The sequence below is a fragment of the Nonomuraea maheshkhaliensis genome (assembly GCF_039529435.1).
Taxonomy (GTDB): Bacteria; Actinomycetota; Actinomycetes; order Streptosporangiales; family Streptosporangiaceae; genus Nonomuraea; species Nonomuraea maheshkhaliensis.
Map to the genome: position 1 here is coordinate 55,805 of NZ_BAAAMU010000026.1, position 55,913 is coordinate 111,717.

53 protein-coding genes (2 of these 53 running past the window's edge) are annotated in these 55,913 nt (G+C 70.7%); 27 read left to right on the forward strand and 26 right to left on the reverse strand.

Going from position 1 to position 55,913, the window contains the following annotated elements; all coding sequences use genetic code 11:
* From ABFX54_RS19695 to ABFX54_RS19705, 3 genes are all read left to right on the forward strand, one after another.
* Positions 1–758, forward strand: partial view of an alpha/beta fold hydrolase gene (locus ABFX54_RS19695; protein WP_346106755.1) — the 3' portion only. The gene continues 49 nt to the left of window position 1, outside the view; only the last 758 of its 807 coding nucleotides appear in the window; the start codon falls outside the window, past its left edge; the stop codon is at positions 756–758.
* A 93-nt stretch (positions 759–851) separates the two neighbouring features.
* The gene (locus tag ABFX54_RS19700; RefSeq protein ID WP_346106756.1) at positions 852–1,964 is read left to right on the forward strand and encodes a DUF3500 domain-containing protein; all 1,113 of its coding nucleotides are present in this window, start codon (positions 852–854) and stop codon (positions 1,962–1,964) included.
* Between the two features lie 209 nt (positions 1,965–2,173).
* The gene (locus tag ABFX54_RS19705) at positions 2,174–3,574 is read left to right on the forward strand and encodes an MFS transporter (RefSeq protein ID WP_346106757.1); all 1,401 of its coding nucleotides are present in this window, start codon (positions 2,174–2,176) and stop codon (positions 3,572–3,574) included.
* A 9-nt stretch (positions 3,575–3,583) separates the two neighbouring features.
* Here ABFX54_RS19705 and ABFX54_RS19710 read toward each other — a convergent pair whose 3' ends face one another.
* The 3 genes from ABFX54_RS19710 to ABFX54_RS19720 all read right to left on the reverse strand — a co-directional run bounded on the left by ABFX54_RS19710 (position 3,584) and on the right by ABFX54_RS19720 (position 5,967).
* Positions 3,584–4,351: a DUF899 family protein gene (locus tag ABFX54_RS19710; RefSeq protein ID WP_346106759.1), complete on the reverse strand. Its 768-nt coding sequence runs from the start codon at positions 4,349–4,351 to the stop codon at positions 3,584–3,586.
* A gap of 169 nt (positions 4,352–4,520) precedes the next feature.
* Positions 4,521–4,892 (reverse strand): hypothetical protein, encoded by a 372-nt coding sequence (locus ABFX54_RS19715; RefSeq protein ID WP_346106760.1) that lies wholly within the window; start codon positions 4,890–4,892, stop codon positions 4,521–4,523.
* Positions 4,893–4,944: 52 nt separating this feature from the next.
* Positions 4,945–5,967, reverse strand: coding sequence for a hypothetical protein (locus ABFX54_RS19720; protein WP_346106762.1), 1,023 nt, complete (start codon positions 5,965–5,967; stop codon positions 4,945–4,947).
* A gap of 292 nt (positions 5,968–6,259) precedes the next feature.
* Here ABFX54_RS19720 and ABFX54_RS19725 point away from each other — a divergent pair, with 292 nt between their 5' ends.
* Entirely contained in the window at positions 6,260–7,558 is a 1,299-nt protein-coding gene (locus tag ABFX54_RS19725; protein ID WP_346106763.1) for an MFS transporter, read from the forward strand.
* 43 nt (positions 7,559–7,601) lie between these two features.
* On the opposite strand, the gene ABFX54_RS19730 is transcribed toward ABFX54_RS19725, so the two are convergent.
* Together ABFX54_RS19730 and ABFX54_RS19735 are read right to left on the reverse strand one after the other, a co-directional pair.
* Positions 7,602–9,083, reverse strand: a complete 1,482-nt coding sequence (locus ABFX54_RS19730; protein ID WP_346106765.1) for a sulfatase family protein — start codon at positions 9,081–9,083, stop codon at positions 7,602–7,604.
* A gap of 172 nt (positions 9,084–9,255) precedes the next feature.
* Positions 9,256–10,311, reverse strand: a complete 1,056-nt coding sequence (locus ABFX54_RS19735; protein WP_346106767.1) for a LacI family DNA-binding transcriptional regulator — start codon at positions 10,309–10,311, stop codon at positions 9,256–9,258.
* A gap of 32 nt (positions 10,312–10,343) precedes the next feature.
* On the opposite strand from ABFX54_RS19735, the gene ABFX54_RS19740 reads away from it, so the two are divergent.
* Entirely contained in the window at positions 10,344–11,627 is a 1,284-nt protein-coding gene (locus ABFX54_RS19740; protein ID WP_346106768.1) for an MFS transporter, read from the forward strand.
* Between the two features lie 127 nt (positions 11,628–11,754).
* Here the strand turns inward: ABFX54_RS19740 and ABFX54_RS19745 are convergent, their stop codons facing one another.
* Complete coding sequence (locus tag ABFX54_RS19745) at positions 11,755–12,630, reverse strand: hypothetical protein (protein WP_346106770.1); 876 nt, start codon at positions 12,628–12,630, stop codon at positions 11,755–11,757.
* Positions 12,631–13,032: 402 nt separating this feature from the next.
* Here ABFX54_RS19745 and ABFX54_RS19750 point away from each other — a divergent pair, with 402 nt between their 5' ends.
* From ABFX54_RS19750 to ABFX54_RS19775, 6 genes are all read left to right on the forward strand, one after another.
* Positions 13,033–14,904 (forward strand): hypothetical protein, encoded by a 1,872-nt coding sequence (locus ABFX54_RS19750; protein WP_346106772.1) that lies wholly within the window; start codon positions 13,033–13,035, stop codon positions 14,902–14,904.
* 87 nt (positions 14,905–14,991) lie between these two features.
* The gene (locus tag ABFX54_RS19755) at positions 14,992–16,518 is read left to right on the forward strand and encodes an Hsp70 family protein (RefSeq protein ID WP_346106774.1); all 1,527 of its coding nucleotides are present in this window, start codon (positions 14,992–14,994) and stop codon (positions 16,516–16,518) included.
* On the forward strand, positions 16,518–17,576 hold the full coding sequence (locus ABFX54_RS19760; protein ID WP_346106775.1) for a J domain-containing protein: 1,059 nt from the start codon (positions 16,518–16,520) through the stop codon (positions 17,574–17,576). The genes ABFX54_RS19755 and ABFX54_RS19760 overlap by 1 nt, the downstream gene beginning before the upstream one ends.
* A 14-nt stretch (positions 17,577–17,590) precedes the next feature.
* Positions 17,591–18,046 carry a nucleotide exchange factor GrpE gene (gene grpE / locus ABFX54_RS19765; protein ID WP_346106776.1) on the forward strand — a complete coding sequence of 152 codons (456 nt, stop codon included), beginning with the start codon at positions 17,591–17,593 and terminating at the stop codon, positions 18,044–18,046.
* On the forward strand, positions 18,034–20,961 hold the full coding sequence (locus ABFX54_RS19770) for a CHAT domain-containing protein (RefSeq protein ID WP_346106778.1): 2,928 nt from the start codon (positions 18,034–18,036) through the stop codon (positions 20,959–20,961). Before grpE ends, ABFX54_RS19770 begins: the two co-directional genes overlap by 13 nt.
* A gap of 17 nt (positions 20,962–20,978) precedes the next feature.
* Positions 20,979–21,413: a hypothetical protein gene (locus ABFX54_RS19775; RefSeq protein WP_346106779.1), complete on the forward strand. Its 435-nt coding sequence runs from the start codon at positions 20,979–20,981 to the stop codon at positions 21,411–21,413.
* A gap of 146 nt (positions 21,414–21,559) precedes the next feature.
* Here the strand turns inward: ABFX54_RS19775 and ABFX54_RS19780 are convergent, their stop codons facing one another.
* From ABFX54_RS19780 to ABFX54_RS19790, 3 genes are all read right to left on the reverse strand, one after another.
* Positions 21,560–22,105 carry a hypothetical protein gene (locus tag ABFX54_RS19780; protein ID WP_346106781.1) on the reverse strand — a complete coding sequence of 182 codons (546 nt, stop codon included), beginning with the start codon at positions 22,103–22,105 and terminating at the stop codon, positions 21,560–21,562.
* A 33-nt stretch (positions 22,106–22,138) separates the two neighbouring features.
* Positions 22,139–22,606 carry a hypothetical protein gene (locus ABFX54_RS19785; RefSeq protein WP_346106783.1) on the reverse strand — a complete coding sequence of 156 codons (468 nt, stop codon included), beginning with the start codon at positions 22,604–22,606 and terminating at the stop codon, positions 22,139–22,141.
* Positions 22,607–22,697: 91 nt separating this feature from the next.
* Complete coding sequence (locus ABFX54_RS19790) at positions 22,698–22,889, reverse strand: hypothetical protein (protein ID WP_346106784.1); 192 nt, start codon at positions 22,887–22,889, stop codon at positions 22,698–22,700.
* A 245-nt stretch (positions 22,890–23,134) separates the two neighbouring features.
* Here ABFX54_RS19790 and ABFX54_RS19795 point away from each other — a divergent pair, with 245 nt between their 5' ends.
* Positions 23,135–23,539, forward strand: a complete 405-nt coding sequence (locus ABFX54_RS19795; RefSeq protein WP_346106786.1) for a hypothetical protein — start codon at positions 23,135–23,137, stop codon at positions 23,537–23,539.
* Positions 23,540–23,584: 45 nt separating this feature from the next.
* Here ABFX54_RS19795 and ABFX54_RS19800 read toward each other — a convergent pair whose 3' ends face one another.
* Positions 23,585–24,223, reverse strand: a complete 639-nt coding sequence (locus ABFX54_RS19800) for a TetR/AcrR family transcriptional regulator (protein WP_346106787.1) — start codon at positions 24,221–24,223, stop codon at positions 23,585–23,587.
* Between the two features lie 61 nt (positions 24,224–24,284).
* Here ABFX54_RS19800 and ABFX54_RS19805 point away from each other — a divergent pair, with 61 nt between their 5' ends.
* The 6 genes from ABFX54_RS19805 (at position 24,285) to ABFX54_RS19830 (ending at position 30,656) form a co-directional block, all read left to right on the forward strand.
* The gene (locus ABFX54_RS19805; protein ID WP_346106788.1) at positions 24,285–24,932 is read left to right on the forward strand and encodes a class I SAM-dependent methyltransferase; all 648 of its coding nucleotides are present in this window, start codon (positions 24,285–24,287) and stop codon (positions 24,930–24,932) included.
* An 89-nt stretch (positions 24,933–25,021) separates the two neighbouring features.
* The gene (locus tag ABFX54_RS19810; protein WP_346106789.1) at positions 25,022–25,984 is read left to right on the forward strand and encodes an ABC transporter ATP-binding protein; all 963 of its coding nucleotides are present in this window, start codon (positions 25,022–25,024) and stop codon (positions 25,982–25,984) included.
* A complete protein-coding gene (locus ABFX54_RS19815; RefSeq protein WP_346106791.1) occupies positions 25,981–26,763 on the forward strand; it encodes an ABC-2 family transporter protein in 783 nt (260 codons plus the stop codon). The genes ABFX54_RS19810 and ABFX54_RS19815 overlap by 4 nt, the downstream gene beginning before the upstream one ends.
* A 14-nt stretch (positions 26,764–26,777) precedes the next feature.
* Positions 26,778–27,569, forward strand: a complete 792-nt coding sequence (locus ABFX54_RS19820; RefSeq protein ID WP_346106793.1) for an ABC transporter permease — start codon at positions 26,778–26,780, stop codon at positions 27,567–27,569.
* 149 nt (positions 27,570–27,718) lie between these two features.
* Positions 27,719–28,111, forward strand: coding sequence for a hypothetical protein (locus tag ABFX54_RS19825; protein ID WP_346106795.1), 393 nt, complete (start codon positions 27,719–27,721; stop codon positions 28,109–28,111).
* Positions 28,112–28,319: 208 nt separating this feature from the next.
* The gene (locus tag ABFX54_RS19830) at positions 28,320–30,656 is read left to right on the forward strand and encodes a S8 family peptidase (protein WP_346106796.1); all 2,337 of its coding nucleotides are present in this window, start codon (positions 28,320–28,322) and stop codon (positions 30,654–30,656) included.
* A 116-nt stretch (positions 30,657–30,772) separates the two neighbouring features.
* Here ABFX54_RS19830 and ABFX54_RS19835 read toward each other — a convergent pair whose 3' ends face one another.
* Genes ABFX54_RS19835 through ABFX54_RS19845 form a run of 3 tightly spaced genes read right to left on the reverse strand, consistent with a single transcriptional unit; the run spans position 30,773 to position 33,861 of the window.
* Positions 30,773–31,420, reverse strand: coding sequence for a response regulator (locus ABFX54_RS19835; protein ID WP_346106798.1), 648 nt, complete (start codon positions 31,418–31,420; stop codon positions 30,773–30,775).
* Complete coding sequence (locus ABFX54_RS19840; RefSeq protein WP_346106800.1) at positions 31,417–33,336, reverse strand: sensor histidine kinase; 1,920 nt, start codon at positions 33,334–33,336, stop codon at positions 31,417–31,419. Before ABFX54_RS19840 ends, ABFX54_RS19835 begins: the two co-directional genes overlap by 4 nt.
* Positions 33,337–33,384: 48 nt before the next feature.
* A complete protein-coding gene (locus ABFX54_RS19845; RefSeq protein WP_346106802.1) occupies positions 33,385–33,861 on the reverse strand; it encodes a hypothetical protein in 477 nt (158 codons plus the stop codon).
* Positions 33,862–34,292: 431 nt separating this feature from the next.
* On the opposite strand from ABFX54_RS19845, the gene ABFX54_RS19850 reads away from it, so the two are divergent.
* The 8 genes from ABFX54_RS19850 to ABFX54_RS19885 all read left to right on the forward strand — a co-directional run bounded on the left by ABFX54_RS19850 (position 34,293) and on the right by ABFX54_RS19885 (position 41,442).
* A complete protein-coding gene (locus ABFX54_RS19850; protein WP_346106804.1) occupies positions 34,293–35,216 on the forward strand; it encodes a serine hydrolase domain-containing protein in 924 nt (307 codons plus the stop codon).
* An 89-nt stretch (positions 35,217–35,305) separates the two neighbouring features.
* Positions 35,306–36,958: a malonate decarboxylase subunit alpha gene (gene mdcA, locus ABFX54_RS19855; RefSeq protein ID WP_346106806.1), complete on the forward strand. Its 1,653-nt coding sequence runs from the start codon at positions 35,306–35,308 to the stop codon at positions 36,956–36,958.
* Positions 36,959–36,965: 7 nt separating this feature from the next.
* Entirely contained in the window at positions 36,966–37,898 is a 933-nt protein-coding gene (locus ABFX54_RS19860; protein WP_346106808.1) for a triphosphoribosyl-dephospho-CoA synthase, read from the forward strand.
* Positions 37,886–38,176, forward strand: coding sequence for a malonate decarboxylase subunit delta (locus ABFX54_RS19865; protein ID WP_346106809.1), 291 nt, complete (start codon positions 37,886–37,888; stop codon positions 38,174–38,176). The genes ABFX54_RS19860 and ABFX54_RS19865 overlap by 13 nt, the downstream gene beginning before the upstream one ends.
* Entirely contained in the window at positions 38,173–39,045 is an 873-nt protein-coding gene (gene mdcD, locus ABFX54_RS19870) for a biotin-independent malonate decarboxylase subunit beta (protein WP_346106811.1), read from the forward strand. Before ABFX54_RS19865 ends, mdcD begins: the two co-directional genes overlap by 4 nt.
* A complete protein-coding gene (locus ABFX54_RS19875) occupies positions 39,042–39,890 on the forward strand; it encodes a biotin-independent malonate decarboxylase subunit gamma (protein WP_346106813.1) in 849 nt (282 codons plus the stop codon). Before mdcD ends, ABFX54_RS19875 begins: the two co-directional genes overlap by 4 nt.
* A complete protein-coding gene (locus ABFX54_RS19880) occupies positions 39,881–40,504 on the forward strand; it encodes a malonate decarboxylase holo-ACP synthase (protein ID WP_346106815.1) in 624 nt (207 codons plus the stop codon). Before ABFX54_RS19875 ends, ABFX54_RS19880 begins: the two co-directional genes overlap by 10 nt.
* A complete protein-coding gene (locus ABFX54_RS19885) occupies positions 40,501–41,442 on the forward strand; it encodes an acyltransferase domain-containing protein (protein WP_346106816.1) in 942 nt (313 codons plus the stop codon). The genes ABFX54_RS19880 and ABFX54_RS19885 overlap by 4 nt, the downstream gene beginning before the upstream one ends.
* Before the next feature lie 3 nt (positions 41,443–41,445).
* Here the strand turns inward: ABFX54_RS19885 and ABFX54_RS19890 are convergent, their stop codons facing one another.
* Both ABFX54_RS19890 and ABFX54_RS19895 read right to left on the reverse strand, forming a co-directional pair.
* Positions 41,446–41,664, reverse strand: a complete 219-nt coding sequence (locus ABFX54_RS19890; RefSeq protein ID WP_346106818.1) for a hypothetical protein — start codon at positions 41,662–41,664, stop codon at positions 41,446–41,448.
* Between the two features lie 254 nt (positions 41,665–41,918).
* On the reverse strand, positions 41,919–42,299 hold the full coding sequence (locus tag ABFX54_RS19895; protein ID WP_346106840.1) for a flavin reductase family protein: 381 nt from the start codon (positions 42,297–42,299) through the stop codon (positions 41,919–41,921).
* On the opposite strand from ABFX54_RS19895, the gene ABFX54_RS19900 reads away from it, so the two are divergent.
* Positions 42,280–42,450, forward strand: coding sequence for a hypothetical protein (locus ABFX54_RS19900; RefSeq protein ID WP_346106841.1), 171 nt, complete (start codon positions 42,280–42,282; stop codon positions 42,448–42,450). The two genes, ABFX54_RS19895 and ABFX54_RS19900, sit on opposite strands and share 20 nt — an antisense overlap.
* Here the strand turns inward: ABFX54_RS19900 and ABFX54_RS19905 are convergent.
* The 11 genes from ABFX54_RS19905 to ABFX54_RS19955 form a co-directional block, all read right to left on the reverse strand.
* Positions 42,415–43,722 carry a coproporphyrinogen-III oxidase family protein gene (locus tag ABFX54_RS19905; protein WP_346106820.1) on the reverse strand — a complete coding sequence of 436 codons (1,308 nt, stop codon included), beginning with the start codon at positions 43,720–43,722 and terminating at the stop codon, positions 42,415–42,417. The two genes, ABFX54_RS19900 and ABFX54_RS19905, sit on opposite strands and share 36 nt — an antisense overlap.
* On the reverse strand, positions 43,719–46,310 hold the full coding sequence (locus ABFX54_RS19910; protein ID WP_346106821.1) for a peptidase M16 family protein: 2,592 nt from the start codon (positions 46,308–46,310) through the stop codon (positions 43,719–43,721). The genes ABFX54_RS19905 and ABFX54_RS19910 overlap by 4 nt, the downstream gene beginning before the upstream one ends.
* On the reverse strand, positions 46,307–47,413 hold the full coding sequence (locus ABFX54_RS19915) for a HesA/MoeB/ThiF family protein (RefSeq protein WP_346106823.1): 1,107 nt from the start codon (positions 47,411–47,413) through the stop codon (positions 46,307–46,309). The genes ABFX54_RS19910 and ABFX54_RS19915 overlap by 4 nt, the downstream gene beginning before the upstream one ends.
* Positions 47,414–47,417: 4 nt before the next feature.
* Positions 47,418–48,653, reverse strand: coding sequence for an aKG-HExxH-type peptide beta-hydroxylase (locus ABFX54_RS19920; RefSeq protein WP_346106825.1), 1,236 nt, complete (start codon positions 48,651–48,653; stop codon positions 47,418–47,420).
* Between the two features lies 1 nt (position 48,654).
* Entirely contained in the window at positions 48,655–49,872 is a 1,218-nt protein-coding gene (locus ABFX54_RS19925) for an aKG-HExxH-type peptide beta-hydroxylase (RefSeq protein ID WP_346106827.1), read from the reverse strand.
* Complete coding sequence (locus tag ABFX54_RS19930; protein WP_346106828.1) at positions 49,865–51,142, reverse strand: tetratricopeptide repeat protein; 1,278 nt, start codon at positions 51,140–51,142, stop codon at positions 49,865–49,867. The genes ABFX54_RS19925 and ABFX54_RS19930 overlap by 8 nt, the downstream gene beginning before the upstream one ends.
* Complete coding sequence (locus tag ABFX54_RS19935; protein WP_346106830.1) at positions 51,139–52,407, reverse strand: tetratricopeptide repeat protein; 1,269 nt, start codon at positions 52,405–52,407, stop codon at positions 51,139–51,141. The genes ABFX54_RS19930 and ABFX54_RS19935 overlap by 4 nt, the downstream gene beginning before the upstream one ends.
* A gap of 71 nt (positions 52,408–52,478) precedes the next feature.
* Positions 52,479–53,804, reverse strand: a complete 1,326-nt coding sequence (locus ABFX54_RS19940; RefSeq protein WP_346106832.1) for an MFS transporter — start codon at positions 53,802–53,804, stop codon at positions 52,479–52,481.
* 84 nt (positions 53,805–53,888) lie between these two features.
* On the reverse strand, positions 53,889–54,017 hold the full coding sequence (locus tag ABFX54_RS19945) for a hypothetical protein (RefSeq protein WP_346106833.1): 129 nt from the start codon (positions 54,015–54,017) through the stop codon (positions 53,889–53,891).
* 107 nt (positions 54,018–54,124) lie between these two features.
* Entirely contained in the window at positions 54,125–55,240 is a 1,116-nt protein-coding gene (locus tag ABFX54_RS19950) for a phytanoyl-CoA dioxygenase family protein (protein ID WP_346106835.1), read from the reverse strand.
* A 101-nt stretch (positions 55,241–55,341) separates the two neighbouring features.
* Positions 55,342–55,913, reverse strand: partial view of a class I SAM-dependent DNA methyltransferase gene (locus ABFX54_RS19955; RefSeq protein WP_346106836.1) — the 3' portion only. It continues 190 nt past the right edge of the window; only the last 572 of its 762 coding nucleotides appear in the window; the start codon falls outside the window, past its right edge — the gene reads right to left on this strand; the stop codon is at positions 55,342–55,344.

Sequence of the window (55,913 nt, forward strand, 5' to 3'; positions counted from 1 at the left end):
CGGGCGCGCTCGACGTCGGCGTCATCGACGACGGTGGCAGCGGGGTGCCGCTCGTGCTCGTGCACGGCGGGGAGAGCGACCGCACCCAGTACGCCACGCTCCGCTCGCACCTCGGCCCGGGGATCCGGGCGATCTCCTACGACCAGCGCGATTCCGGGATCACCGTGAACCCGCCGGTCCCGTACTCGCTGGGCGACCTCGCCGACGACCTCGCCGACCTGCTGGACGCGCTCGGGCTGGAGCGCGCGCACCTGCTCGGCACCTCCTTCGGCGGGGCCGTCGTGCAGCACACGGCCCTCAGGCATCCCGATCGGGTCGCGTCCCTGGTCCTGATCGCGACCACGCCGAGCTTCGCGCTCTGCCCGCAGCAGGTCGGGGAGCTGTTCGACATGACGCACGACGACAGGCAGCAGGCGGTCAAGGACTTCTTCGTCACCCCCGAGGGCCAGGCCGAGCTGCACAACCGGGCCGCCCAGACGCTGGCGTACCGTGATCAGGGCAAGGCCGGGCGCCGTCACGACGCCGCCCGCCGGCACGAGGTCCGCGACCGTCTGGGCGAGATCACCGCACCCACTCTGATCGTGCACGGCACGGCGGACCTGCTGGCGCCCTACTCCGGCGCCGTCCTGATGGCGGAGCGGATCCCGGACGCCCAGCTGCGTGCGATCGAGAACGGCCGGCACGCGATCGCGATGGAGTTCGCGGAGCCGATCGCCGGCCACATCCGCGATTTCCTCGGAGTGTCCGTTGAGAGATGACGTACGGCGGGGATGTACCGGTATGTCGCACGGGTCGGGTCGCCGTGCGGCCTCGCAGGCGTCCAGGCCGGCCCGTGATCAGCGGAGGCAGCAGTGATCGACACCGGCCGCGAGGTCGCCAACCGGATGGCCGAGGCGGCCCTGACGTGGCTGGACTCCCTGGACGACGACCAGCGCCCAGTGGCGGTCGGCCCGCCGCCGGGCAGTGGCGAGGGCGGCGAGGGCGAACGTACGCGCTGGTTCTACACGCCCACCGACCACGGCGGACTCACCTTCCACCAGCAGCGCCCCGCCCAGCACCGCCTGGTGATGCGGCTGGTCGCGAGCGGTCTGTCCGAGGCCGGCTACACCACCGTCGCCACCGTGCTCGGCCTGGAGAACGTGCTCGATCTCGTCGAGGGCTTCTCGGTGAACTGGGGACGGGAACGTACCCGCGATCCCGGCATGTACTACCTGCGCGTCTTCGGCGAGCCAGGCGGGCCGCGGCCGTGGGGGTGGCGGTTCGGCGGCCACCACGTCTCGCTCAACTACCTCGTCGTGGACGGGCGTGTCGCCGCCACGACGCCGTGCTTCCTGGGTGCGGACCCGGCCGCGTCGCCGCTGCTGGGCGGCGCGACGCTGCGCCCGCTCGGGGCGGCCGAGGACCTGGCCCGCGAACTGGTCCGCTCGCTGCGCCCCGAGCTCGCCGGCCGCGCGGTGCTGCTGCCACGTGCCCCTGACGACATCGTGTCGGGCAACAGCGCCCGGATCGACGACCGCGTGCTACGGCGCAGCGAGCTCTGGCGCCCCGGCCCGTACACCCCGGACCGCGCCGAGCAGACCGCCACCGGCCTCCCGGACGCGGACCGGCGGGCGCTGGCCCTCACCCCGTCACCCAAGGGCGTGCCCGGCGCCGAGCTCGACGCCACGCAGCGCGAGGTGCTGCGCGCCCTGCTCGGCACCTACCTCGACCGCGTCCCCGACGGGCTGTCCCCCTTGCCCCGCTACGACGAACCTGCGGCGCTGGACGCCGTGCACCTCGCCTGGGCCGGCTCCACCACGGCGGGGGAGCCGCACTACTACCGCCTCCAGGGGCCGCGGCTGCTGGTCGAGTGGACCAACGTCCAGCGCGGCGGCAACCACGCCCACGCGGTGTGGCGCGACCCGGAGACCGACTTCGGCGGCGACGTCCTCGCCGCCCATCACGCCGCCCACCACGTGCGATGAGAACGGCCGCCACCCGTCCGTGGCGGTGATGATCGCCTCCTGAACACCGCGCCGTCGGTGCCCGCGCCCATGACGGGCCGCCGGTTCCGTCCGGCATGTCCGTGAGGCGTTCCACCACGCCCACGCGTCTCCATGCGTCTCCATGCGTCTCCACGCGTCTCCACGCGTCTCCCCTCGCCTTGCTCGTCGGCAACGAGGAAAGGACATTCATGAGCACTGCCCAAGCTCCCCCGGTCGGCGTCGGAAAGGCCGCCGTCGCGGCGCTCGGCCTGCTGGCCACCGCCACCGGGGCCCTGGAGTCGGTGGTGTCACCGACGCTCCCGCTGCTGCAACGCGAGCTGTCACTGAGTCCCGCCCAAGGGGCGCTGCTCAGCATCGCGCTGCTCATCACCGGCGCGCTCCTCCTGCCCGTCACCGGCAATCTCGGTGACCGGTACGGCGGGAAACGGGTCATGATCCGGCTGATGGCGGTGGTGCTGGCCGGCGGCCTGGTCTCCGCGCTGGCGCCGAACCTGCCGGTGCTGCTGCTCGGCCAGGTGCTGCAGGGCGCGATGGTGGGCGCGCTGCCCCTGTCGTTCATCCTGGTACGCAAGCACCTGCCGCAGGGCGACTCCCAGGTGGCGATCGGGGTGGTCAGCGGGCTGTTCGTGGGCGGCGGCATGCTGGGCACGCTCATCGCCGGACCCATCGCGGAAGGGCTGTCGCGGCACTGGATGTTCGCGATACCGACCATCGCCATCGCCGTGGCGACCCTGCTCGTCCACCGGCTGATGCCGGACGACCCGCCGGTCCGGTCGGACGCCAGGATCGACTGGCCTGGCCTGGTGCTCCTCAGCGGCATCCTGCTGACGCTCATGGTCGTGCTCGCGATCGTGCCCGAGGCCGGCGATCAGCCCCTCGAACTCGGCGCCCTCGTCCTGCTCCTGGCCGCCCTCGTGGCCGGATGGATCCGGGTCGAACGCCGCTCCGCCGCGCCGATGGTCGATCTCCACCTGCTCGCGCGGCCGGCGATCTGGAGCTCGTACGCGATCACCTTCGCCGTCTGCCTGGGCACCTCGCTGTCGATGTATCTCGTTCCGCAACTGTTCGCGGTGAGCGCCGACGGTTACGGATTCGCGGCCAGTGCCACCGACATCGGGTTCTACCTGCTGCCCGGCGCCGTCGCGGCGGCGGTCAGCGGGCCGGTCGCCGGGATCGCGGCCCGGCGGTTCGGCCCGCGCGCCGCGGTCACCGCCGGAGTCGTCTGCCTAATGGCCGCGCTGCTCGCCCTGGCGTTCCTGCACGGCGCGATCTGGCACCTCGTCGTCGGCAAGGTGCTGGTCGCCCTGGCCAGCGGCGTCTGCGTCACGGCGGTGGTCGTCAAGACCGCGACCACCGTCGACCATCGCGACACCGGCACCGCCACCAGCCTGGTCCTGGTCATCCGGGTGATCGCCTTCGCCGCGGGCGCGCAGATCGGCGGCGCCTTCCTCACCGCCGCCACCCCTTCAGGGTCGGCCGTCCCGGCCGAATCGGCCTTCGCCGCCGGCTTCGTCATCGGCGGGGTCGTCGCCGCGCTGTCCCTGCTCGCCGTCCGCAAGATGGACAAAGGACAGACCGGTGCTCCGTAGCCGGGCGCGTCAGGGTGTGCTTGAAGAGCCGAGGTCGTCGTCGCGGCCGGCGTTCAGGCGGGACCACTGGGCGGACGGGCGGCCGTCGAGCCGGAACTGGCCGCCCTTGGAACCCCAGCGCTGCGGCCAGCCCTCCGGCACGTCCTGCCAGGTCTCCTGCCGCCCGTAGACGGTGAGATCCAGCAGCCCGTACGAAGGCGCCATCACCTCGTTGCCGCGCCCGGTGGTCCAGTACGTCTCGAACACCCGGTCACCGTCGCGCAGATAGCAGGCCAGGACACCGAAGTGCCGTCCGGCGATCAGCCGGTCCACGGAATCGCGCGGCACCGCGTACCAGGGCACGGGATAGCCCATGAACGCGCGGTAGCGCGAGATCTCCTCGTACGGGCCCTCGGCCAGGACCGCGTAGCTGACGTCGCGGGAGTGCAGGTAGCCCAGCTCGGTGACCTGGGAGGTGCTGAAGGTGCAGCCCTCGCACTGGTGCGCGGCGGGATGGCCGGTGTGCCACATGTGGAAGTAGGCGACCAGCTGCGACCGTCCGGCGAACAGGTCGATCAGCGGCACCGCCCCGTCCGGCCCGGTCAGCGGGGTCCGCGGATCGACCTCGACCATCGGCAGGCGTCGGCGGGCGGCGGCGATCGCATCGCCCTCGCGGGTGTGGGCCTTCTCCCGGATCCGGAGCCGGTCCAGCTCGGCCTGGAACGCGGCCCGGTCGGCGGCGACCGGAGGCTTGGCCGCGCCGGCGATCGGGGAGACCTCGGTGGGCTGGTCGGTCATGACGAGATCCTTTCGGTGATGGCCGGGTGGAAACGGCCGGTTGCGTATCGTTCTTGAAGGACGGACTCACCCCTGCTACGAACGCCGTCGCCCCGATCCGACACCCCCACCGGATTTCCTCCGAAGTATTTTCCGCACGGACGACAGCGGCAGCACGGCTCGTCCCCGGTCACACCGCACTCGCGGTCACCGGCGCCGGCCGGCGGGCGGTGCGCAGGATGCTGACGCTGACCGCGAGCGTCCACAGGCTCCAGACGGCGCCCATGCTCGCGGCGGTCCCCCAGCCCTGCGCACTGTAGAAGTCGGCGGGGTCGTCACCGAAGAACACGGCCGGCAGGAAAGCCAGGTTGATCGCGGCGTGCACGTAGGCGGAGCGGCCCACCCAGCGCGGGAGCAGGCCGAGCCGCGCCACGGCGATCCCCAGCGCGATGAAGAACTGGACGACGCCGGCGATCCAGTCGCAGGCCGGGTCGACGTGGCGGATGAGCTGACGCAACCCGATGAAGAGGCCGGTGTACCTGCGGATCACGCTTTCGGTCATGGTGTTCCTCTGCTCGTTCGGAGATGCGCTCAAGGGCAGGTGATGCGGATGCTCAACGCGTGCTCCCTCCGGCAGCCGTTCGCGTGCTCGATCCGGTGCCGGTACGGCGGCCCAGCAACGCCAGCAGGACCACGGTGACCAGCCCCAGCGCGGACAGTTGCACCTTGCCGGCGAGGGTGGCGGCGTTGGCCACCACCCCGAAGGCGGTGTGTCCCACCAGCGCCCCGCCCGCCAGGCAGAGGCTGTGCCGATCCGACCAGCGGCCGGCCGTCCAGCGCCGCACCAGCCACCCGGTGAGTACGGCGAGCAGCGCCGCGGCCAGCATCGGCACGGCCACCCATGCGCCGTGGGTGAAGGCGGGCTGACTCGCTCCGCCGAACGGGAACAGCAGCGCCAGGTACCCGAACCCGGCCACCAGCCCGAACCCGCCCACCGCCCACGGCCCGGGAACCGGTACCCCGGTCGGGGCGGGGGAGGGGGCGGGCGGGAGCACGCGCAGGGCCACCACCGCCGGCAGCGCCACCGCGACCAGGCACCCCGCCACCACCGGGACCGGCGCCTGGTAGCCGGGGTCGATGGAGGTCGCCACGGTCAGCCGCAGCAGCAGCCCGCCCAGCACGAACACCACCCCGGCGACCACCAGACCCGTCCGCTTCAGGTACGGCCGGTCACGCAGGGACGGGACGGCCAGGTCGGTCAGGAGGATCGGCAGCGCCACGCTGAAGACAGCGTGGTAGGGCAGGTTGAGCTCGGTGTAGGCGGTGTTCAGGCCGAGGAACCGGGGTGCCCAACCCGCCACCCCGTACATGGTGGGACTGCTGAGCGCCTGCAGCACCAGCCCTTCCTCGACGATGCCGTACGCCAGCCCGAGCAGCAGCACGGACGGCCAGCCCCCGCGGCGCCGCCGTACCAGCTCGCGGATCAGCACCGTCCCGGCGCCGTAGATCGGGATCCACAGCAGCATCAGCCAGATCTGGCTGAGCGGCGGATTGCCCAGGGTGAGTTCGGCGACGAGCGGAGTGATCACCGCCAGCAGCAGCGCGGCACGCCGGCCGCCCTTCGGTCTGTCGTCCATGGTCGATCAGCGTGCCGGGCGCGGGAGGCCCTTCTCTGCCGTCGAACGGCCGGATCACGACAGCCCCCGGCCGCTCGCCCCTGGTCCTTTGGTTGCCATGGCCGGTGGCTTTGGTCGCCTGGGCGAAGCCACGGCCCTGTGGAAGATCGTCCGACGGTGGCAGACTGCGAATCGTGGCGGACTCCGGTTTCTGCACGTTCGGCACCCGAACGTGCGCGGCTACCCCCCGACCCGCGCCGCCACACCCCCGAAGTGAGGAACGGAGTTCATCGTGCCGAGTGAGTCCCGATCCATGACCCCCGACGACCGCAAAGTCCTCGCCAGCACCCTGGCCGGCACCACCATCGAGTGGTACGACTTCTTCATCTACGCCCAGGCCGCCGGCCTGGTCTTCGGCCCGCTCTTCCTCGCCCCGGTCAACCAGCAGGCCCCCGGCCTGGCGACGCTCATCTCGCTGGCCACGATCGGGATCAGCTTCCTGTTCCGGCCGCTCGGCGCGATCATCGCCGGCCGCTACGGCGACCGGCTGGGCCGCAAGCGCATGCTCGTGCTGACCCTGCTCCTCATGGGCGTGGCCACCGTGCTCATCGGCCTGCTGCCGCCGTACGAGACGATCGGCGTGGCGGCGCCCATCGCCCTCATCCTCCTGCGCATCCTCCAGGGCTTCTCGGCGGGCGGCGAATGGGGCGGCGCGGCGCTGCTCGCGGTGGAGCACGCGCCCCGCGACCGCCGCGGCCTGTGGGGCTCCTTCCCGCAGATCGGCGTGCCGATCGGGCTCATCCTGGCCACCGGCGTGCTGTGGATCATGAGTGCGGTCACCACCCCTGAGCAGTTCCTGGCGTGGGGCTGGCGGGTGCCGTTCCTGCTCTCGCTGACGCTGATCATCGTCGGCTACCTGGTACGGCGGGCCGTCGAGGAGAGCCCCGTCTTCAAGGAGCTGCAGCAGCGCACCAAGACCTCCTCCGCGCCGCTGCGCGACCTCTTCCGCGGCCACACCAGGAACGTCGTGCTCACCGCGCTGATCTTCGTGGCCAACAACGCCGCCGGCTACCTCCTCATCGCCTACTTCATCAGCTACGGCACCACCGCGCTCGGCCTGCCCCGGCCGTCCGTCCTGCTCGCCACCGTCGCCGGGTCGGTGGCCTGGCTGATCTTCACGATGTACGGCGGCGCGCTGTCGGACCGGATCGGCCGGGTCCGCACCTTCCAGATCGGGTACGCGGTCGTGTTCGTGTGGATGATCCCGCTCTTCCTGCTGATGGAGACCCGCGACATCTGGCTCTTCGCGCTGGCGATCATCGTCCTGGCCACCGGCCTCGGCCTGTCGTACGGCCCCATGTCGGCCATGTACGCCGAGATGTTCCCCGCCTCCGTGCGCTACTCGGGCGCGGCCATCGGCTACGCGCTCGGAGCCATCCTGGGCGGCGCCTTCGCCCCGACGATCGCCGAGGCGCTGGTGCAGGGCACGGGGTCGGCGTTGTCCATCGGGGCGTACATCATGGTGCTCTGCGTGATCTCGCTGGCCGCCGTCACGATGGTCAAGGACCCGAAGGGCGCCGACCTGGGGCTGACCCAGCAGCCCATCACCTGAACGACGCCCGTCCGGCTCACCCTTGACGGGCCCGGCCGCCGGATCAGCCGGAGCGGCCGGGCCGGTCGCCGCCCTGGGGCGGATAGTCCTCAAGCTCCGCGTCGATCGCGTCCCAGGCGGCGCTGAGCCGGGCGACGAGCTCCTCCTCATGGGCGGCGCGGTTGGCCCGTTCGCGCGGGTCGGCCGTGACGTCGTACAGCAGCTGCTGTGTCGCCTGGCCCTCCTGCTGCGGCAGGACGCGCAGGTACTTCCACTTCCCCCGGCGCAGCGCGCCGGACCGCCTCATCCGCCAGAACAGGTCCCGGGCGGGTGCCTGCGCGCCGTCCAGAAGGTAGGGGATCAGGCTGTGGCCGTCCAGCGGATATTCGGCGTGCGGCTCGACGCCGGCGGCCTCCAGGATGGTCGCCGTCCAGTCGTGGGTGACGACGGGGACGTCGCTGACCTGGTTGCCGCCGATGCCGGCGGGCCAGCGCACGATGGCCGGCACGCGGATGCCGCCCTCGTTGAGCTGCCCCTTCGAGCCGGTCAGCGGCCACAGGTACGACCAGCGTTCGCCGCCGTTGTCGCTGGAGAAGATCACCAGCGTGTCGTCCTGCTGCCCGCTGTCGGCCAGGGCTTGGAGCACCTGGCCGATCCCGGCGTCCATGGCCTCGACCATCATGCGGTACGTGCTCAGCGAGCCGCCGTCGTTGTGCGCCAGGATCTGCCCCTCCTCCTGGCCCTCGGTGATGCGCCGGGTGAGATCGTCGCTGACGGCCCTGTCCGCGGGGCCCTCCCACGGCCAGTGCGGGGCGGTGTAGTTGAGGTTGAGCAGCCACGGGCCGCCGCTGCCGGCCCTGATGAAGGCCGCGGCCCGCTCGGACACCGTGCGCGTGTAGTACTCCAGCGACTCCGTCCGGACCTCGCCCTCGTACAGGTCCGTCTCGCCGCTGCCGCTGATCTTGGAGAAGTAGTCGACGGCGCCGCCCAGGTTGCCGAAGAAGGTGTCCCAGCCGGACTTGACCGGGCCGTAGTCCGGCAGGTAGCCGCAGTGCCACTTGCCGAACATGGCGGTGGCGTAACCGGCCTGCTTGAGCAGCGAGGCCAGCGTCGGGTGCACCACGGGCAGGCCGGCGCCCGCGCCCGGGCCGGGGATCGGCTCCAGCAGCCCGGCCTTCAGGCGGCCCGGGTAGCGGCCGGTGTAGAGGGCCAGGCGGGTCGGTGAGCACACCGCCGACGCGGCGTACCCGTGGGTGAAGCGCACGCCCTGGCCGGCCAGGGCGTCCAGCTGGGGGGTGCGGATCTCCGGGGCTCCGTAACAGCTGAGGTCGGCCCAGCCCAGGTCGTCGGCGAGGATGAACAGGATGTTGGGGCGGGAGGGGCGTTCGGCTGGCGGGGTGGCCTGGAACGGGCGTTCCCGCGTTGGGCGTGTCGTCTGTGCCCCGGTCGTCGAGGCGGCCGAGGCGGCCGAGGCGGTTGGGGCGGTCGCGGCGGCGAACGCGGCCGCGCCGGCGGTCAGGACCCCTCTCCTGCTGAGTCCACCCATGGAGCCGTCCTTTCGTGAGTGACGGGTCGATGGGGTCGACTGTGACGGCGGCGCTGTTTCCCTGCTGTTTACGCCTTACGGTCGGGAAGGCCACACGGCCGGGGAGGCGTTGCGGTCGGGCGGGTAACGCGGGTCCCCTCGTTCCAGACATCGGGCAGACGCTCGAACGCGGTCACCGCCGGGTGGAGTCGCGCAGGACCAGGCGCCACTCGGCCGGATCCGGGCCGGCCGCCGGCTCCTCGCCCAACGCCAGCTGTGCGCAGCGGGCCCCCTGGGCGCGCAGGTCCTGTGCGACGGTCGTCAGCCCGGCGGCGGCGGCCGCGTCGGTGCCGTCCCAGCCGGTGACGGCCAGGTCGCCGGGGACGGCGAGACCGGTGCGGGCGGCCGCTCGCAGCAGGCCCAGGGCGAGCTCGTCGCTCATGGCCATGACGGCGTCCGGTGCGTCAGGCCCCGTCAGGAACGCCGTGGCCAGGGCGTCGGCCTCGCTCGCGCTGTTACGTGCGCACACCGCGACCCGTACCTGCGGCCAACGTCCGCCACCCGCCTCCCAGGCGTCGCGGACTCCGCGCAGTCGTTCACGGGTCACGCGGAACGTGGCCTCGGCCGGGTCGAGCCCGTCGCGGACCCCGGGCGTACGGGCGCGATCGAGCGGGAAACTGAGCACCATCGGCCGTCGCGCGCCGGCGAAGGCCGCGGCGGCGACGGCGCGGGCCGCGGCGCGGTTGTCGATGGCCACGAACGGCAGGTCCGCGTGGTGCGGCCCGCCGTGCACGGCGACGGGGAGGCCGGTGGCGGCCACCGCCGGCAGGACGGGGTCGTCGTCGCTGGTCGTCCAGACGACGAACCCGTCCACCGCGGCCTCGGCGACCCGGTCGGTGTCGGACGGCTCCCCGGTGATGGGCACGATCGTGAGCCCCAGGCCGTGACCGGCGCAGACCTCGGCGACGCCGGCCAGGAACCGGGTGGCCTGAGGGTCCTCGAAGGCGTAGGTGAGGTGCTCGCCCAGCACCACCCCGAGGCTGCCGGTCCGCCCCCGGCGCAGCGAGCGCGCCCCCGGATGAGGGCCTGGGTATCCCAGCCGGGCGGCGGCCTCGCGGACCCTGGCCCGGGTGGGCTCGGAGACGCGATCAGGCCGGGCGTAGGTGTAGGAGACGGTCATCACCGAGACCTTCGCCGCCCGGGCCACCTCCGCCATGGTCGGCCGGGGCCGTGCAGGGTCTTTGGCCATGCCTCACTCTATCTTGTGTATCGTTAAACAGCATGTGTACCGATACACAAGCAAGCCATCGGCTCCGGGCCTGGGTGCCGTACGCGGGATTCGCCGTCTTTGGCGCGTTCTGGGGCGTGTGGGGCGCGTCCGTGCCCGCCATCCGCGACCAGGCCGCGCTGACCGACGGGCAGCTCGGCACGGTGCTGCTGTTCATCGCCGCCGGCGCCCTGCCCGCCATGCCGCTCGCCGGCCGGGCCGTGGACCGGTGGGGGCACCGCGTCACCGCGATCACCCTCACGGCGCTCGGCATCGCCGGCATCGCCGTGGCCGTCACCGCTCACGACCTGCCCGCCCTGTGCGCGGGACTGGCGGTGCTCGGCGCGTCGTCCGGCGCCGCCGACGTGGCGATCAACGCGGCGGCCGGCGGCGTCGAACGTGCCACCGGCCGTCCGGTCATCACCCGGGCGCACGGCGTCTTCTCCCTGGCCGTGGTCGCGGCGAGCCTCGTCACCGGCCTGCTGAACGCCGCCGGCCTGCCCGTGGTGGCGCCGTACGCGCTGGTCCTGCTCGCCGCCGGCGTCGTGAGCGCCGCCGTCGTCACCGGCAGACGTACGCAGACGGAGACGACAGCCCGTCACGATCACGTTCGCCCGCAACCTGATCCTGCCCGCACCTCAACCACCCACAGCCCGGACAGCCGCCGGCCGGGTCTGCGTGCTCATCTGCCCCTCCTGCTCGTCGCCGGCGGACTCGGCGCGCTCGGATTCGCCGTGGAGAACGCGCACCAAAGCTGGAGCGCTGTCTACCTCGCCGACGCCGTACACGCGGGACCCGCGCTGATCGGCGCCGGGCCCGCGGTCTTCGCCCTCGCCGTAGCGCTCACCCGCTTCGCGATCGGCGCGGTGCAGACCCGTCGCGCCCTGCACGCCTGGACCGTGCTCACCGGCGGCGCGGTGATCTCCGCTGCGGGGACGTCCCTGCTCGCCCTCACCACATACCTCCCTCTGGCGCTGCTCGGGCTGGCCCTGGCCGCCGTGGGCACGGCCGTGCTCTTCCCCACCGTGCTCGGCCTGGCCACCGCCAACGTCCCCACCGCCGCCCGGGGTGCCGCCACCTCGGTCGTGTCCACCTCGGCCTATGTCGGCTACCTCGCCGGCCCTGTGTACGTGGGGTACTGGGCGCAGGCGGCCGGGCTGCCGGGCGCCATGCTGGCCGTGGCCTCCCTGGCCGCCGCCTTGGCGCTGCTGGCCTGGCCCGCGCTCAGAGCCGTCGTCCCCTCGTCCGTACGGCACTCCACCGCCGAAGCGGAGACGACGGGCGGACCGCGTACGTGACGGGACAGCCCGCCCTTGGCGGAGTCCGGCGCGCGCTCGCCTGCTACGCGGCTCAGCGGCCGAGCGCGCGCACTGCCCGTAGCGGATGTCGGAGTGATGCCCTTTCGTACGGGAGCGCGCTGCTAGCTCAGGAGTGGATCACCGGTGGCCGAGCGGCGATGGACTGGTTGAGCGCGTTCGCCACGGCGTGGACGAGCGCGACCTGCGAGGCGTCCCAGACGAGGTGGAGCCCGTTGTGGCTGCGGAGGGTGAGCCTGCCGTATTGGAGGACGGGCAGGCGGGCGTTGTTCTTGAACCGGCGGTCGGGGCCGCCGTCGACGTTGACGTAGCGCCAGGTGAAGTCCACGACCGTGCCGTCGGGCGGCACCGGGCCCGCCTCGATGAAGCGGGCGTGCTCCAGGCCGGCGTGGAGGTGCTGGTAGGCGAGGTCGGCGACGTGGCGGCCGTCGCGGACCAGGACGCGGTCGGGGAGGAAGTGCACCGAAAGGCTGCCCGCGGTCAGAGTCGGAACGGCGACATTGGTGACCAGGATCGGCGGCCCCGTCAGCCGGGCCGAGGCGTTCAGCCTGTGCAGCAGCCGGGAGGCGCCGGCGTTCACCTTGAACTGATGGGTGCTGGTGATCGCGCCGGACGCGGTGATCAGCCAGAATCCGTGGGCCCGCTGGAGCTCGGCGAACGAGCCGACGAGGTGGTCGAAACGCCAGGCGGCCTCGTCGGTCACGTCGTACATGACGACCACCGCGCGCGCCGCCCGGTCGCGCAACGCCACCCAGAGCACGAACGGCACGCCGACCGCGACGACGACCAGCCCGAAGCGCCCTGTCACCAGCCACGCGACGAGCAGCGCGGCCAGGACGTACGGCCAGTGGAGCCGGCGTTCCGCGGCCTGCTGCAACTGCCGGACGATCTCACTCGGCCGGGCCGGCGCCAGGCTGACGATGTCGTGCATGACCACGTCACGGTCAGGTGCGACGGTGCGATACGAGATCGTCCCGCGTCCCATGCGCACGACGTTGCCGCGGGGGCCCATCCGCGCCCGGAGACCCGGAACCGCGGTCGAGACCGCCATTCCGGCCTGGCCGAGAGTGAAACGGAACGGTCCAACCCGGAGGCTGGTGCGCACATAGAAACCCACGATGAGGAATCCCGCCGACCCGGGTGCCCGTTACCGCAGCGGATCGAGGTTCTGGAGGTCGTCCATCGGCGGGCCTTCTTCGCGCTATATCGATCACTGGCTCCGGCGTGGTGCCCGATGATCGACTGATGAAACCGCGAAATATCCCGGCTCATCCCACTTTGATGGTCTTTGGCTGACGGTCAGGCGGCCGTCTGGGCGGCCGTTTCGCCGCGCGATACTCCATATGACGTGACCGATCCCGCCATGTCCTGGAGATATGAAACGGCCATGTCGAGCATTTCCGCGAAACCCTCTCCAAGGCAGGTCTTCGCGAGCCAGCTCGCGAACATCCTGACCCGCGCCCATATCTCTCAGGTCGCCTTCGCCCGGCGTATGGCCCGGCAACTCGAGAAGGACGGCCACATCCCGGACCAGCGCAGGAAGAATCTTGCGCCGCGCGTGCACGACTGGACCGCGGGCGTTTCGCTGCCCGCGCGGCGGTGGTTCCCCTCGCTGACGAGTGTGGTCACCGAATTGTGCAAGGAGCGCGGTGTCAGCTTCAGCCCAGGGGCTTTCGTCTCTCTGTGGCACATGGCGCTCGCCGAGCGGAGTTCCGTGCCGGTGCCGAAGGCGCGTGCCACGCCGCCACCGCCGGTCGTACGGCAGGCGGCCTCCCTGGCGCCGCCGCTCGGACGCCTGCCCGCCCGGGTTCACGGGCAGGACCAGATCATCGAGGATCTGTGCGACCTGCTCGTCCGTCCCGACGGCCGCCCTCATGTCGTCACGGGCATGGGCGGGTGCGGGAAGAGCACGGTCGCGTTGTCCGTGGCCGCGCGGGCCGTCCACTCCGGGAGGACGGTGTGGTGGGTGGCCGCCGACGCCTCCACGCTGCTAGAAAGCATGCTGCAGATCGCCTTCGAACTCGGGGCTCCGGCCGCGCATCTGGACGATGCGCGAGCGGGCCGGCGCAGCCCGGCCGACCTGCTCTGGTCCCATCTGGACCGGAGCGGCGGAGCCGGATGGCTGCTCGTCCTGGACGGCGCCGACAGCCTCGAAGCACTGGCGACAGGCCGGGGGAAGGCCGCGGACGGCGCCGGATGGGTGCGTGGCGGGGGCGCCGGTCTCGTTCTCGTCACCTCCCGCATGCGTGGCCGCACGGCCTGGGGTCACCTGGTGGCCCGCCACGTGATGAGCCCGCTATCGCCGGAGGCGGGCGCCGCCGTCCTTCTCGATCTGGCGCCCGGGGCCGGCTCGTCCGCCTCAGCGCAGGGACTGTCGGCGCGGTTAGGGCACCTGCCCCTCACACTCGTCCTGGCCGGCCGACATCTCTCCTCGCCGTTCGCGGTGCACGGGAGTTTCGCGGCGTACACAACGGCGCTGGAGCGCGACGTCTCCATCCTCGACGAGCAGCCGACACCCGCCGGCCTGAGCATCCTGCGGACCTGGGAGATCTCGCTGGACGAACTGGAGCGCCAGGGACACCGCGCCTCACGGCTGCTGCTGCACCTGCTGGCGCACTTCGCCCCCGGCACGCCGCTGCCCGTCATCGTGATCGAACTGGCCGCCGACGGCCTGGGCCTGGACGCGAACCGGCTCCGCCGAACGCTGCAGGCCCTGCACGACATGAACCTGATCGAGGTGCACGCTGATCCTTCCCCGTACGGGGTCTGCGTGACGACACACCCGCTGATCGCCGAGGTGTCCCGCACCCAGGTCCAGGTGGCCGCATCCCGGCGGGTCACCGCCACCTTCGTCGACGTGCTCACGCTGGCGCTGCGCCACTGGGATCCGCACGACGGTCAGCACCGGCCCCTGCTCGAACTGCTCGGCGCGCATGCCCGAGCCTTGCTGCGCAGACTCGCGCCGTCCAGGGACGACGACGTGGCGAACGGCGCCGTGACGCCCGGTCTGGAGCCGGGCCGCGTCCTGTCGGCGGCCGGCCGGATCCATGAGGCTGCGGAACTTGTCCCCGTGGCCGCCGGCCTGGCGTCGCGTCTGGACGCGAGATCCACGGTCGCGTCGAACGCGCGCCAGGAGGCGGCCCACCTGCACCGGCTCCTGGCACAGATCCGAATTCTGAGCGAACAATCCGAATATTCGGATCAGACGCACTTTTCCCCTTCTGGCCAGGTATATCTCCACGCACACCGGCCTCCGTGACATTTTGGTCAGCCGGCCGTGCTCCTTCTTGGAACGTTCCGTGCTCTTCTTGCCCGACGGGGATGACGAGACAAGGGGGATCGGACCATGGGAAGAGTCATCGGCATTGATCTGGGAACCACGTACTGCGCCATGGCGGCACTGAACGACGCCGGAGTCCCTGACATCGTGCCCAACCGCGAGGGCGAGCGCATCACTCCCTCGGTCGTCCTGTTCCAGGGCGACATCGCGATCGTCGGCAGCCAGGCCAAGCGTTCGGCGGCGAGCGCGCCGGAGGACACCGTCCAGTTCGTCAAGCGTCACATGGGCGAGAAGAGCATCGTCTACACCACCGAAGCGGGTAAGGACCTGCGCCCCGAGGAGATCTCGGCGCTCATACTCAAACGGCTGAAGGAGGATGCCGAGCTCCACTTCGGTGAGCCGGTCGACCGCGCCGTGATCACGGTTCCCGCCTACTTCGACGACGCCCGCCGTACGGCGACCCGCGACGCGGGCACCATCGCTGGTCTCGAGGTGCTGCGGGTGCTCAACGAGCCGACCGCCGCCGCGATCGCGTACGGCCTGCGGCATGCCGACGCGGGCGTCTTCCTCGTGTACGACCTCGGCGGCGGCACCTTCGATGTCACGGTGATGCGCTCGGCCGGGGACGAACTGGAGGTGCTGGCCACGGCGGGCGACCGCAACCTCGGCGGATACGACTGGGACAACCGGCTGATGAAGCACGTCGACGCCGAGATCGTGGCGGCGGGGGGAGCGAGCGTCCTGGCCGGCGACGAGGCGCGCATCGCCGAGCTGCGGGACAAGGCCGAGATCGCCAAGAGGACCCTGTCGACTAGCGAGCAGTGCTCGATCGTGCTGTCGGTCGACGGGGCCCATCACCACGTCAAGGTGACCCGCGAGACCTTCGAGCGCATGACGTCGAGCCTGCTCGGCCGGACCGAGTCCCTGGCCCGCCAGGTGGTGGAGGAGGCACGCCTGTCCTGGGCCCAGATCGATCGGACGCTGCTGGTCGGGGGATCCACGCGCATGCCGATGGTCACCCGCTTGCTGGAGAGCATGAGCGGCCGCCCGGCCGAACGCGGGGTGGCACAGGACGAAGTGGTGGCGATGGGCGCGGCGATTCTGGCCGCGGCCGAGAACTCCGCGGCCCCTGACGCTCTCGCGCAGGTGACGGGAGGCGCTCTCACCGCTGTGCGGGACGTCACCTCCCAGTCGCTGGGCGTCGAAGTGCTCGCCGACGGCGAACGAGTCGAGAACTCGGTGATCGTCCCCCGCAACAGCCGGCTGCCCTGCGGTGTCGCCAAGAAATACGCGACCATGTATCACGACCAGCGCGGGATCCTGCTGAAGGTCACCGAGGGCGAGGACACGGACATGGCGTACGTCAACGTCATCGGCCAGTCCGAGATCAGGATCCCGGTCGCCGGCCTGCCCGAGGGCCATCCCGTGGAAGTGCGCCTCTCGTACGACATCGACGCGATCATCCATGTGCAGGTCACGGACGGGCAGACCGGGCAACACTGGGGAGAGTTCGAGATCGAGCGCGTCGCCAACATGGACGGCGGTCAGCTCCGGGCGGCCGGTGACCGGCTGCGCGCGGCCGAGGTCATCTGATGGACGACTACTACGAGTTGCTGGAGATCGATCCCGGAGCCGACGAGGCCGCGATCAAGGAGGCGGTGAAGAAGCAGCGCCGGCTCTGGATCAGCCGGGCCTCCTCGGCCCCCGAGCTCGACCGCCGTCAGGCGGCGGAGCGCATGGTCGAGCTGATCGAGGTGGCCGAGCGGGAACTGCTGGACCCGGCCAGGCGGGCCGCGTACGACCGGCAACGGGCGGCGCGTCCGCCGGACGACCGGGCGGAGGCCGCCACGGAGGACCCGCAGGCGTGGGCGGCACGCGCCGAGGCCAGCATGCGCGGCGGCAATCCGCACCTGGCCCTGCACGAGATCGAGCAGGCGCTGCGCCTCGACCACCTCCAGCCGCAGTACCACGCGATCCGAGGCGAGGCCTTCAGCGCGATCGGGGCCTGGGCCAACGGCCTGATCGCCTATCGCACGGCGCACGAGCTCGACCGTCACAACCCCACGTACCAGCTGCTCCTCGGCCAGCAACTGCTGCGCGGCGAGCGCTACGCCGAGGCCCTGCCCATCCTGGACTCCGCTCTGGCCGTCGGCGGTGCGACCCCGCAGGCCCGCGTGCTGGCCGGCCTGGCCCTGCACGGACTGGCCGACCAGGCGGCCGATCATCTGACCGATGGCACGCCCGTCATCATCCATCCCCAGCAGGCTTACGACGTCGCCCAGCTGTCCGGGCGGGCGCTCAGCCTGTCTCCCCCCGACCAGCAGCTGACCCATCGGCTGCAGTACCTCCACTCGCTGGCCCTGGCCGCCACGCAACGGGTCTTCGACGGCAAGCGACTGCTGTCCGGCCTCGGCTCGGCCCTCTCCGCGAGCGCCTCGATGGGGTGCGGCTGCCTGCTCATGGTGCTCGGCGTGTTCGCCGCCTTCCTCTTCGTCATCGGCGCGGCACTCGGTGGCGACGGCGCGTTGATGCCCCTCGGTTTCCTGCTGGTGGTGGGGACGGGGGCTGGCATCGCAGCGCTCTGTTACCGGCCTCGCTGGCAGGTGACCGAGCGAGACACCAGGTCGTACCGGGTTTCCCGTACCTCATGAACGCAGGAGAGAAGATGTCCGAGCTTCAGACCATCCAGGAGGACCTCGCGGGCCTGCTCGACCTGTTCCGCCGGCGCCTGCTGACGGACCGCGAGAACAGGGAGGCGACCGCGGCCCTGAGCGAGCAGCTCGGCTGGATGCGCCAGAGCATGGAGGGGGCGGCGCTACGGCCGCTGCTGTACGACCTGGTGCTGCTCGCCGACCGCATCGAGAGCGTGGACGAGGCCGACACCGACTTCGCGAAGTCCCTGCACGCCGAGCTGCTCGCCGTCCTGGAGAAGTACGGCGTCGCGCCGGTGGCGCGGCAGGACGGGCCCTTCGACCCCGAGGTTCAGGAGGTGCTGAGCACCGTCATCACGGAAGACGGCGGCCGGCACGGCGAGGTGGCCAGAATCGTGCGCAACGGTTATCTCCTGGGCGATCGGGTGCTGCGCCCCCAGCAGGTCCAGGTGTACATGTGTCGACCCTGAGCCTCGCGGACTGGAAGTCCTCCACGGCGACGCTGGTCCTCCGGCACGTCCTGGCCGGAGCGCTGTCCCTGGTGGTGTTCTTCGCCTGCATGCTCGTGGCCGGGTTCGGCGTCGAGCGCAGCCTCTGGTTCACCCTGGTGACCAGCGTGCCGTGGGGGGTGACCTTCTGGCTGCGGTACGAGCTCGGCAGGCGTGTTCTGTGCGCGAGCCGCCGGCAGCTCCGGCTCATGCTGGCGCTCCGCGTCCTGCCGGTGACCGTGCCCCTGTTCGTGCTCACCACCGAACACCTTCCCGACCCGGCCCTCGCCGCTCCGGTGCTGGCCGGCGGCGCCCTACTGATCGTGGCGGTCAGCCTCAAGGCCCTGGCGCAGGAGGAGGAGACCCGGCTGCAGCAGGGGTTCCTCACCACGATGACCTCGGGTGACGCCGCGCGCGTGGCCGCCGTCTGCGAGGCCCGGCTCGCCAGAGTGGGCGACGACCCCGCCAAGAGGGGCTGGCTGGAGCTCAACCTGGCCCGGGCGCTGCACAACACCCTGCTCGGCAGCTATCAGCGGGAGAATCTGGAGCGCGCCGCGACCATCCTGACGCGTCTGTCCGAGCGAGACCCCGATCCCGTACGCCGCTGCATCGCGGCCGACCTGCTCGTCGACGTGGCCAACACGTTCGAGAGCACGGAGGGCGACTTCTCGGCGATGGAGCGGGCCGTCGAGCGGCTGGCCGCCGCCGCGCGGCCCCTGAGCCACCTGCCCGGCGTCGTCCTGTCGGTACGGCTGCAGCGGATGGAGCTCGCGTACGCGCGCCTGGCCTGGGAGAGCGCCCGATTCGTCGAGGGCGCCTCCGCTCCCGCGCCCGAACTCGTCGACGACGTCCTGAGGGCGTGCGCGCTCGCGCTGGAAGTCGCGCCGCCGAGCCGACGAGCGGATCTGATCCTGCGTCGCGTGTTCATGGAGACGATGCTGTACGTCAACGGCCTGACCGCCGAAGCCCCGGACCTCGACATCGTGCTCGAAGCCGTCGACCGGACACCCCGTCATCTGGCGCTCGACCGCGTGGCCATCCTCCCCGCGCTGGCGATGCTGATCGACATGGGCGCGCCCCGCCTCGATCAGGTGACAGACGTCGAACAGCGCATCCGCTCAGCGCTCGCGACGCGGCTGGACGGCTGGATGCCCGCTCTCCTTGAGACCGCTCTCGCTCAGGTCCTTCTGGCGGCGGCGCGTCTGGACCCCGGCTCGCTGGACGCCCGGCTGCCCGCCGCACTGAGACACTTCGAACGGGCTCATGACCACGCCGTCACCGACTCCCCGGAGCGGGCCACGAACACCGCCATGGCCTGGGGCGCCGCCGCGGCCGAGCACGGCCTCGCGCAGGAGGCCGTCAAGGCTTACCGCAAAGCGCTGGAGTCGGCACGCCGGCTCGCGCTCAGCGCCTTGACCAGGGGACAACAGGAGAAGATCGTACGGGAGGCGCAGGGAGCCGCCGCCGAGGCCGCGCACTGGCTGATCACCGAGCGCAGATACCGAGAGGCCGTCGTGACGCTCGAGACGAGCCGGGCGCTCCTGCTCACCGACACGGTGGAACGGGAGCAGATCGTCGGTAAGCTGAGGGCCCTCGGACACCAGCGCCTCGCCGATGAGCACCTGGAGCTGACCGGGGAGCTGCGCAGGCTGGAACTCCTCGCCGCCGGACCGGGCGAGTCCTGGATCCTCGACCCCGCCGCCCGCGCCCGCCGCGAGCTCATCACCAAGGCCCGGGCCCGGTGGGAGGCGCTGGTGGAAGAGATCCGTGCGTTGCCCGGCTTCGAGCGCTTCCGTGCCGCCCCCCGCTATCAGGACGTGCAGGACGCCTCCCTGATCACTCCTTTGGTCTACCTCTTCTCCGGTGAGCGTGGCGGCTACGCGCTCACCGTCGTGGACGGCGGCCGGCGGCCCGGACTCGTCCGGCTCCCGGAGCTGACCGGCGAAGAGGTACAGGACCGCGTCGGCGCCTACCGCCGAGGGCCGGCCGCCGCCGACTCCTTGGGCCAGGTGGAATGGCGGGAAGTCCTCTCCGGCACGCTGGACTGGATGTCGGTCACGATCACGGATCCGCTGCTGCGCGCCCTCGGACCGCTCGACTCGGTGACGCTGATCCCCGCCGGTCCTCTCGCCGCCCTGCCGCTGCACGCGACCATGCTGGACCGGGTCACCGTCGCCTACACCCCCAACGCCCGCGTACTGTCCGACGCGGCCGCGAGACTCCCGTCAGCCGGATCCGCGCATCTGATGGTCGCCGACCCGGGCGATGACGCCGGCAACCGGCTGCACGCCGTCGACGACGAGATCACGATGGTACGGCGGCGCTTTCCCGGCACGCGGATCTTACGCGTGCCGCGACCGCAGCAAGTGATCGCCGAACTGCCGAGGCACAGCGTCTACCACTTCGCCTGTCACGGCGTGGTCGACCACCGGGACCCGCTGGAGAGCAGCCTCCTGGTGAGCGGGGGACGGATCACGGTGAAGGACGTTCTCGGCGAGCGCCTGCCGGGCGCCCGCATGGCCGTGCTGTCGGCCTGCGAGAGCGGCGTACCCGGTGCCTCCCTGCTCGATGAGGTGGTGGGGTTGCCCAGCGCGATGCTCCAGGCGGGCGTTCCCGGCATCATCGGCACGCTGTGGCAGGTCGACGACTTCGCCACCCTGCTCATGGTCATGCGTTTCTACGAGCTCTGGGACGGTGGCCGCCGATCGCCCGCACAGGCGTTGCGGCAGGCACAGCGCTGGATGCGCGACAGCACGCTCACCGAGTTTCTGCGTTACGTCGAGGGAGCCGTCCCCTGGCCGTACCGGCTCAACAGCAAGGCGCGGCGCGACGCCGACCACGTGCGGCCCTACGCCCATCCCGACTACTGGGCCGCTTTCACCTGCACCGGAATCTGACCCCAAGGAGTCTCCCCGTGCGAATCCGCTATCCGAAGGCCCTGCCGGAACGGGTGCAGCAGGATATCTTCCAGCTCCTCGACGATCTCGACGTGGCCGCCGACGCAGGCCCCTTCGAGGGGCGCCGCGCCGGTGCGGTGATCGACCTTTGGACCTTGCTGGTCGCTGTCCCGCTCGCCACCTACTCCAACGCCTTCCTGCAAAAGGCCGGCGAATCGACCTGGCAGGCCCTGTGCCGGGCGGCGCGCCGCGTCGCGCTCTCCCGTGGCGAACCCGGGGACGAGCCCCTGTTGATCATCGAGATCGAAGGCCACCGTACGAGCTTCGCTTTTCCCTCCGAACTCGACCTGGACGCCCGCCTCGCCATCGTGCGCCTGCTCGAAGGCGACCACGAGAGCGGTGCCCGTTACCGCTGGGACCCGGTTCACCGGTCATGGACCCCGATGAAGTGAACGTCGGCCGGCGGATGAGCCCATCCGCACGACCCAGGCTGTCGACCGGCTGCCCGGCTTCCCCTCAGGCCACGGCGTTCACGAACGCCCGCCCGCCGGTGGAGGAAGGTGCGAAAGCGTCAGGCCGACATCTTCCGCGGACGCTTCTATTCGACGGGAGCTTCGGACAGGGAAATGACGTGCAGCGTCTTGTTTCCCACGCGCACATGTACCGCCGCGCTCTCTTCTCCGACAACGCCCGCCAGGCAGACACCGAGCGGCGAAACCTCTTGTTCGGTTGTGGCTGAATTGGTAGCGCACGTGACCGAGGTGATCGCGTCGCCGACCCATACTTCGAGAAATCGCGCGGTGGTCGCCGTCCCATTTCGGAACTCCGCCTCGGAGACGAGAGTCTCCGTGATGCCCAGAGGGACGGCGCCGGAAGGATCTCGCGGCGTCGAGAAAATGTCGGGATATTCGTTCGTACCCGAGTCCAATTCCAGGTCCCGCCATCTCCCCGCGGCGTCACGCACGGCAAGGGACAGCTCGGCGGCCAGCATTCCGTCTCGGCGGTGTCTGATGAAAAGCACTGCGCCGAGGCCGTCAGCGGAGCGCCAGCGGGCGACGGCGCCGGCTTCTCCGGGGCTGGGTATCCGTTGCGTCAGAGGCTTGGTGCCATCAAGGACGCGCGAGATCGTCTCTGCCCTGGGCATCGCCATGGTAATCCGATCCGGCTCCGGTCGTGGTCAGCGGGCCCAGCATGAGAACCATGCGGCGGCTACATAGCCATTGTAGCCCGCCACCAGCAGCTGTCCCTCGTTTCTCACCTGTGAGCCCGGCTCGACCTTGATGTTGTAGTGAACTTCCCATTGTTTCTTGAGCGGTGTCGCCCACGAGAGTTTCCGCTGGATCCAGCGATACCGGGTTTCGTTGTACTGCTTGCCCCACGTGCGCTGTAGGACGCCCTTGGATCCGGCTCTGTTGAGCACACCATCTCCTTCGAGTGGGACCTGGGTCTCGACGTAGTACGCGATCCATCGTTTGCCGTTGGTGCTGCCCCCACCTCGTCGTTGCATGATGACTTTGATTCTTCCCGGCACTCCGTGTGTGTATTTGCGGCCGCAGTCCGGCACGGCGCTCCGCGGTCCGGTAGCGGAGGCGGCGGCGGGTGACACCGCGACGACGAGTGTGAGAAGTAAGGATCGGATGGCCATGACTGCCCTCCCGGATGTTGATTGCCCGGAAGTACGCGGTCGCCGTCCGCCTCGGTTCGGTGTTCAGCCGGGTCATAACGAGAGGGTTGATTCACCGGATTTTGATCAGCGATGCTCCGGCGTGGAGTCCTGGATGCCTCAAGGTGGTGCGGGCCCACTCCTCTCCCGTGTCCGGTGACCAGCCGCGTTCGCGGACGAAGATCAGGTGGAGCTGCGGGCTGAGCTGGCGGCGTTCCAGGACACCGAGCCGGACATGACCGTACTGCTGTCCGAGACCGAACACCTGCTACCGCCTAGACAGCCGCGACGTCGTGGTCGCCGGCGCACCAAGAGGAACGGAAGCAGGACGGATCATGCCAAGGTGGTGTCCGGCAGCAGCGGAGGCGAACGGCGGCGCTGGGGTGGCCCTCGGTAGGAAGGCGCGACATGCGACGCTCGGAGCATCTGTGGCACAGGTCGCACCGTTACGGGTTCGCCGCGGAGTTCAGCGTGGGATGAGGGCTGAACGGCGTACGCGATCTGGAGTACGTGTCGGACGGGTACTACACGACTCGGTTCAGCGTCACCGTCCCCGGCGAGCGGTACGGCAATGCCCCGGACGCTCTCGATCCGCCGGCCGAGGGGCTGATGTTCGATGTCGAGGACACGAGCTGGATGACGGATCCTGAGCTCCCGCCGGACCGGCCGGCCTTCGCGGAATGGTCGGAGTGGATGGAGGAGAACGGGTACTCGGTGGGGGACGAGGACGACGAGCGACCGCTGCCGGAGGCGTTCGGCGACTTCCACGCATGGGACCCGAACGGCTACCACCCATCCCTGGCCACCTGCGTCACGTCTGCCTTGACCCTGGTCGCACGGCTCACCGGCAGGGAGATCGACGAGGCGTGGCTGAGCGGATCGCACCCGTGGCTCCCCCTTCCCCATCGGCTGTGACGGCTGTCGTCGTCAACGGGGCCGTGGCCGGGCCCATCGGCGGCCTCAGTCAGGGGCGGCGCAGAGCTGGGCGGTCAAGGTGGTGCGGGCCCACTCCTCCCACGTGTCCGGTGACCAGCCGCGGTCACGGACGAAGATCAGGTAGAGCTCCGGGCTGAGCAGCCCGAACAGCAGATCCGCCGCCGTCTCGACGGAGAGGCCGGGGCGGGCGCCGGGCTTGCGTACCAGCGCCTCGGCCGCCGCGTGCTGCACGGTGTAACGCGGGTCGGGGCCGTCCGGCCACTGGGCGGCGATCTCCGGGTCGGTGGCGGCAGCGGCGGCGATCAGCGGCATGATCGGGGCGACCCGGCCCAGGATCTCGCGGGTGCCGTGGACGTGCGCGCGCACCTGCCCGGCCGCGGTGGGCTCGGCGCACGCGGCGCGGAACCACTCGCGGTCCATGGTGGCGACCGGCTCGGCGTCCCCGGCGATCGACGTGTCGACGACGTCCTTGAACAGCGTGCGCTTGTTGCGGAAGACGAAATAGACCGTCTGTACGGCCACGCCCGCCCGGTCCGCGACCTCCTGGAGGCTCGTCGCCCCGTACCCCTGCGCGATGAACAGCTCGCGAGCCGCCTCGACGAGCTTCGCGCGGGTGCGGCGTGAGCGCTCGGCCCGCTTGTCCGGCCGCTTGACGTCGTCCATGGTACCAGTATATCTCTAGAGTCCATCACTAGAGTTTAACTACAAATACTCGGAGGAGACCATGGACGTCACCCGCAAGCCGGAACCGCGCGACCAGGAGGAGGAGACCGTCCACCGCGCGCTGGAGGGCTTCTACAGCGACGGCAAGCCGCCGTGGGACACCGGCGTGACGCCCCCCGAGCTGGTCGCCCTCACCGAGGGGCCACGGCGCCTGCCGCCCGGCCGCGTGCTCGAACTCGGCTGCGGCACCGGCACCAACGCCGTCCACCTCGCCCGGCACGGCTGGGACGTGACGGCCGTCGACCTGATCGACCGCGCCGTCGAGCGGGCCAGGGAGAAGGCGGCAGAGGAGGGAGTCGCGGTACGGCTGCTGCACGGAGACGCCACCCGCCTCGACGAGCTCGACGCGCCGGGCCCGTTCGACCTGTTCTTCGACCTGAGCTGCTTCTGCGGGATCCCGCTGCACCGCCGCGACGCCTATGCCGCCGGGCTCACCCGGCGCGCCGCTCCCGGAGCGCGGCTGCTGATGTTCGGGTACGGCCCCGAGCCGCTCGCCAACCCGACCACCGAGATCAAGTCGTGGGCGGCCGGCGTCACCGCCGACGAGCTGCGCGCCAGGTTCACCGGCTGGGAGCTGCTCGACGTCACACCGGGCACCAACTCGGTGCCGACCTTCTGGTTCACGCTGGGCCGCGAAGTCCAGCCGTAGTGTCATAGCGGCCCACTAGGGTGACTACGGTGGCGAATCGTGTTCGAGAAGCATGGTCCGGGCCCGTAGTGGTGACCGAGAAACTCGGAATGACCTATCGCGCGCCGGTGCGCCGGTCCGGGTTATGGGCGGCGCTCAGATCGGTCGCCCGCCGCGAATATCGTCAGGTCGACGCCGTTACCGACCTGTCCTTCGAATTGGCCGCCGGCGAAGTGGTCGGCTTTCTCGGGCCGAACGGCGCCGGCAAGAGCACCACGATGAAAATGTTGTCCGGAATCCTGCATCCGACCGCCGGCGAGGTACGGGTGCTGGGTTTCACCCCCTGGCGCCGCCAGAGCGAATATCTCCAGCAAATGGCGCTGGTTCGGGGCAGCCAGCCCATGGGCGGGCCGGCCGAGCTGACCGTCATGGACGCCTTTCGTTATCGCCAAGTGCTCTATGACGTGCCGGACGCCGATTTCCGCGCCAACCTCGCCGAGCTGGGGGAGTTGCTCGACCTGGAGCCGCTGCTGAACCGGCAGGTGCGCGCGTTGAGCCTGGGCGAGCGCATGCGGACCGGGCTCGCCTCGGCGCTGCTCTACCGGCCCAGGGTGCTGTTCCTGGACGAGCCCAGCATCGGGCTCGACGTCTCGGCCGCGGCGACGCTGCGGCGCTTCGTGGCCGGCTACGCCGCGAGCACGGGTGCCACGGTGCTGCTGACGAGCCATTACATGGCCGAGGTCGAGTCGTTGTGCCGCCGGGTGATCCTCATCGACGGCGGGCGCCTCCAGTACGACGGGCCGCTCGCGACGCTGGCCGGCCGGCTCTCGCCGTACAAACGGGTCAGGGTCACGCTGGCCGACGGAGCCGGCGTCGCGTGGGAGGAGTTCGGCGAGGTCGAGGCGATCGACGACACCTCCGCGACCGGCCCGGTCACCTTACGGGTGCCGCGCGACGACGTGCCGTCGGTGACCAGCCGGCTGCTGGCCGGCCTCGCCGTCGCCGATCTCGCGGTCGAGGACCCGCCGCTGGAGACCGTGATGGACCGCTTCTACCGCGACGGCGCGCGGTGAACGGGCACGTGATCCGGCTCGGCCGCCTGCTGTGGTTGTCGGTCTGGCGCAGCTCGGTGATGTGGTGGAGCCTGCGCTCGTTCCTGATCACGCTCGTGGTCGGCCAGACGGTGACCCCGCTGCTCGGCCTCCTGGTCTGGATGTCGGCGCTGAACGCGGACCGGACCGTCGCGACGTACTACCTCGTGCTGCTCCTGGTGCAGCTGATGACCGTCTCGTACGAGCACCACACCGTCTCCAACGAGATCTACGAGGGCACCTTCGACCAGACGATGGTCGAGCCGAAGCCCGTCGTGCTCTCGTACCTGGGCCAGAACCTGGCCATGCGGTTCTGGCACCTGACCTTCGGCCTGCCGGTGGTCGTCGTGATCGCGGTGATCGTCGGTGTCCGGCTGGAGCTGACGGCCGTTCTCGCCGCCGTTCCCGCGATCGTGCTGGCCGGCGCGCTGCGATTCGTCTTCACGTATTCGCTCGCGCTCTCGGCTTTGTGGACCCAGCGGGCGCACGGGGCGGTCGGCGTGGGCGAAACGCTGATCTTCCTGCTGGGCGGAACCGCCGCCCCGCTGAGTTTCCTGCCTGAGCCGTTCCAGTCGGCGGGGCAGTTGCTTCCGTTCTGGGCGATGCTCGGAATGCCCGCGGAAATAGCGGCGGGAACCCTCCAGGGCGGCGAGCTTTTCCTCGCGTACGCGACACAGCTCGGCTGGCTGCTCCTCTTCACGTTGCTCTGCACGGCGATCTGGAGACGCGGAGTCCGGCGCTTCACCTTCTTCGGCGGATAGGGCGGAGAATCCCGGTGCTGAAACTCATCCGGCTGTTCGGGCTGCTGTTCTCGCTGTCCGTGCGGCGTTCTCTGGCCTTCAGGGGCGATCTCGTCTTCGAGATCGGGCTCGCCGTGCTCACGCTCGCGTCGTCGCTGATCGCGCTCGCCATGGTCTTCACCCGTACGGACGACCTCAACGGCTGGCGGCTCGGCGAAGCCGTCGTCCTGCTGGGCATCTTCCAGATCGTCAGCGGGCTGCGGGCCGCGTTCGTGGAGCCGAACGTGCAGTGGTTCAACGGCAAGATCAACAGCGGCAAGCTGGACGAGGTGCTGGTCCAACCGGCGCCCGCGATCTTCCTGGTCACCCTCGGCACCTGCGCTCCGCTGGCGTTGACCCAGGTCGTCCTGGGCGCCGGCGCCATCGTGCTCGGGATGCGGGAGGCCGGTGTGACACCGACCGTCCTCGGCGTGCTCGGGTGGCTGATCCTCGTCGTCGCGGCGACCGCGGTGATGTGGGCGACCCGCGTCCTCACCGCGGCCGTCGCCTTCTGGGCGCTCGGCCTCGAACTCGGTGTCGCGTACGACGCCCTTTGGCAGTTCGCCCGCTACCCGATCGGCATCTACCCGGTCGCCCTGCAACTCCTCTTCACCTACGTGCTGCCGATCGCCTTCGTGGCCACCGTTCCCGCCGAGGTCCTCCTGAGCGGCGACGCGTCCGGCTTCGCCGCCGTCCTCGTCGCGCTCGCGGTCGCGCTCGCCGCGTGCGCGCTCGCCTGGCTGATCTGGCGCCGCGCCCTGCGGCGCTACACCAGCGCGACGAGCTGACGCCGCCGTCCGCTCAAGGCTCGCGGAGAAGGCGAACCGCCCGGCGGGGCGGGACATGCGCCTCATGCGGCAGGGACCCCGGCCGCCGGAGATTGGACCGGTCGGTGCGACCGCTCCGGCAGCCGCTGAGAACGCCCAGGAGGCGCGGCATGGCAACTCTGACGAACCCGCAGCTGAAGATCAGCTTGGTGTCGGGCTCCAACCAGGCTGACATCGAGGCGAGCGTGGGGGTCAGCCTCACCCCGTTCGAACAGTTCCTCATCGCCAACGGGCTCGGCCTGTCCCTGCGGTGCGAGCTGTGGGCCGCGGACAGCGGCTTCAACGGAGGCGACGACCTCGTACGCGTCGTCGGCACCCGCCCGGCGCCGGTCAGCGCCACGCACACGTTCACCATGCGCGTGCCGCGCAGCGCGCTGGACGAGGACGACAGCGTCTTCGACGACCACGACGAGCTCTACGCCAGGATGCGGCTGCGCAGCAACCAGCCGATCTTCCCGCTGGACGTCACCGTGAAGAGCCCCGAGATCGGCGCCGAGTTCTGACCCTCCGGCCCGCCGACGAGCCCCACGCAGCCGAGGCGCCCGCCGGATTCAGGCCCAGGACGTGAAACTCCCCGCCCGCACGGACGCCCGTGCGGGCGCACGCCGTACGGACGAAGCCACCGAGGTATCAGCCGGTGACCCGACGGCGTCTCCAGTTCAGCACCGGAACGAGAGTTCAGCACCGGAACGAGCGAGAGGTCCACCGAAGATGTCCGAGTTCGAACCGCCGCAGGTGATCATACGTTTCCACACCAACGTGGAGATCCCCGACGATCCGGCCGTCGTCCTGGAGAAATCCGACCCGCCGCGGTGGCGCCGGCTCGTCGAGGAGAACGGCGCCGTCACCCTCCGGCCGGTCTTCACCGCGCTGGAGCCGGCCCACCTGCGCGAACTGCAGGAACGTGCCGTACGGCGGGACCCCAGCTACCGCGCCGAGCCGCTCGACCGGTTCTTCTACGCGGACGCCGAGCGGGCCAGGGACCCGGAGTCGATGGCCGCCGCGCTGCGCGAATGGGCCACGGTGCGCTCGGCCGAGGTCGAGGTGATCGGCCCCGACCCCCTGGTCAACGCGGCCGACGACCCGCGCAACGGCAACCAGGACTACCTGGACGCGGCGCCCGTCGGCATCGACGCCCGCTACGCGTGGGGCTTCGCCGGCGGCGACGGCGCCGGCCAGCGGATCGTCGACATGGAACGGGGCTGGACGTTCGACCACGAGGATCTCGTGGCGCACGGCATCACGCTCGTCAACGGGGCGGTGCGGGACGCCTCCCGGCCGCACGGCACGTCGGTGTTCGGCGAGATGATCGCGTCCGACAACGCCGTCGGCGGCGTGGGCATCGTCCCGAACGTGGCGTCCGCGCTGGCCAGCTCGTACCACGACAGCACGATCAGGAACGCGATCATCGCCGCCATCGCCCGGATGGACTTCGGCGACGTGCTGCTGCTCGAAGCCCAGGTCTCCGTGACGACGACCGGCGTGCCCCGGTACGGGCCGGTGGAGACCGTCGAGGCCAGCTACGAGGCCATCCGGCTGGCCACCGCGCTCGGCATCATCGTGGTCGAGGCCGGCGGCAACGGCACCAACAACGGCGGCACGCCCGCGGTCGACCTGGACGCCTACCAGAACGCGGCCGGCAAGCGGATCCTGTGGCGCGACCCCGCCAACGCCGACTTCCGCGACTCGGGCGCGATCCTGGTGGCCGCCGCGAGCTCGGCCGCGCCGCACACCCGCCTGGCCTACTCCACCTTCGGCGCCCGGATCGACTGCTACGCCTGGGGCGAGAACGTCGACACGGCCAGCTCCACGACGAGCCCCACGGCCGCCGGATCGACGACCTCGTACACCGGGTTCTTCAGCGGCACGTCGTCCGCCTCGCCGATCGTGGCCGGCGCGGCGCTCGCGGTCCAAGGCGTGTGCCAGGCCAACCGGAACATCCGCCTCAGCCCGCGGCAGATGCGGGCGATACTCAGCGATCCGGCGCTGAACACCCCGCCGGCCGCCACCGAGCCCACCGCGATGGGGGTGCTGCCCAACCTGCGCACGATCATCGACACCGAGCTGGAAGTCACGCCGGACGTCTACGTGCGCGACAACCTCGCCGACACCGGCGACGCGCACAACGGCTTCGTCTCGGCCTCGCCCGACGTGATCCTGCGCCCGGCGCCGGTCGCCGACCCGCAGGCCGCGTACGGGGAGGGCAGCGGCACGGAGCTGAGCGACACCTTGGGCTTCGAGGCCGAAGCCGGCCAGGACAACGTCATCTACGTCCGGGTACGCAACCAGGGCGCGACCGCGGCCGGGGCCACCACCGCCACCGTGTACTGGTCGCCGCCGTCGACGCTGGTCACGCCCAACCTCTGGACCCTGGTCGGCACCGTGACCCTGCCGAATGTGCCGGCCGGCGAGGTGCTGACCGTCTCCGCCCCGCTCGTCTGGCCGGCGGCGCGGATCCCGGCGCCCGGGCACTACTGCCTGGTGGCGATCGTCAGCACGCCCGGGGATCTCGGGCCGGCCCCGACCGACTTCCTCAACTGGACGAACTTCCAGACCTTCATCCGCGCCAACAACAACGTCACCTGGCGGAACTTCAACGTGGTCGACAACGACCCGGCGGCGGACAGCCATGTGGCGCTGCCGTTCCTGGTGGCCGGTGCCCCGGACGAGGCCCGCCCGTTCGAGGTCGAGCTGCTCACCCGGCTGCCCGGCGACGCGGACGTGCTGCTCGAACTGCCGCTGCGCTTCGCCCGCGACTTCCGCGCCGATCTGCAGATCGAGCAGGTCGACGAGAAGCTGGACCTGGCGGTCGCCCGGCTCCCGGCGTCCGGGCGGGTCCGCTTAGGGCCGGGCCTGATCGGCGCCGGCACGGCGAACCGGCTGCGCTTCCTGGTCCGCCTCGGCGACCTCGGTCAGCGCGGGCGCGTCGTGGCCCGGCAACTGTCCGGCGAGGACGAGGTCGGGCGGGTGAGCTGGGTGCTGGCGCCGGGTGTCCGGGCGCGGATGCGACGGGCCATGAAGGGCGACCCGATCGGCGCCCTGGGCTGAACGCCGTGCCCCCGACGGCGCGTCACCCGCGCGGTGGCGCGCCGTTCCCGTGCGCCCGGACCTTCACGGACGCGGTGGCATGCACTCGGACCTAATCCGAAGTGCTGACATGTCGGCTATGTGCCGAACCCCGCGTCACGCGCCCTGAGGGCGGCCTGCACCCGATCGGTCACGCCGAGCTTGGTGAACAGCGGCGTGAGCTGGTTGCGGATCGTCTTCTCCGACACGCCGAGCTGCCGGGCGATCCGAGCATTGCTGTCGCCCTTCGCGAGCAGGGTCACGATCTGCCGCTCCCGTTCGGTGAGCTGGTCGAAGGGGGCAGGCAGCGCCGCCAGCTCGCGACTCGCCGCCGTGAGCAGCGCCGATCCGACCGACGGGCCGAGCACGATGCTGCCGGCCGCCACCGCGCGCAGGGCGTCCACGACCGTCTCCGGATCGGTCAGCTTGAGCACGTAACCCCGGGCGCCGGCGCGCAGCGCCCGCGTGGCGATGTCCTCGTCGTCGGCCATCGTCAGGATCAGCACCTTGGTGTCCGGCCGGGCCCGCAGGATGCGCGCGGTGGCGTCGATGCCGTCGCCGTCGGGCAGCGCGACGTCCATGGCGACCAGGTCCACCGCCTCGGTCACCGCCGTCCGGACCGCCGCCGCGACCGTGCCGGTCTCCAGCACCTCGCCCACCCAGTGCTCGCCGGAGAGCATCGCGCGCAGCCCCCTGCGTACGACCGGGTGGTCGTCGACGACCAGGACGCGCAGCTCGCCGTTCATGCCGGCCCCGCCGTGCGCAGCGGGATGCGGATCGACACGACGGTGCCGGACGACGGCGCGGGACGTACGGTGAACGTGCCGCCCAGCTCGGTGGCCCGCTCCTTCATCGACTCCAGCCCGACCCCGCGCGGGGAGCCGCCGTCGATGCCGGACCCGTCGTCGTTGACCTCGACGGCCAGCGCGGACGAACGTTCGACGGTGACCGCGCACCGCCGGGCGCGGGCGTGCCGGACGACGTTGGCCAGCGCCTCGGCGACGATGCGGTACACGGCCACCTCGACCGCCGCGGGCAGCCCGTCCAGCTCACCGGTGACGCGCAGGTCGACCGACAGGTCCGTCCCGTCGAAGCGCCGGCATGCCGCCCGCAGGCCGGGCCCCAGCCCGTTGTCCAGGGCCGGAGGACGGAGCTGGTCGACGAGCTGGCGTACCTCGATCGTGCAGTTCCGCAGGTCCTCGGCCAGCACGGTGAGCATCGCGCCGGTCGGCGAGTCGGCCGGCAGAGCCTTCATGGCGGCACGCAGCTGCATCGACATCCCGGACAAACTAGGGCCGACGCTGTCGTGCAGCTCCCGGCGCAGCCGCCGGCGTTCCTCCTCGCGGGCGAGGACCAGCCGCTCGCGGGAGCGCCGCAGGTCGCGTACCAGCGTGGTGCCCTCGGCGGCCACCGCGGCGTGCACGGCGATGTCGCGCAGCAGCCGCGTCTCCCTGCGGGTGAACCGGCTGCCCCGGGTCCGGGGCGCGACGAGCAGCCGGCCGATCGTCTCGCCGTGCGCCACGAGCTCGAACGGCTGCACGTCCGGCGCGACGGATCCGTGTTCGGCGGCGAGGTGGCGACCTCCCTCCGTCAGCTCGACGGCCACGTACGGGACCCGTAACGACCGGGCGACCGCCTCGGTGAGCTGGGGCAGCACGGCGTTCGGCTCGGCGGTGCTGCCGACCACCTCGCCGAGCTCGGCCACGACCTTGTACGGATCGTCGCGGTCCCCGTACAGCAGCCGGTCCACCCCGCCCTGCACGCGGCGGCGCAGCGGCTCGAAGGCCACCGCGATCAGGCCGGTGGCCACGAGCGAGGCCCGGGTGGCGTCACCGCGGAACAGCACGTCGCGCACGGCCGCCACGATGCCGACGAACGCGGCCACGATCAGCACCGTCATGACGAGCCAGACCACGGCCCGGTTGACGATCCGGTCGAGGTCGTAGAGGTGGTAGCGCAGCACCGCCACGGTCATCGCGATCGGCACCGCGACGGCTCCGAGCGCCCAGCCGCCGGACACCCCCTGAAGGCTGAGGGTCAGCCCCACCACGAACAGGCCGCCGGCCGGCAGCAGGCACATGAGCTGGAGACGTACGTCGCCGTCGGCCCGCCGCCAGCGGTACCACAACGACCACAGCACGCCGGCCAGGGCGGCGACGCAGGTGAGCACGGCCACGCCGCCGATCCGCAGCAGCAGTCGCGCGCGGCCGGTCAGCGGCGTGTCGAGCTCGGTCAGCAGCGTGCGCGGGTGATCGAGCGCGGCGACCGCGAACGCGATCGTCGCCACCGCCGCCGCCACGGCGATCCATACCGCAAGCGGCCGCCAGCGCGGCGACGGCAGCCGCCCGTCGGGGAACACCAGCAACGTCAGGAAGATCAGCGCGAACGGCGGCCACCCGGCCCACTGGGTCACCCAGTGGGCCGGCAGCCAGACCGACCAACTGGCCGCCACCAGTCCGCCGGCGGCGGCCAGGCCGGTCGCGAGCATGAGCCGGCCGACGACGGAATCGCGCACCCCGGCGAGGATGAGCGCGCCCATCGGCGTGAACGCCACCGCGACGGGCGCCGCCAGCGCCGCCTCTGGCCCCGAGTCGCGACCGGCGCCGATCAGCTGACCGGCCACCACCAGGCCGCACAGCAGGACCGTCAGGCATGCCGTCACCGCACCGCGAATCGTCAGAACGAACGATGGCCGCCAGGGCATGGCAGGTCAGAAGCACTTGCCGTGCGTGAAGCAGTTGTGGAACCAGTCACCGTCGTTCGGATCGTGCGGGTCCTCCAGGGGCGGGTGCCCGTACGGCGGCCGACGCAGCGCCTCGAAGGACTCGGCGTAGGGCGCGCTCGCGAGCGTGCCCAGCTCCTGGAGGACGTCCGGCAGGTCGTCGTGGTCGGCCGCCCGCAGTCTGGCCCGGCTCTTGCCGATCACCGAGCCGATGCGCCGCGCCAGCTCTTGGTGGTCCGGCGCCTCGGCCGTGCGCCGGGCGGCCACCGGCTGTCCTCGCCCGTTCAGCTCGAAGACGAGCCGGAAGCCGTCGCGGTCGAAGCATTCGATCGCGGTGTCCCCGCCGTGCGGGTCCCGGAGCAGCTCGCCGACGTCGCGGTAGTGGTGGATCGAGGAGTCGTCGATGGAGATCGCGAGGAAGCCGCCGGCGGCGGTGGTCGTGTTCTCAGCTGATCCGGGATTCATCGCCTTCTCCCTCTGAGCGCGGGGCGTCGATCGGCTCGTCGAATCGACCTTACGGCCGGTGTTCGCCGGGTCCCAGGAACCGTCCACGATTGGACAGCTCTTGTCAGAACCGACTATGCGCCGCCCCACGTCCCGGCTTCCAGGACATTCGTCCCACAAGGCAGGGGACACCTCGGAGATGATGGCGTATGACCTGTTGCCGGCGGGCGGCCCGGTCGGCCGTGCGGTGGATCACCCGCACAGTGCCGATGTTGTCGCTCATGGCGTCCGCCGGGTGCACCGACGCGGCACCTCCAGAGCCGATCGCGGCGACTGTCGAGTGCGGCCGGATCGCGGGTGACGGCCGGACGTTTTACGAGAGCAATCCGACATATCAGGATTTGGGGGGCGGCGACGCGGCCTGGCCGAAGGCCCCGCCGGAGCAGGAGGGGATGGACCCCGCCAAGCTGAACGCGGGACTGGCCGAGCTCGGGACCGATCCGTCGGTGGCCGGCGCGCTGGTCGTCCGGCACGGCCGGCTCGTGGCCGAACGCTATTTCCACGGCGGTGACGCACGGCGGAGCGACAACGTCCATTCGGTGTCGAAGAGCATCCTCCAGGCTCTGGTCCACATCGCCGTCGCGAAGGGCCACCTCACGAGCCTGGACGACCCGGTGGCCACCTACCTGCCGGAGCACTTCGGCGACGCGCCGCCGGCCAAGAAGAAGATCACCATCCGGCACCTGCTGACCATGACGTCGGGCCTCGACTGGACGGAGGATTCGACCGAAAACCAGGTCGAGAAGGATTCGGACTGGGTCCGGGCGATTCTCGGTCGTCCGCTTGTCTCCGCCCCCGGCACGACGTACACGTACAGCACCGGCAACACCCACGTCGTCTCGGCCGTGCTGCAAAGGGCGACGCGGATGGACACCTGCCGCTTCGCCCACCGGTACCTCTTCGGACCGATGGGCATCACGGCCGAGCACTGGGGCCGCGACCCGCGAGGTGTCTTCTCCGGCGGGTACAACCTCTATCTGACGCCACGGGAGCTGGCCAAGTTCGGCCTGCTCTATCTGAACGACGGCACATGGGACGGCCGGCCGCTCGTCCCCCAGGGCGCCGTGCGGGCGGCGCGGGCCCGGACCACGCAGGTCGATGACACGTTCGGCTATTCCGAGGGCTGGTGGACGCACGCCGTCTCCGGACGTTCGACGTATTTCGCCTGGGGGCACGGCGGGCAGTTCGTGTACGTGATCCCCGGCGCGGACCTCGTCCTCGTGATCACCGCGCGCACCGGCGACGACGGCGGCGAGGAGATCGACGCGCAGGCGTTCGTCCGCGACCACCTGCTGCCCGCCATCACCGGACGCTGACCCCCGTGGACAGCCTTTAGGCCCGCTTGGGTTAGTCACGCGCCGTTTGCGTGCACCACATCTGCGTCAATGCTGGATGGGGGCTGGTGATGGCGCGCACCAAGGTGGCCGCTCGGGACTGGACCCGGCGGCGGACCGCCAAACGGGACCGCTTGGAGCGGGTCCGTCCCTTCGTCTCCGGCCGGGTGCTGGACGCCGCGCGGATGGGCGCGGCGCTTGAGGCGTTGCTGCGGCCCGGGGACCGGGTGGCGCTGGAAGGCGACAACCAGAAGCAGGCCGACTTCCTGGCCGAGGCGCTGGCCGGCTGCGATCCGCAGGCCGTGCACGACCTGCACCTGCTGATCTCCTCGATCAGCCTCAAAGAGCACCTCGACGTGTTCGAGCGAGGGGTGGCCCGCCGGCTCGACTTCGCCTACGCCGGTCCGCAGAGCGTGCGCATGGCGCAACTGCTGGCCGACGGCAAGGTCGAGGTCGGGGCCATCCACACGTACGTCGAACTGTACGCGCGCATGTTCGTCGACCTCGTCCCGAACGTCGCGCTGCTCTGCGCCGAGCAGGCCGACCGCGACGGGAACCTGTTCACCGGCCCCAGCACCGAGGACACCCCGACCATCGCCGAGGCGGTGGCCTTCTCCGACGGCGTGACCGTCGTCCAGGTCAACGAGATCGTGGACCGGGTGCCCCGGGTGGACATCCCCGGCGACTGGGTGGACCTGATCGTGCGGAGCCCGCGGCCGTTCGCGCTGGAGCCGCTGTTCACCCGCGATCCCCGCCACATCGGCCAGGTGGAGATCCTCATGGCCATGATGACGCTGCGCGGCATCTACGAGCGGCACGGCGTGACCACGCTGAACCACGGCATCGGCTACGACACCGCGGCGATCGAGCTGCTCCTGCCCACGTACGGCGAGGAGCTGGGGCTGCGCGGGAAGATCTGCCGGCACTGGGCGCTCAACCCGCATCCGACGCTCATCCCCGCCATCGAGAGCGGCTGGGTCGAGTCGGTGCACTGCTTCGGCGGGGAACCGGGCACGGAGCGCTATGTCGCCGCCCGCCCGGACGTGTTCTTCACCGGCCGTGACGGCTCGCTGCGCTCGAACCGGGTGCTGTGCCAGCTCGCCGGCCAGTACGCCGTGGACCTGTTCATCGGGTCGTCGCTGCAGATCGACGGCAGCGCGAACTCCTCGACGGTCACCGAGGGCCGCCTGAGCGGTTTCGGCGGAGCGCCCAACATGGGACACGACCCGCACGGCCGCAGGCACCCCTCCGCCGCCTGGCTGAGCCTGCTCACCGGGCAGGCTCCGGCGCTGCGGGGCCGCAAGCTCGTCGCGCAGATCACCCAGACCTTCCGCTCGGGCGGCGATCCGGCGTTCGTGGAGACGCTCGACGCGGTCCCGGTGGGCAAGGACGCGTCCATGCCCGTTCCGCCGATCATGATCTACGGGGACGACGTCAGCCACGTGGTGACCGAGGAGGGCGTGGCGTACCTCTACAAGGCCTCGTCCCTGGCCGAACGGCGTGAGGCGGTGGCCGCCGTCGCGGGCGCCACGGCGATCGGCCGGGAGATCGACGAGCGGCGCGTCGAGCGACTGCGCAGGGACGGGCTGGTCGCGCTGCCGGGAGACCTCAAGGTCGACGTACGCAAGGCGAAACGCTCGCTGCTGGCCGCCCGCAGCGTCGAGGATCTCGTGGCCTGGTCCGGCGGGCTGTACGACCCGCCCGCCCGGTTCCGGACCTGGTGACCCGCCGATGACCGTGATCGAGCACGCCAGGCCGTCCGCGGCCGTGCTGGCCGGCGCGGCCGTTCTGGCGCTGTGCGAGGAGGCCCGGCTGAGTCCCAAACCCGGGCTGGTCGACGGTCGCGGCGGCGGCGCTCACGATGACATGGACCTTCCGCTCATGCTGGCCTCCGCCGAGGCGCTGCGGCCCGCGTTCCACGAGATCGCCCAGACCGCCGAGCGGACGCCCGCCGGCGCCGGGCTGCGGGAGCGGCTGGGCGTGCTCGGCCGCAGGGGTGAGCGGGCGATGCTGCGGGCCACCGGCGGCGTCAACACCCATCGCGGGGCCCTGTGGGCGCTCGGGCTGCTGGTCGCCGCCGTCGCCGGCGGCGCGGCCTGGCATCGTGGGGCCTGGGATGGTGCGGCCTGGGATTGTGGGCCCTGGGATCGTGCGATCTGGGGTCGTGCGGCCGCCCGTGAGGCGGCCCGGCTGGCCGCGCTGCCCGATCGGCGGGCCCCGGTGGGGGAGTCGTCCCACGGCGACCTGGCCCGGTCGCGCTACGGGGCCGGCGGCGCCCGCAGGGAGGCCGAGAACGCCTTCCCGCACGTCACCGAGGTCGCGCTGCCGCGGCTGCGGGCGGGCAGGGCCGCCGGTCTCGGCGAGGAGGCGGCCCGGCTGGACGCCTTGCTGGCCGTGATGAGCCTGCTCGACGACACCTGCGTCCTGCACCGCGGCGGCCCTGACGGCCTGCGTACCGTACGGTCCGGCGCCCGGCGGGTCCTGGCCGAGGGAGGCGCGAGTACCGGCCCCGGCCGTGCCGCGCTCATGGAACTGGACGACGAGCTGCGCGCGCGGCGCCTGTCACCGGGCGGGAGCGGCGATCTGCTGGCCGCCGCGCTCTTCCTCGACATGGTGCCGTGGCCGGAACCCGCTGAGCAGGAGGTGCTCGCATGCAGACGCTGAGCTACGAGTTCCCCGCGGACCGCCCGGCCGCCCGGCGCAGCCACGTCGGGGTGGTCGGCTCGGGGGATGTGGAGGTCCTGATGACTCCCGCGAACGGGATCGCCCGCGTGCGGGTGCGTACCAGTGTGGATGGGTTCGACACGGTGTGGCGGACGGTGCTGGAGCGCTTCTTCGCCCGCCACCCCGTGGCCGCGGACTTCGAGCTCAACGACTTCGGCGCCACGCCGGGCGTGGTGACCCTGCGCCTGCGGCAGGCCATCGAGGAGGGCAGGGCATGACGGTCACCGAGTGGGAATCGCTGCTCGGCCGTACCAGCTTCATCGAGCTGGACGCCAGGGAACGGGCGAAGGCGCTGCTGGACGAGGGCGCCCGCGAACTGTGCGGACCCTTCGATCGCATCGAGTCGCCGTGGCTGGAGCCGCAGGGCGTCGTCCCGCAGTCCGACGACGGCGTCGTCGTGGTCAAGGGCGAGCTGGACGGGCGGCGCGCGGTCGTGATCGGCATCGAACAGGCCTTCCAGGGCGGCGGCATCGGCGAGGTCTCCGGCGCGAAGATCGCCGCCGCGCTGTCCCTGGCGGCACGGGACAGCCGCGCCGGCACTCCGACCGTGGCGGTGCTGCTGCTGGAGACCGGCGGCGTCCGCCTCCAGGAGGCCAACCTGGGCCTGGCCACGGTGGCCGAGGTGTGCGCGGCGGTGCTGGAGCTGCGCGCGCTCCAGCCCGTGGTGGGCGTCATCGCCGGGGCGCTGGGCTGTTTCGGCGGCGTGAGCATCGCCGCCGGACTGTGCACGAAGCTGATCATGACGGCGGAGAGCCGGCTCGGGCTCGACGGTCCCGAGGTGATCGAGTCGGAGGCGGGGATCGCCGAGTTCGACGCCTCCGACCATCCGCTGATCTGGTCGATCGACGGCGGGACACAGCGCGTCAGGACCGGGCTGGCGGACGCGCTGGTCCTCGACGACGTCGCCGCGCTGCGGGCCGCCGTGGTCGAGGCCGTGCGGGAGGGTGTGCCCGCCGAGCCTCGCTCGCGGCGGATCGGGGAGTTGCGGGCCTGCCTGGAAGCCGTGGATCCGGCGCATCCGCCTGCTCCGGCCGAGCTCGCGGCGGTGTGGGGGAGACCCGCGCGGGCGGGGGGAGGTTCGGGATGAGTCGTGGGGTGAACTGGACGCACGCGCTCGCGGACGGGGCGGTGAACGCCGTCGTGCCGTCCGTGATCACCGCTGATTGCGGGCTGGGCGACGACAGCGCCCGGATCGTCACCGTTGTGCCGGACCCGGCGAGTCCCTATCACCGTGCGCGCGCGGGGGAGGTCGGGCTGCGCGAAGGGCTCGCCATCGCCGAGGCGGTGACCGAGGTGGTCGCAGCGGACGGGCGGTCGCGTAAGGGGCAGGCAGGTGACGGGCCGCCGGGTGACGGGCAGTCGCGGGACGGCCGCCGCCCGATCGTCGCCGTGGTCGACCTGCCCAGCCAGGCTTACGGGCGCGTCGAGGAACTGCTCGGCATCCACCACGCGCTGGCCGCCGCCGTGGACGCCTACGCCACCGCCAGGACGGCCGGACATCCGGTCATCACGCTCATCGTCGGGAACGCCCTGTCCGGCGGGCTGCTCGCGCACGGTCTGCAGGCGAACCAGATCCTGGCGCTGGACGATCCCGGCGTGGTGATCCACGCCATGCACAAGGAGGCCGCGGCCAAGGTGACCCTGAGGACGGTGGCCGAGCTCGACGAGCTGGCCGCACGGTTCCCGCCGCTGTCGTACGACGTCGGCGACTGGGCCAAGCTCGGCCTGTGCGACGAGCTGCTGCGGGTGGAGAACGCCGGCCAGCCGACCGACGAGGACGTCACGAAGGTGCGGAACGCGCTGGCCGCCGCCGTCGTACGGGCCAGGAAAGGGCCCCGAGACCTGAGCAACCGTCTCAACTCGCCGGGCGCTCTGCAGACCAGGGCGGCTTCGCGGCGCATCCACGAGGAACTCGCGCGGCAATGGGGGTGACGGCGCGCCCGCACGACCTGATCCGGCTCGCGGGCGGCGCGGTGGCCGGTGCCGAGCTGCCCGGATGGGCCGTGGCGTCGCTGGCGGCCTGCGGCTGGGCCGTCGTACGGCGGGCACCGCACCCGCCCGGCCTGATCCCCATCGGGGTACGCGGACCTCAGCGGTCACAGCGCCACGCCACCCTCGTCCCTGCGGAGGAGGTGACCCGCCACGTGCCCCCGGAAGAGCTGAACCACCCGCACCCGCACGCCACCCTGCCCACCGCTCTGTGCGACACCCTGTCCGCCGTCGGCCCGCTGCTGGCCCAGGAGTTGGGGCGCGAGGCCGTCTGGGGCCCGGTCGGCAGTGTCGGTTTCGAGCTGGCCACCGGGCACCGGGTCACCCACCCCGCCAGCGACCTCGACCTGCTCGTACGCACGCCCCACAGACTGCCCCCAGCAACAGCCGCCCGCCTGGTGACGGCCTTCACCACCCTCCCCAGCCGGGTCGACTGCCAGCTGGAAACCCCGCGCGGCGGGATCAGCCTGAGCGAGTGGGCCCGTACCGGCGGCCCGGCCCTGGTTCGCACCCCGCACGGCCCCGAACTGGTCGACGACCCCTGGGCAAGCCCATGACGGTCGCCTTCCTCTACCCCGGCCAGGGCACCCAGCGGCCCGGAATGCTGCACGACCTGCCAAGCCATCCGGCCGTCACCGCGACCCTCGCCGAGGCCGAACGCGTCCTGCCCGGCTCGTCCACGCGGGACGACGCGCCGGCACTGGCGTCCACCGTCACCACGCAGATCGCGCTCTGCGTCGCCGGCGTCGCCACGACCAGGGCGCTCACCGCCGAAGGCGCCGAGCCCGACGCCGTGGCCGGCCATTCCGCCGGCGCCTTCCCCGCCGCCGTCACCGCCGGCGTGCTCACCTTCGCCGAAGCCCTCATGGCCGTACGCCACCGCGCCGAACTCATGCGCGACGCCTACCCGTCCGGGTACGGCATGGCCGCCGTGCTCGGGCTCGGCGTGCCCAGGGCCCGCGCGCTGATCGAGTCGGTCACGACAGACGACGACCCCGCGTACCTGGCCGTCATCGACGCCGACCAGCAGGTCGTGGCCGCCGGCAGCGACCGCGCGCTGGACCGCCTCGACGCGGCGGCCGAGCGGGCCGGGGCGCGGCGCGTGCGGCGGCTGGACATCGGCGTCCCCTCGCACTGCCCGCTGCTCGCCGGGCTCGCCGACGCCATGGCGGCCCACCTCGGCACGGTGCCCAGGCGCGCCGTCACCGTCACCTACCTCGGCGGACGCACCGGCCGCCCGCTCACGGACGCGGACGCCGTCCTCGACGACCTGGCCCACGGGGTGGCCGCCACCCTGCGCTGGCGGGACGTCGTCGCCCTGCTCGGCGAGCTCGGCACGACACTGTTCGTCCAGGCGCCGCCCGGGCACGTGCTCGCCCGCATCGCGCAGGCCGCGAACCCCCGCGCCCGCGCGATCACCCTGGCCCGCACGCCCGTCGCCGACGCGGTGGAGCTGACCCGCCGTGCCCGCGCGACGGACGTACGAACAGCATGATCATCACCTGTGACGGTAATCGTCACGACGCTCGTCGTCGTCGCGTTCACGGTCCTCGGGCGGGATGGGGTACGGATCGTCCGGCGCGTCCGGAACGGGCGGAACCGGGATGGGATCCGCCGCGAATGTGGTGGTGGTCCGGGCGGCGTGGGCCACGCCGAGACCGGAGCCGGCGAGTACGGATGCCATCACTGCGGCTGACACGAGCAGGCGTTCGAACATCGAAATCACTCCCGTCGCGCGATGAGAACCATGGCAGGTAGGAGATGACCGGGCGTCGACGTCGCCCCCGAAGCGCCGATACGGCGCGCGAAGCACCTTCAACGCTAGCGGAGCCACACCGCGCGGTCTCTCCGCGGGAGGCAAAGCCTTCCCAAGCTGGTGGCGGGCGGGAACGGGAAGGTACGTCCTGATCGGTGATCCTCTGGCGCTGGGTCGCCACCGCCATATCAAGAGCATGGCGCGCTCGCCTCCGATCAGCCGCCCGCCACGAACGTGCCGTAACTCCGGTCGTGACGGAGCAGCGGCTCGCCTCCGCCACCAAGTGAGGCCTCCACGAGAGCGACCACGATGATGTGATCGCCCACCCGCATCTGGCTCTCCGCCGCACACAGGAAAACGGCGTGGGCGTGCGCCAGCACCGGACAGCCTTCCACTTCGGCGAGCGTCGTGTCCGCGAACTTCTCCCGCCCCGCCCCCGCGAACGTGATCGCCGTCTCACGCTGGTCGGACGCGAGCACGTTCACCGTGAACCTGACGCCCGACCGGATGACCGCGAACGTCCCGGAGTCGTCACCGAAGCACAGGACGAACCGCGGCGGGGACAAGGTGAGCGGGGTGATCGAGGTCATCGTCATCCCGGCCAACACGTCCCCGGCCCTCGCTGCCACCACGCAGACCCCGCTGGGCAGACGCGCGAAGGCGGACCTGAACGCCTCCCTGGAACGATTCGCCCGAGCCATCGCCTTCGCCTCAGGAGCGCTGGTCACGAGGCGATCCGGTCTGTGATCTGGCGTAGGAGATGAGTCGCCGGTGCCAGGTACGCCCCGGTCCCGTGAGATGAACGGCATCGGGGCCGACCTCGATCAGCCCGTCGGCGGCCAGCTCCGCCATCTCGTCCCGGAAGTCGTCCAACAGGACGGTGCCGAACGCGTCCTCGTACACGCGGAAGTCGACCGAGTAATAGTGCAGGGCGTTGAACAGATAGCGTTCGCGCCGTTGGCGCGCGGTCATCTGAGGGGAGACGAACGTGACGAGGTGCTCGCCCCGCCGCACCGCGTCTATGTAGGCGTCGGTGTTCTTCGCCGTGGCGAACCGGCGGTGGTTGATCAGGCCGTAGGCGCCTGGTCCGATGCCGAGCACCTCTACGTCCGGACGGCGGTGCGTCCAATGGTTGTAGCGGTTCTCGTATCCGGGCTTGGCGAAGTAGTCGAACATGTACATCTCGAAGCCGGCTTGTTCCGCCGCTTCGACGACGTCCTCGTACATGCGCTGGACCGCGGGGGCGCTCGTACCGAGCATCTGAGGGACCTTGCCACGCTTGATGAGCCGCTGCTGCGGTGTTCCCTCATGCACCCGGTACTCGTAGATGGTGAAATGGCGGACGTCCAGCTCACCGAGCTGCTCCAGGTCGCGCTGCCACACTTCGCGGCGCTGGCCGGGCAGGTTGTACATCATGTCGAACTGGACGTTGTCGAAACCGTGCCGCTTCAACTCGTGCAGGGCCGAGATGCTCTGGTTCGCCGCGTGCGGGGAACCGATCGTCCTCAAGGTGTCCGGATCGAAGGACTGCACACCCAGGCTCACCCGGGAAATGCCAGAATCGGCCACGTAACGGCTCTTGTCTGGGGTGAAGTCGGACGCATTCCCCTCCAGCGTGATCTCGCAGTCGTCGGCCAGGGAGAAGTTCGTCTCGATCGCACTCATGATGGTGCGGAGGTGTTCGGTGCCGAGGATGGATCCCGTGCCGCCGCCGATGTAGACGGCCCGGACCCTGCCGGTTCGCCACCTGCGGTAAGAGGCCCACCGCTCCAGGTCGGCGACCAGCGCCGAGACGTAGGCGCTTTCCATCCCGCGAGGGTCGCGCGGTGACAGCAGGTTCACGAAGTACGGGCACGCACGGCACCTGACGCGGCAGAACGGGATCGAGATGTAGACAAGGAAATCGCCGCCCATCTCATCCACGGCGAATTCTTCGGCCACCACCCGGTGGCCGGACGTGTTCTGGTCGAGCGCCGGCAGTGACGGCAGCATGGCGGGCCGTCTTTCGATCAGGGTCATCTGCTCTCCAAGAGTTGCTTGGCGAGGTCGCCCGGCGCCCCGATGACGATCACGGGCTGGTTCGCCGACCACCGGGTCAGACAGGCGCGGATCTCGTCGGTGCTCACCGCGTCGACGCCGGCACAGAGGGCCGCGCGGGTGCCGTCGTCCGCCACAGCGTCGGCCGCCCTCGTGGCCAGGGGTGGGGTCTTTACGAGTGCGTTGCACGCCGCCGATTTCGCGACGCGTACCTCGTGTTCGCCGGGGTCAGTCGCCTGTTTGACGGCATCCACCACGTGAGCGAGTGTGACGTGCGCGTCCGGGGTCCCCATGAACGTGATCGTCATGGCGCCGAGCCACCACATCGGTTCAACGCGGCTCCCGTGCGCGCCGAGGGCCCGAACGGTGCTGTAAAGACGGCGGCGGATCATGCAGGCGGCGACGATTTCGGCCGCCGATCCGCGCCGCACCGCTTCTGAGCACTCGAAAGCCAGCACCGCGCTGCCCGGAGCCGCCGCCACCGCGTTGTCTGGTTGGAGCGGATCGAGTCTGCCCGGCGGTAGCGCGCGGCGGGGGACGCCGATGTCCAGCCACTCTTCCGTCTCGTCCGGTCCCTCCGAATCACCGGTGAGAACGATCGTGCGGGGCCGCACCGCCAGGTCTCTGAGCATTTCCGCGACGGCGCGCTGATCGGCGGCTGCTTGCACGTGCCGGATGAGGTACAGGGCGGCGGCCGAGCCCGACACCTGGGCAGCGGTCGCGTCGTGCGCGCGCCGCGCCTTCGCCGGACCGCTGCTTCGCCGCCCAGCCCGCAGGCATGCCTGCACCACCTGATCGGGGGCGTTCTCGAGGAACGACAGCCGTTGCCGCACCCACGCGCGGACGTCCCGGGCGTCTTCCGTGTGGTGGGTGATGGTGATGCGCAACCGTGCGTCGTACCGATCCACGTCACTGTCCGCCGCGCGCACGACCGGCTCGACGGCACAACGCCACCGCTGTGCCGCGAACACGGCCCCGACGCTCCGCACCATCGGGAGCATCGTGTCCGCAAGCCCATTGAGCACGATGTCGATCACCACGTGGGCGACGCCCTGGGTATCGGTCCGCCAGCTCCACACGTCAAGCTCGTCGTCAACGCGGCTCGGACCGCACAATTCCGATGCCTTCGCGCGCATCGCCGGGAGTGCTGACAGGACGGCTTCGGCAGTCCTTCGGTCGGGTCTGGACAGAGTCTTACTCCGGGGCGCAGGCGAGGGCGCATGGCGGGGCGCAGGAAGGGGCGCGTGGCCTGAGGGCGACAGGCGGACGAAGCGGGACGCGTCGCCGGGCAAGAGGCCAAGGATTCGGTCGGGTTCTTCGATCACCTCCTGGACATGGCGTTCCCTGTCGACCGCGCCCAGGGGATCCGCACCGTGGACGATCAGGCCCACCGCGTCGAGGGCCAGCCGTACCTCCCACGGCTCCGCCGGGTTCGTCCGGCCGCTTCTGTCGCGTAGGTCCAGCAGTACGGTACGAGCCGTCGCGCGGATCGCGTCCAGGCCGAAAGGTGACCCTGACAGGACCTCGGCAAGGTCGGACAGCACCGGTAAGGGCTCGGTTCCCTGAGGGCAGATCGCACCGGCCATCAGAATGGTGTGCGGATAGTGCGTATGCACGCCAGTGGCGGGCGAAATGCCGACCCCGCTGTGTCGGGCGAACACGCCCCGCAGGTCCGAGCGGTCGTCGCGGACCATCGTCTGGGCGAGGATCTGGGCCCTCATGACCGCACCGTTGTCCGCCATCGGCTCCAGCGGCACGGCGATGACGGCATGCGGGGCCTTCTCCGTGGCGTTCTCGTCGTGAGGCCGCGAGCCCAGATCAGGCACCGGATGCACGGCGGGCGGCAGCGGGCCTGGGTTCATGGGCCGGTCGAGGATCACGGCACGGTGGAAACACGATGCGGAGATCGGGCCCACGGTGAGGAGACAGGCCCGTTCCGGCCGGATGTACGCGGCGTGGTAGCGACGGGCGTCCTCGGCTCGCACGTGGCGGAGTTCGTGCGGATCATTGCCCTGGGCGCGCAGAGTGCGCAGGGCGGCGGGTGAGTACAGGGCGCGGGCCACGGCGTCGACCGTGGCCGAACGAGGGTCCCTCGCCCGCGCGTTCGCCTCGGCCCAGACCACGCCCCTCACGACCCCGCCTTCGACCGAGATCGCTTCCTCAGCGAACGCGCGGTCGTCGAGGAGGGGATGGAAGGCGCTGTCTGTCAGCACGGAGGCCAGAATGACGGCCATGTCCGGCGATGGCGTCGCTGCCAGCAGGCTCAGGTGATCGGGGCCGGTGAACGCGTTGAGGAAGGAGACGGTGCCGGCGTTCAGCAGGGATGGGAACAGGTGCCTGTCGGGGTGGTCGCGCGAGCCGCAGCCCATCCAGTGCTCCAGCATGTGCGGCACACCGGCGTGTTCGTCCGTTGGCGTGGCGAAGGCCAACGCCACCGCGAAACCGTCGGACGGGGTGTTCACATGGACATGCCGCAGGCCGGTGGTCGCGTGGGTGTAGAGCGAGACGGTTCCTGCTGGTAAGGCGCGGGCGGCCCGGAGGGTGAATCGCCCGGATTCCGCGGAGTTCATGAATCCCCCCGACCGTAACCGGCACGGCCTTCACCGCTGCAGACGGGGCATTTGGGGTGCGGCATCAGCGGACGGATGGCGGAGGTGCTGTCCGGCCTCCACTCCCACAAGGCGTTCACGGTAATGGGCGGGCCGAGTCGGCCCAGGTATCGGAGGACTTCCATGGTCGCCACGCTCGCCGTCACGCTCGCCCACGGGGCAAGGCTGCCGGAGGTGCCCCGGGGCAGGCGCCGCAGCCGTTCGACGACCGAGGGGAAGCCGGGACGGGCCTCGGCCTGCTCGGCCCATTCACACATGGGGCAGGCGCTCTGCCCGGGGAGGTAGAACGGGCCGACGCGCAGGCCGCTGGGATGCAGCAGCGGGCGGCCCGCAGTGCGGCAGGCCTCCGCGAGCCACTGCCGGATGAGCCAAACCGGCTGGTCGGCGGCGCCTACGATGAGGTCGGCATCCGCGACCAGCTCGGCGATCGAACCCGCGTCCGTGACGGTAGCTTGCACGGGACGGACCCGGCAGCGAGGGGCGAACCGGCGCAGGCGTTCCTCCGCCGCCTCGACCTTGGGCCGGCCGATGTCAGCCTCGTCGAACAGGATCGACCGGTTGAGGTTGGACGCCTCCACCACATCCGGATCGACGACGACCAGTTCGCCCACGCCGCAGCAGGCCAAGCCGTAAAGGAGCCAGCTGGCCATGCCGCCGGAGCCGACGACGACGACGCGAGTGCTGAGGAGTTTCCGCAAACGTTCGTATCGCGAGGGCCCGTTGGCCGTCTCGAATTCGGAGAAGTAGTGCAGGGTTCGGTCGTACCGTGCCAGGTCGGCGTCGGTGAGGCCGGTGTCGCTCGGAGCGGTCTCGAGAAACCCCGCGTTCTTGCACAGGTCGAAGATCTCCTGTGCCCGGCCTCCGTCGCCGGACAGCCGGCGTTCGCCGTCCGTGACGCCTTCGGCCAGCAGGTGCATGATCTGTTCTTCCCGCTCGGCGAACGGGACGATGCGGAGGGTCCTCTCGCCCAGACGGAGGATCAGCGACTCCGGCATCGGCAGCAACTGAACGCGTCCTCGTAGCCGCCACGCGGTCGTACTCTCTGTTGTCATGATCGTGTACACGCTCCTACACTTCGGCGATCGTGCACATCTCGCTGTAGAGCAGCTCGCCACGGGGTGTCGGTGTCGTACGGGCGAGTAGGAGATCGAGCCCCTTCCTGAGATCGCTCAGGACTTCCTGGTAGCGGTGGGCAGCGCGTTCGTCGTGGTCGGCAAGCCGCCAGTGGAACTGGGCGATCCGGGCGAATACGAACGTGCCGTGCAGGATCTGATGCATGGGTCGCGGGTCCTCACGCCATGGTGAATCGACCAGCCCCTCGGCCGCGTCCGCCATGATCGGATCCTGCTCCAGCAGGAGGGTGAGGCGGTGGTGGCTGGTCTCGTGCAGGATGTGCTCGGCGGTGATCAGGGTGTCGGAGAACGGCGCGATGTGCTCGCTCATGAACAGCGCGCCGAAGAAGCCCGTGTCGGTGAAGGTCGAGACCAGACGGCTGCGCATGGGGACCACGAGGGCTATGTGCCGGCGGAACTCGGAGGCGAACGAGGCACAGCTGTCGTCGAGCAGGTCAACGGCGCGGTCGAGATGGTCCCTGATCGCCGTGTCCACCGGGTCGAGGGGGGCCAGGTCGCGCTGCGGGTAGCCGGGGATGGCGCTTTTGGCGTTCTGGGAGCGCATGAAGCGCGTCAGCCAGGGATCGGTGGCGTCCACCTCCGTCCCCTGGCGGAGCACGATGTGCGGACGGAAGGCCGGCGACACGTCCCGGTGACCGGCGAGGAAGGAATCGGTATCCACGTCCAAGGCCGTGCCACCGGCCGTCAGCCGGATCGAGGCGCCCTCGTGCGTCACGGTCACGTGGGTGGTCGGTTCGCCAGGGAGGATGAAATGCCCGGGGTGACCGGGGAGGCGGAGCTCGCCGTGACCGAGGAGAGGCAGGCGTACCGGCTGGCCGGGGAGGGCGTTCTGCCGGATGGCCGCGACACACAGGAACCGCCCGAAATGCTCCATGAGCTCTTCGAGTTCGTCGTTACGGCGAGTCGCCACGGCGGTGCGCACCCTGGCCCACCAACTGGAGAACAGCGGCCCGCCCACGATCGAGGCTCGAGTCTCCTCCGGTAGCTGGTGGAAGATCTCCCACCACAGATCGATGCTCGCGGCACTGCGCTCACTTACGCGGTCGAGCAGTTTCGGCAGCACCCGCATCACACCGGCGCCCAGCCGATCGTGGTAATGGTCGAGCAGGTCGTGGCCCGCGGAGTCGCTCACCGCGAGCAGGTCCGGCGCGGTGTGGGACGTCACTGACATGTCATTGTCCAATCGCCTGGTCAGAGGTGAGAGCGGACGCGATCGTGTCCGCGGAACGGCGGAAGCCATCACATTGCGCCCGGCCGAACGGCGTGAGCCGGACCGACGAGTCGATCAGGTCGAGCGCTTCCGCCTGCATCTCCAGGACTTCGCCCAATCGCCGTGACCAGGCAGGGCTGTCGAACACGCGTCGCGCCCGATCGTGAAACTCCGCGATGCGCGCGAAGACGAACGCTCCGTGCACCAGGCCGTCCACCGGTCTTGGGGTCTTCCTGTACGGCGAGTGCAGCCGGTCGGACGGCAGGTGGTCGTGGAAGGGGCGCAGCGTGAACACGGCGTTGAGCCGCAGGTGGCTCGTCTCATGGATCAGGCGCTCGGTCGCCACGACGGGGTCCGCCAGGTCGGTCCTGATGAACAGCAGCCCGTCCAGCGCCGTGTTGCTGAAAGCGACGGTATCGCGGCTGTGGATCGGGACGATCTGCTGAACGATGGCACGAATCTCACCTGCCATCTCCGGCCATACGGTCTCGACCGTGTTCACGGCGTCGGCCAGGTCGGGCGCCGCCTCGGCCGCCTTGGCCACGGAAACGTCGCCCAGCCCACCCTCGGCCGAGCTGTTCTCGTTGGCCCGCTGGAGGTAACCGGCGATCCACGGGTCATCACCCGACACCAGGATGTCGCCGGGGAGCCGTTCGAAGAGCTCGGCGTCCTGAGGCGTCTCGCCGGACGTCAGACGGACGACGCGAGAGCGATCGACCAGTTCCAGGAGACCGGCGTGCGAGGAGGCGACGACCGAGGGCGCCTCCACGCGTATCCGCCAGTACATGCCCGGCAGCCAGAGGCGGCCGTCGTCGCTGGGCGGGAGTTCGACGTCGTTGAAGGAGATCCCCTCAGCCAGCAGCGGGCGGATCAAGAAGCGCGGCAGGTGTGCGGACCATCGTGCCAGCGGCTCCCACTGCGCCGCCTGATACAGCACTGACAGGCGATGCCACCAGTACCCGAAGAGCGGCGCCTTGACGACGTCACGCTGCCCGTCAGTGGAAAGCCGATCGAACAGGTCGATCGATCGCCTCAGGCACTCACCGGCGCCCCCCGGCAGGCGCGCGCTGAGCGCTCTGGCCACGGACGTGACAGCCGTCCGCCGTTTGTCCCAGGCCGACTGCTGGTGGTGATCGCCGTCCGTGACGCAGGACAGTACCGACGGCGTGGCGTTATGCATGGCTCTCTTCCTTGATCAGGGTGCTGAAACTGTCCGGGGACGGTGGAGCGGGCAACCGGTTCAGCCGCTCATGCGCCCAGGCCCGCAAGTGACCGTCGCCGCGCCGTTCGGTGACACACAGGACGCCCTGCAACGCGGTGATGGAGCGCGGGTCGATGTCGAGGGCGGTCATCAGCGCGTCCAGGGCCGCGTCGGTGTCGTTCAGACGGAGGTGGCAGTGGGCCATGAGCGTCCAGGAGACCGCCGCGAAGGGGGATCCGAGCCTGGCGGCGGTACGAAATGAATCCAGCGCCTGCGCGAAGCGCTCCAGCTTGAACAGGGCGTAGCCGAGGTCGCGGTGTGCCCTGCTGTCGGCGGGATCGAGCAAGGTGAGGTCGCGCATACGTTGCAGAGAGAGCTCGGTGTCGCCGCGCCCAGCCGCCTCCCTGCTACGGGTCTCCAGCACCGCGCGCAGGTTTTCGTCCCTGGCCAGGCGGCGTTCGGCGGTGTCGTCAGGCGCGGACCTCGCGAGTTCCTCGCACCGCGCGAGCATTTCGGTCGCCTCGTCGAGCCGGCGGTCGAAGAACGGCGCGAAGCTGCACGCCCGCAGCGCCGCGCTCCGTAAGATCACATCGTCGTCCTCGGCCCCGTCGAACGCGGCCAGCTCTGCCAGCGCCTTCCCGGCCCAGTGGCTTACCGCTCGCGCATCCCGGTCCACCCGTGCGTGATGCACCGTGACGGCCATCGCCGCCACGAGCCGGGCACGCGGTGAAACAGCCTGTTCGTAGGCGTGGCGCAGCAGACTGAGAGCACGCTCGTCCGCACCCCTGTCGCTCTTGTAGACGGCGCTGGCCCGCTGCAGGAGCAGCGACACCTCCACGTCGCCAAGAGGCCCGCCGAGCGGGAGGTCACGCAAGCGCTTCTCGGCCTCGCCGTAGAAGCCCAGCCGGATCAGCAGGTTGACCAGCAGTGATCGGAGACGCGGAGGCTGATCGTCCCAACTGGTCAGGCACTCACACAGCCGCTGCCAACGCGCGCTTCGATGCTCCTCCGCCAGCCGGTCAGGCGTCCGTGCCGCGTACGCGCTCAATCTGGTCTCGCGCACGACCCGATCGCGTAAGCCCGAGACAGGGTTGCTCTGGAACACGGCGGTGACCTGCTCCCCGGCGGCCATCGCCGTGGCGAGGTGGGCCAGGATCCGGTTGTGCAGAGCGCCACCGGAACCGCCGAGGTCCAGGTAGGTGCGAACCGGATGCACGGTCGGGACAAGGTCGAGGTCGATCGACGTCATGCGCTCCTCCCGGATGCCTGAAGACTTTCCAGGGCCAGCCGTCGGCGCCAGGCCATGACCCAACCGCGATGCCAGTCCAGGATCTCCGGCCGCCCGGTACGGGAGGCCAGGCGCCTGGCCCCGCCGGCCGCCCGGTGATCAGCGGGGTCTTCCCGAACGGCCTCGACGTACTCCGCAAGTGCGGACGGGAGGTCGCCGAGCGCCTCCAGGCACTGTGCGACGGCCACCCGCGCGCGCGAGGCGTGCGGCAGGCCGAGGGCCACCGCACGGCGGAACGCGGTGAGGGCGCCTTCGTGATCGCCGCGCGCCCGATGGGTCGTGCCCAGGTTGTAGTGCACCTTGCCGTCGTAGGGGTCGAGTTCCGTGAGCTCGGTCGCGTACGCCACGGCCAGGTCCAGGTGACCGTGCTCACGGGCGGCACGACTCCTCGTCTCCAGCAGTGGATGCAGGTTCTGACGGAACAGAAGCAGGCCGGGGCGGTCTTCCACTCCCTGGCGGGCGAGCTCTTCGGCCAGGTCCAGTTCGTGCGCGGTACGCGCGTGGTCACCGCGAAGGAACGGCTCGTAGCTGACCGCCCGCCAGTAGGTGCTGCGCAACAGCCGGCTGATGGGGGTGTCGTCCCGTTCGAGCCCGCCGGCGTGCCCCGCCGACAGCTCACGCAGTTCCTGGACGGCTGTCAGGTCCGGTGCACGGCCCCGTGCCGCCTTCACGAGCAGCGTGAGGGCGGCGGTCAGGCACATGGAGGCCGGCAAGGCGGTGGAATGGGCTATCAGCGAGAGGACCCTGCGATCGGCGTCCGCCGTCTCCGGTCCCGGCCGAGCTCTCGACAGGGCGTGGCTGCGTTTCATGGCCGTACTGGCCGCGAGAGGATCGGTAGCGATGCTCGCGACGTCGGGCGACGGGAGCGCGCGCAGCGCCGCCACGTCCAGATCCAGCGCACTCAGCAGCACTCCCAGCCGGAGACGCTGTTCGCCGCTCAGCTCTGGCGCGTTCGTGTACAGCTCCACGAGGCGGGACCAGTCGGAGGTCCATTGGTCGCGCGGCAGACCGTCCGGCTCGTCGTGATCGAGGTCGGGCCGCGCGGCGCCGCGGGCGATCGTCGTCCGGAATCCGCGTGGGGTGTGGAGCTGGAGGGGAGAGGCGGGAGCGTCGCGATCGACATCGTCGTACGCCTCCAGCACCCCCGCCGTGTGCAGGGAACAGGCGCTGGGGCGGTGCAGGCCGAAGTACGGGCTGAGCAGCCACAGGTCCCACCTGTCCGACACGCTCGGCACCTCGGGTTCCGCGCCGCCGGGAACCGTGAAGTACGTCGGTTTCGCAGAAACGGCCGGCACGATCAGAGCACCTCCCGTACCCCGCGCTGGGTCATCAGATAAACGGAGCCGAGGATGAAGGTCGCGGCGATGCACATCAGTGACACACTCGCCGAGACCGAGGTGGCCACCAGCCCGAACAGAAGCGGCGCGACGGGCATCGCGGCGCTGCTCAGCGAGGCGATCGAGGCGAAGACCCGGCCCCGCATCTCCTCGGGCACGACGCTCTGCACGTACGTGCTGACCGACACCGTCGCCATGCCCGCCGGCAGCCCGACGAAGAACATGGCCAGAGGTGCCAGCCACGCCTCGGACCCGACACACATCACGAGGATCGCCAGTCCCTGGACGAAGAAGTTGCCGACGAAGACGAGCCCGCGCCTGCGGAGCAGAAAGGTGTGGGTGACGGTGAACATCCCGGCCACCCGGCCGACGCCGATCGCCGCCACGGCCGCGCCGAACAGCACGGTTCCGCCGTCTCCATACGAGAGCAGGAACCCAGGCAGGATGAACACGATGCTGTACTGGGCACCGTCGAGCGCCGGATAGACCAGGAACTGGGCCCGTAGCGCCCGCTCGGTCATGATGAACCGCAGCCCGTCGCGGACGGCGGACAGGATGCCCTTCAACGAACGCGACGGTTTGGCGGCCGTCGGGCGGAGCATCTCGCCGCCGGCCTTGACGCGGATCGCCACGATCAGGAGAGCCGCGATCCCGAAGGTGACCGCGTCGATCCCGAGCAGGGCCCAGAGCGGCACGACGGTCAGTGCCAGGCCCGTGATCGAGGGCCCGAGCACCGTCATCGTCGTGGCGCTGCCCATCAGCAGCGCGTCCATGCGCGCGATCGTCGGCACGTGACCCCCGGCCAGCCGAGGCACGATGGTCTGCACGGCAGGCATGTAGAGCGTGCTCGGCACGGTCAGCAAGATGACGCCGGCAAGCAGTCCCGGCAGGCCCAGCATGGAAGTGGCCAGGGCGGCCGCGATGGCGCCGGTGATCGCCATGCGCACAAGGTCGGCGCCCAGCAGGAGCCCGAACCGGTTGAAGCGGTCGACCAGGACGCCGCTGCACAGGCCGAAGATCGTGAGTGGCAGAGCCATCGCCATCCCGACGAGCGCGCCGTCGAACACGTTCCCGAACTGCTGGGTCGCGTGCCAGGGCACACCCACCTTGAAGAACTGGTCGCCGAGCGCGGACTGTGCCAGCGTCAGCCACAACAAGGCGAAAGGAACATTGCGCAGCAGCTTGCGGTACGAGATTCCGCCCTGACCGTCCAGGCTTTCCTGCCCTGTCTGCCCGGTGGCTTCCGAGCTGGACTCGGGCCCGGATTTCTGCAAAGGCGATGTCATTCGCACATCCTCGAGAGGGTGTCGGAGAGAGACCGGGCTCGGACCGGCGCGGGCGGCCGGCAGGCCACCCGCGCCGGCTTAGCTTCAGAGCGTCATGTAGTTGTACTCGGCCGACAGCAACGTGCCGAACTCCTCGAGCAGCTGCTCCTCGTGGGTGGTCAGCGCGGCCTCGGTTGCGATCTCGGTCTTGGTGGTCAGAGCGTCCTCACCCATGTGCTTCTCCTTTGTTGTCCGGACTTTCCTTCATGCAACCGACACGGACCGGCTAGCACGGGGTGCCGGTGTCCTAGGCGGCGTCGCCCGGAGAGGCGACGCGTGCGTCAGGCCGAAGCCTCGTTCTCCCACTCGACACGGGCCCGCAGGTCCTCGAAGGCGATCTGCGGGTCGGCCTCCTCGGGGCCCGCGAACCGTTCGGCACCCTCACCCGGCACAACATCGGGCAGGATCTGCGGGAACAGTGGCCCGCCGAACCTGTCACCCGGCCGCAGCCCGTGCCTCCAGAAGACGGGCAAGTTGCCCGTGGTCGGCGCGTACCGGGTGTCGTCGCCCAGCCAGCGGGTGGCGAGCGCGCGCCGGGTTCCCGTCTCGCTGGCGTTCCCCGTCGAGTAGTGCAGCGTCCGCAGGCTGAAGATCAGCGCGTCACCCGGCTCGACATCCCAGCTCACGATCGGGAGTTGGTCACGATGGGCTTCGATCGAGACCAGACCGGTCTGGCCGTTCGGCAGCGGCGCGCACGCCATCTCCTCCTCCAACCGGCGATGGACGCCGTGGAAGGCGGCCCGGATGACAGACCGCATCGTCGCGGGTTGCTCGACCTGCGAAAGGTCCAGCCCCTCAGACGGCTTCCAGCCCAGTTTGCTCAGGGCGGCCTCGACCCGGTCGTCGCCGGTGGCCCCGGACAGGCGCGTCGCGCGCGCGGACTCCCACAGATGCGACCCGCGGATGAACTGCAGGGCACTGCTGTGAGCCGTGGCCTCGTCACAGGCGAGCCAGATGTTCATCGCCTGTCTTCCCGCGACGGGCCAGGCGATATCGTCCGTGTGCCAGTTCGTTGGGATCTCGCAGCCGGCGTCCTTTCTGAACATGTGGTCACCGAGGAAGTTGACCCGCTGCGAATGCATCACCTGGGCGGCGATTCTGGCCGCCGGAGAGTGGTAGACGAACTCGCGGAAGGCGTCGCTGTACTTCCACATGAACAGGTCGCTGTACATGTGCCGGTCGGCGTTCGAGAGCAGGCGGCCGTATGGAGTGGGCCTGGTGACCATGTCGTCGATCGCCTCCGCCACGTGGGTCACCCAGCGCTCCGGGAAGATCTTCCGGACGAGGACGACCCCGTCGCGTTCGTACGTGGCGATCTCCTCTTCGGTCAGAGCGCGAAGGGGAGCCTCCGCTGTCGCACCCACCGGCGGGAATTTCTGGGTGACCTGCGAAGTCATGACCTGTTTCCTTTCGTACTGAGGAATCGTCCCTGATTCGGGCAGCATGGATGTCCTGAAGACTTGCTTTTCCCGCCTCACCCCATGGCGGTGCGTGCGGTTCAGGGACGTGCGACGAAGAAAATGCGGGGCACCTGATCGGGATCTTTCACCGATTCACCCAGGGCATCGATTTTCGCCGGCCAGGCGCTCCCGAATCCGGCGCGATGCAATTCGGCGATGATGTCCTCCGCGCTCCAGGCTCGGATGGTGGCGTGCTGCTTGAATTGCCGCCACGGCGCGGACACGTCCTTCCGGTCGAATCCGGTGATGCGCGCGATCGCCGTGCCGCTGCCCGGGTCGTAGCCGATCCTGCTGATCAGTACCAGGTCGTCGGTCTCGCGCACGGAGAACGTGTTCTGCTGACGGAGTCCTGAAATGCTGTGAACATCGAAGATGAAGATGCCGTCGTCAGCGATGACCTCGCGGGTACGGCGAAAGCACGCCGCCAGGTCTTGCAGCCCTGGAAGGTGGTTGAATGAGTCGAACGTGCAGGTCACCAAGTCCGGCGTTCTCGTGATATCGAACTTCGCCACATCCGACCTGATGAATTCAACCTGTTCTTCCAGGGCGCTGTGGCGGGCGTTCTCTCTCGCGAGTTCGATCATGGCCTGGGATTGGTCGACACCGATCA

Bases quoted from the DNA above. Each gene is read 5' to 3' on its own strand.
- ABFX54_RS19705 (WP_346106757.1), top strand. From the start codon at position 2,174: ATGAGCACTGCCCAAGCTCCCCCGGTCGGCGTCGGAAAGGCCGCCGTC.
- ABFX54_RS19710 (WP_346106759.1), bottom strand. From the start codon at position 4,351: ATGACCGACCAGCCCACCGAGGTCTCCCCGATCGCCGGCGCGGCCAAG.
- ABFX54_RS19715 (WP_346106760.1), bottom strand. From the start codon at position 4,892: ATGACCGAAAGCGTGATCCGCAGGTACACCGGCCTCTTCATCGGGTTG.
- ABFX54_RS19720 (WP_346106762.1), bottom strand. From the start codon at position 5,967: ATGGACGACAGACCGAAGGGCGGCCGGCGTGCCGCGCTGCTGCTGGCG.
- ABFX54_RS19725 (WP_346106763.1), top strand. From the start codon at position 6,260: ATGACCCCCGACGACCGCAAAGTCCTCGCCAGCACCCTGGCCGGCACC.
- ABFX54_RS19730 (WP_346106765.1), bottom strand. From the start codon at position 9,083: ATGGGTGGACTCAGCAGGAGAGGGGTCCTGACCGCCGGCGCGGCCGCG.
- ABFX54_RS19735 (WP_346106767.1), bottom strand. From the start codon at position 10,311: ATGGCCAAAGACCCTGCACGGCCCCGGCCGACCATGGCGGAGGTGGCC.
- ABFX54_RS19740 (WP_346106768.1), top strand. From the start codon at position 10,344: ATGTGTACCGATACACAAGCAAGCCATCGGCTCCGGGCCTGGGTGCCG.
- ABFX54_RS19745 (WP_346106770.1), bottom strand. From the start codon at position 12,630: ATGGGACGCGGGACGATCTCGTATCGCACCGTCGCACCTGACCGTGAC.
- ABFX54_RS19750 (WP_346106772.1), top strand. From the start codon at position 13,033: ATGTCGAGCATTTCCGCGAAACCCTCTCCAAGGCAGGTCTTCGCGAGC.
- ABFX54_RS19755 (WP_346106774.1), top strand. From the start codon at position 14,992: ATGGGAAGAGTCATCGGCATTGATCTGGGAACCACGTACTGCGCCATG.
- ABFX54_RS19760 (WP_346106775.1), top strand. From the start codon at position 16,518: ATGGACGACTACTACGAGTTGCTGGAGATCGATCCCGGAGCCGACGAG.
- grpE (WP_346106776.1), top strand. From the start codon at position 17,591: ATGTCCGAGCTTCAGACCATCCAGGAGGACCTCGCGGGCCTGCTCGAC.
- ABFX54_RS19780 (WP_346106781.1), bottom strand. From the start codon at position 22,105: ATGCCCAGGGCAGAGACGATCTCGCGCGTCCTTGATGGCACCAAGCCT.
- ABFX54_RS19785 (WP_346106783.1), bottom strand. From the start codon at position 22,606: ATGGCCATCCGATCCTTACTTCTCACACTCGTCGTCGCGGTGTCACCC.
- ABFX54_RS19800 (WP_346106787.1), bottom strand. From the start codon at position 24,223: ATGGACGACGTCAAGCGGCCGGACAAGCGGGCCGAGCGCTCACGCCGC.
- ABFX54_RS19805 (WP_346106788.1), top strand. From the start codon at position 24,285: ATGGACGTCACCCGCAAGCCGGAACCGCGCGACCAGGAGGAGGAGACC.
- ABFX54_RS19810 (WP_346106789.1), top strand. From the start codon at position 25,022: ATGACCTATCGCGCGCCGGTGCGCCGGTCCGGGTTATGGGCGGCGCTC.
- ABFX54_RS19825 (WP_346106795.1), top strand. From the start codon at position 27,719: ATGGCAACTCTGACGAACCCGCAGCTGAAGATCAGCTTGGTGTCGGGC.
- ABFX54_RS19830 (WP_346106796.1), top strand. From the start codon at position 28,320: ATGTCCGAGTTCGAACCGCCGCAGGTGATCATACGTTTCCACACCAAC.
- ABFX54_RS19835 (WP_346106798.1), bottom strand. From the start codon at position 31,420: ATGAACGGCGAGCTGCGCGTCCTGGTCGTCGACGACCACCCGGTCGTA.
- ABFX54_RS19845 (WP_346106802.1), bottom strand. From the start codon at position 33,861: ATGAATCCCGGATCAGCTGAGAACACGACCACCGCCGCCGGCGGCTTC.
- ABFX54_RS19850 (WP_346106804.1), top strand. From the start codon at position 34,293: ATGGACCCCGCCAAGCTGAACGCGGGACTGGCCGAGCTCGGGACCGAT.
- mdcA (WP_346106806.1), top strand. From the start codon at position 35,306: ATGGCGCGCACCAAGGTGGCCGCTCGGGACTGGACCCGGCGGCGGACC.
- ABFX54_RS19860 (WP_346106808.1), top strand. From the start codon at position 36,966: ATGACCGTGATCGAGCACGCCAGGCCGTCCGCGGCCGTGCTGGCCGGC.
- ABFX54_RS19865 (WP_346106809.1), top strand. From the start codon at position 37,886: ATGCAGACGCTGAGCTACGAGTTCCCCGCGGACCGCCCGGCCGCCCGG.
- mdcD (WP_346106811.1), top strand. From the start codon at position 38,173: ATGACGGTCACCGAGTGGGAATCGCTGCTCGGCCGTACCAGCTTCATC.
- ABFX54_RS19875 (WP_346106813.1), top strand. From the start codon at position 39,042: ATGAGTCGTGGGGTGAACTGGACGCACGCGCTCGCGGACGGGGCGGTG.
- ABFX54_RS19880 (WP_346106815.1), top strand. From the start codon at position 39,881: ATGGGGGTGACGGCGCGCCCGCACGACCTGATCCGGCTCGCGGGCGGC.
- ABFX54_RS19885 (WP_346106816.1), top strand. From the start codon at position 40,501: ATGACGGTCGCCTTCCTCTACCCCGGCCAGGGCACCCAGCGGCCCGGA.
- ABFX54_RS19890 (WP_346106818.1), bottom strand. From the start codon at position 41,664: ATGTTCGAACGCCTGCTCGTGTCAGCCGCAGTGATGGCATCCGTACTC.
- ABFX54_RS19895 (WP_346106840.1), bottom strand. From the start codon at position 42,299: ATGACGATGACCTCGATCACCCCGCTCACCTTGTCCCCGCCGCGGTTC.
- ABFX54_RS19905 (WP_346106820.1), bottom strand. From the start codon at position 43,722: ATGACCCTGATCGAAAGACGGCCCGCCATGCTGCCGTCACTGCCGGCG.
- ABFX54_RS19910 (WP_346106821.1), bottom strand. From the start codon at position 46,310: ATGAACTCCGCGGAATCCGGGCGATTCACCCTCCGGGCCGCCCGCGCC.
- ABFX54_RS19920 (WP_346106825.1), bottom strand. From the start codon at position 48,653: ATGTCAGTGACGTCCCACACCGCGCCGGACCTGCTCGCGGTGAGCGAC.
- ABFX54_RS19925 (WP_346106827.1), bottom strand. From the start codon at position 49,872: ATGCATAACGCCACGCCGTCGGTACTGTCCTGCGTCACGGACGGCGAT.
- ABFX54_RS19930 (WP_346106828.1), bottom strand. From the start codon at position 51,142: ATGACGTCGATCGACCTCGACCTTGTCCCGACCGTGCATCCGGTTCGC.
- ABFX54_RS19940 (WP_346106832.1), bottom strand. From the start codon at position 53,804: ATGACATCGCCTTTGCAGAAATCCGGGCCCGAGTCCAGCTCGGAAGCC.
- ABFX54_RS19945 (WP_346106833.1), bottom strand. From the start codon at position 54,017: ATGGGTGAGGACGCTCTGACCACCAAGACCGAGATCGCAACCGAGGCC.
- ABFX54_RS19950 (WP_346106835.1), bottom strand. From the start codon at position 55,240: ATGACTTCGCAGGTCACCCAGAAATTCCCGCCGGTGGGTGCGACAGCG.